This is a genomic window from Microbacterium sp. AISO3 (assembly GCF_002204305.1).
Taxonomy (GTDB): Bacteria; Actinomycetota; Actinomycetes; order Actinomycetales; family Microbacteriaceae; genus Microbacterium; species Microbacterium arborescens.
On sequence record NZ_NHRF01000004.1, the window covers coordinates 226,268 to 283,697 of the forward strand.

Annotated in this window: 55 protein-coding genes (2 of these 55 cut by a window edge); 14 read left to right on the forward strand and 41 right to left on the reverse strand. The window is 69.0% G+C overall.

The genetic code is table 11. The annotated features are described in order from the left end of the window. The 4 genes from CBF90_RS08430 to CBF90_RS08445 all read right to left on the reverse strand — a co-directional run. Positions 1–897, reverse strand: the 5' portion of a protein-coding gene (locus CBF90_RS08430; protein ID WP_088380357.1) for a diguanylate cyclase. It extends 267 nt beyond the left edge of the window; 897 of the gene's 1,164 nt are visible here — the first part of the coding sequence; its start codon is at positions 895–897; its stop codon lies beyond the left edge, outside the window. Continuing rightward, a complete protein-coding gene (locus CBF90_RS08435) occupies positions 894–2,570 on the reverse strand; it encodes a cell wall metabolism sensor histidine kinase WalK (RefSeq protein ID WP_083990694.1) in 1,677 nt (558 codons plus the stop codon). The genes CBF90_RS08430 and CBF90_RS08435 overlap by 4 nt, the downstream gene beginning before the upstream one ends. A 124-nt stretch (positions 2,571–2,694) precedes the next feature. Then, positions 2,695–4,152, reverse strand: coding sequence for a 30S ribosomal protein S1 (gene rpsA, locus CBF90_RS08440; protein ID WP_023951490.1), 1,458 nt, complete (start codon positions 4,150–4,152; stop codon positions 2,695–2,697). A gap of 228 nt (positions 4,153–4,380) precedes the next feature. Continuing rightward, positions 4,381–4,893, reverse strand: a complete 513-nt coding sequence (locus CBF90_RS08445; protein ID WP_306460402.1) for a YchJ family protein — start codon at positions 4,891–4,893, stop codon at positions 4,381–4,383. A 94-nt stretch (positions 4,894–4,987) separates the two neighbouring features. On the opposite strand from CBF90_RS08445, the gene CBF90_RS08450 reads away from it, so the two are divergent. The 3 genes from CBF90_RS08450 (at position 4,988) to CBF90_RS08460 (ending at position 7,072) form a co-directional block, all read left to right on the forward strand. Continuing rightward, positions 4,988–5,413: a hypothetical protein gene (locus tag CBF90_RS08450; protein ID WP_088380358.1), complete on the forward strand. Its 426-nt coding sequence runs from the start codon at positions 4,988–4,990 to the stop codon at positions 5,411–5,413. Between the two features lie 236 nt (positions 5,414–5,649). Continuing rightward, positions 5,650–6,108, forward strand: a complete 459-nt coding sequence (locus tag CBF90_RS08455; RefSeq protein ID WP_088380359.1) for a hypothetical protein — start codon at positions 5,650–5,652, stop codon at positions 6,106–6,108. A 46-nt stretch (positions 6,109–6,154) separates the two neighbouring features. Then, complete coding sequence (locus CBF90_RS08460; RefSeq protein WP_071918288.1) at positions 6,155–7,072, forward strand: 5'-3' exonuclease; 918 nt, start codon at positions 6,155–6,157, stop codon at positions 7,070–7,072. A gap of 15 nt (positions 7,073–7,087) precedes the next feature. Here the strand turns inward: CBF90_RS08460 and CBF90_RS08465 are convergent, their stop codons facing one another. The 3 genes from CBF90_RS08465 to trpD all read right to left on the reverse strand — a co-directional run bounded on the left by CBF90_RS08465 (position 7,088) and on the right by trpD (position 9,770). Next, a complete protein-coding gene (locus tag CBF90_RS08465) occupies positions 7,088–8,086 on the reverse strand; it encodes a PHP domain-containing protein (protein WP_172407811.1) in 999 nt (332 codons plus the stop codon). 49 nt (positions 8,087–8,135) lie between these two features. Beyond that, positions 8,136–8,627 (reverse strand): aromatic ring-opening dioxygenase LigA, encoded by a 492-nt coding sequence (locus tag CBF90_RS08470; RefSeq protein ID WP_071919392.1) that lies wholly within the window; start codon positions 8,625–8,627, stop codon positions 8,136–8,138. A gap of 93 nt (positions 8,628–8,720) precedes the next feature. After that, entirely contained in the window at positions 8,721–9,770 is a 1,050-nt protein-coding gene (trpD, locus tag CBF90_RS08475) for an anthranilate phosphoribosyltransferase (protein ID WP_023951503.1), read from the reverse strand. 121 nt (positions 9,771–9,891) lie between these two features. On the opposite strand from trpD, the gene CBF90_RS08480 reads away from it, so the two are divergent. From CBF90_RS08480 to CBF90_RS08500, 5 genes are all read left to right on the forward strand, one after another. After that, positions 9,892–10,536 carry a heme-copper oxidase subunit III gene (locus CBF90_RS08480; protein ID WP_023951505.1) on the forward strand — a complete coding sequence of 215 codons (645 nt, stop codon included), beginning with the start codon at positions 9,892–9,894 and terminating at the stop codon, positions 10,534–10,536. A gap of 18 nt (positions 10,537–10,554) precedes the next feature. Next, complete coding sequence (locus CBF90_RS08485; protein WP_088380361.1) at positions 10,555–11,355, forward strand: c-type cytochrome; 801 nt, start codon at positions 10,555–10,557, stop codon at positions 11,353–11,355. Positions 11,356–11,391: 36 nt separating this feature from the next. Continuing rightward, positions 11,392–12,468, forward strand: coding sequence for a ubiquinol-cytochrome c reductase iron-sulfur subunit (locus CBF90_RS08490; RefSeq protein WP_023951508.1), 1,077 nt, complete (start codon positions 11,392–11,394; stop codon positions 12,466–12,468). After that, positions 12,465–14,315 carry a ubiquinol-cytochrome c reductase cytochrome b subunit gene (locus CBF90_RS08495; RefSeq protein WP_088380362.1) on the forward strand — a complete coding sequence of 617 codons (1,851 nt, stop codon included), beginning with the start codon at positions 12,465–12,467 and terminating at the stop codon, positions 14,313–14,315. The genes CBF90_RS08490 and CBF90_RS08495 overlap by 4 nt, the downstream gene beginning before the upstream one ends. 81 nt (positions 14,316–14,396) lie before the next feature. Further along, positions 14,397–14,804, forward strand: a complete 408-nt coding sequence (locus tag CBF90_RS08500; RefSeq protein WP_088380393.1) for a rhodanese-like domain-containing protein — start codon at positions 14,397–14,399, stop codon at positions 14,802–14,804. A gap of 615 nt (positions 14,805–15,419) precedes the next feature. Here CBF90_RS08500 and CBF90_RS08505 read toward each other — a convergent pair. The 5 genes from CBF90_RS08505 to CBF90_RS08525 form a co-directional block, all read right to left on the reverse strand. Next, complete coding sequence (locus CBF90_RS08505; RefSeq protein ID WP_023951514.1) at positions 15,420–15,857, reverse strand: cytochrome c oxidase subunit 4; 438 nt, start codon at positions 15,855–15,857, stop codon at positions 15,420–15,422. A gap of 3 nt (positions 15,858–15,860) precedes the next feature. Then, complete coding sequence (ctaD, locus tag CBF90_RS08510; protein ID WP_023951516.1) at positions 15,861–17,627, reverse strand: cytochrome c oxidase subunit I; 1,767 nt, start codon at positions 17,625–17,627, stop codon at positions 15,861–15,863. Next, the gene (gene coxB / locus CBF90_RS08515; RefSeq protein ID WP_023951517.1) at positions 17,627–18,535 is read right to left on the reverse strand and encodes a cytochrome c oxidase subunit II; all 909 of its coding nucleotides are present in this window, start codon (positions 18,533–18,535) and stop codon (positions 17,627–17,629) included. The genes ctaD and coxB overlap by 1 nt, the downstream gene beginning before the upstream one ends. A 109-nt stretch (positions 18,536–18,644) precedes the next feature. Continuing rightward, entirely contained in the window at positions 18,645–19,004 is a 360-nt protein-coding gene (erpA, locus tag CBF90_RS08520; protein ID WP_023951519.1) for an iron-sulfur cluster insertion protein ErpA, read from the reverse strand. 98 nt (positions 19,005–19,102) lie between these two features. After that, entirely contained in the window at positions 19,103–20,497 is a 1,395-nt protein-coding gene (locus tag CBF90_RS08525; RefSeq protein WP_088380363.1) for a dipeptidase, read from the reverse strand. A 47-nt stretch (positions 20,498–20,544) separates the two neighbouring features. On the opposite strand from CBF90_RS08525, the gene CBF90_RS08530 reads away from it, so the two are divergent. After that, entirely contained in the window at positions 20,545–21,114 is a 570-nt protein-coding gene (locus tag CBF90_RS08530) for a DUF3043 domain-containing protein (protein WP_023951522.1), read from the forward strand. On the opposite strand, the gene CBF90_RS08535 is transcribed toward CBF90_RS08530, so the two are convergent. The 5 genes from CBF90_RS08535 to dnaE are packed head-to-tail and all read right to left on the reverse strand — an operon-like array spanning position 21,089 to position 28,838. After that, positions 21,089–22,132, reverse strand: coding sequence for a quinone-dependent dihydroorotate dehydrogenase (locus CBF90_RS08535; RefSeq protein WP_064956839.1), 1,044 nt, complete (start codon positions 22,130–22,132; stop codon positions 21,089–21,091). The genes CBF90_RS08530 and CBF90_RS08535 overlap by 26 nt on opposite strands. 11 nt (positions 22,133–22,143) lie before the next feature. Next, entirely contained in the window at positions 22,144–22,626 is a 483-nt protein-coding gene (gene nrdR / locus CBF90_RS08540; RefSeq protein ID WP_023951526.1) for a transcriptional regulator NrdR, read from the reverse strand. A 12-nt stretch (positions 22,627–22,638) separates the two neighbouring features. Further along, positions 22,639–23,937, reverse strand: coding sequence for a histidinol dehydrogenase (gene hisD, locus CBF90_RS08545; protein ID WP_071918293.1), 1,299 nt, complete (start codon positions 23,935–23,937; stop codon positions 22,639–22,641). Positions 23,938–23,968: 31 nt separating this feature from the next. Beyond that, positions 23,969–25,270, reverse strand: coding sequence for a hypothetical protein (locus tag CBF90_RS08550; RefSeq protein ID WP_088380364.1), 1,302 nt, complete (start codon positions 25,268–25,270; stop codon positions 23,969–23,971). Between the two features lie 49 nt (positions 25,271–25,319). After that, the gene (gene dnaE / locus CBF90_RS08555; RefSeq protein ID WP_023951532.1) at positions 25,320–28,838 is read right to left on the reverse strand and encodes a DNA polymerase III subunit alpha; all 3,519 of its coding nucleotides are present in this window, start codon (positions 28,836–28,838) and stop codon (positions 25,320–25,322) included. Positions 28,839–28,885: 47 nt separating this feature from the next. Between dnaE and CBF90_RS08560 the strand changes: the two genes are divergently transcribed. Together CBF90_RS08560 and CBF90_RS08565 are read left to right on the forward strand one after the other, a co-directional pair. Next, positions 28,886–29,359 carry an NUDIX domain-containing protein gene (locus CBF90_RS08560; protein WP_088380365.1) on the forward strand — a complete coding sequence of 158 codons (474 nt, stop codon included), beginning with the start codon at positions 28,886–28,888 and terminating at the stop codon, positions 29,357–29,359. Continuing rightward, entirely contained in the window at positions 29,356–29,958 is a 603-nt protein-coding gene (locus CBF90_RS08565) for a cyclodeaminase/cyclohydrolase family protein (RefSeq protein WP_088380366.1), read from the forward strand. The genes CBF90_RS08560 and CBF90_RS08565 overlap by 4 nt, the downstream gene beginning before the upstream one ends. Positions 29,959–29,991: 33 nt before the next feature. On the opposite strand, the gene CBF90_RS08570 is transcribed toward CBF90_RS08565, so the two are convergent. From CBF90_RS08570 to CBF90_RS08660, 19 genes are all read right to left on the reverse strand, one after another. Then, the gene (locus CBF90_RS08570; protein WP_088380367.1) at positions 29,992–30,912 is read right to left on the reverse strand and encodes an RluA family pseudouridine synthase; all 921 of its coding nucleotides are present in this window, start codon (positions 30,910–30,912) and stop codon (positions 29,992–29,994) included. A gap of 1 nt (position 30,913) precedes the next feature. Next, positions 30,914–31,441: a signal peptidase II gene (gene lspA / locus CBF90_RS08575; protein ID WP_242435631.1), complete on the reverse strand. Its 528-nt coding sequence runs from the start codon at positions 31,439–31,441 to the stop codon at positions 30,914–30,916. A 54-nt stretch (positions 31,442–31,495) separates the two neighbouring features. Next, positions 31,496–32,074, reverse strand: coding sequence for a DivIVA domain-containing protein (locus tag CBF90_RS08580; protein ID WP_064956844.1), 579 nt, complete (start codon positions 32,072–32,074; stop codon positions 31,496–31,498). Between the two features lie 121 nt (positions 32,075–32,195). Next, positions 32,196–32,498 carry a YggT family protein gene (locus CBF90_RS08585; RefSeq protein ID WP_023951543.1) on the reverse strand — a complete coding sequence of 101 codons (303 nt, stop codon included), beginning with the start codon at positions 32,496–32,498 and terminating at the stop codon, positions 32,196–32,198. A gap of 6 nt (positions 32,499–32,504) precedes the next feature. Next, a complete protein-coding gene (locus CBF90_RS08590) occupies positions 32,505–32,963 on the reverse strand; it encodes a cell division protein SepF (RefSeq protein ID WP_023951545.1) in 459 nt (152 codons plus the stop codon). A 31-nt stretch (positions 32,964–32,994) separates the two neighbouring features. Then, a complete protein-coding gene (locus tag CBF90_RS08595; RefSeq protein ID WP_088380369.1) occupies positions 32,995–33,681 on the reverse strand; it encodes a YggS family pyridoxal phosphate-dependent enzyme in 687 nt (228 codons plus the stop codon). A gap of 12 nt (positions 33,682–33,693) precedes the next feature. Next, positions 33,694–34,845: a cell division protein FtsZ gene (ftsZ, locus tag CBF90_RS08600; RefSeq protein WP_088380394.1), complete on the reverse strand. Its 1,152-nt coding sequence runs from the start codon at positions 34,843–34,845 to the stop codon at positions 33,694–33,696. Between the two features lie 221 nt (positions 34,846–35,066). Beyond that, positions 35,067–36,101 carry an FtsQ-type POTRA domain-containing protein gene (locus CBF90_RS08605; RefSeq protein ID WP_088380370.1) on the reverse strand — a complete coding sequence of 345 codons (1,035 nt, stop codon included), beginning with the start codon at positions 36,099–36,101 and terminating at the stop codon, positions 35,067–35,069. A 3-nt stretch (positions 36,102–36,104) separates the two neighbouring features. Then, entirely contained in the window at positions 36,105–37,505 is a 1,401-nt protein-coding gene (gene murC / locus CBF90_RS08610; RefSeq protein WP_088380371.1) for a UDP-N-acetylmuramate--L-alanine ligase, read from the reverse strand. Positions 37,506–37,554: 49 nt separating this feature from the next. Continuing rightward, the gene (locus CBF90_RS08615) at positions 37,555–38,628 is read right to left on the reverse strand and encodes a glycosyltransferase (protein ID WP_088380372.1); all 1,074 of its coding nucleotides are present in this window, start codon (positions 38,626–38,628) and stop codon (positions 37,555–37,557) included. Between the two features lie 10 nt (positions 38,629–38,638). Next, positions 38,639–39,922: a putative lipid II flippase FtsW gene (ftsW, locus tag CBF90_RS08620; RefSeq protein WP_023951558.1), complete on the reverse strand. Its 1,284-nt coding sequence runs from the start codon at positions 39,920–39,922 to the stop codon at positions 38,639–38,641. Further along, positions 39,873–41,420, reverse strand: coding sequence for a UDP-N-acetylmuramoyl-L-alanine--D-glutamate ligase (gene murD, locus CBF90_RS08625; RefSeq protein WP_088380373.1), 1,548 nt, complete (start codon positions 41,418–41,420; stop codon positions 39,873–39,875). The genes ftsW and murD overlap by 50 nt, the downstream gene beginning before the upstream one ends. After that, entirely contained in the window at positions 41,417–42,526 is a 1,110-nt protein-coding gene (gene mraY, locus CBF90_RS08630) for a phospho-N-acetylmuramoyl-pentapeptide-transferase (protein WP_023951562.1), read from the reverse strand. Before mraY ends, murD begins: the two co-directional genes overlap by 4 nt. Continuing rightward, positions 42,523–43,935, reverse strand: coding sequence for a UDP-N-acetylmuramoyl-tripeptide--D-alanyl-D-alanine ligase (murF, locus tag CBF90_RS08635; protein ID WP_064956847.1), 1,413 nt, complete (start codon positions 43,933–43,935; stop codon positions 42,523–42,525). The genes mraY and murF overlap by 4 nt, the downstream gene beginning before the upstream one ends. Positions 43,936–43,963: 28 nt before the next feature. Continuing rightward, positions 43,964–45,757 (reverse strand): penicillin-binding protein 2, encoded by a 1,794-nt coding sequence (locus CBF90_RS08640; RefSeq protein ID WP_064956848.1) that lies wholly within the window; start codon positions 45,755–45,757, stop codon positions 43,964–43,966. Positions 45,758–45,762: 5 nt separating this feature from the next. After that, entirely contained in the window at positions 45,763–46,383 is a 621-nt protein-coding gene (locus CBF90_RS08645) for a hypothetical protein (protein WP_088380374.1), read from the reverse strand. After that, positions 46,380–47,339, reverse strand: a complete 960-nt coding sequence (gene rsmH / locus CBF90_RS08650) for a 16S rRNA (cytosine(1402)-N(4))-methyltransferase RsmH (protein ID WP_023951569.1) — start codon at positions 47,337–47,339, stop codon at positions 46,380–46,382. Before rsmH ends, CBF90_RS08645 begins: the two co-directional genes overlap by 4 nt. Positions 47,340–47,438: 99 nt before the next feature. After that, positions 47,439–47,870, reverse strand: a complete 432-nt coding sequence (gene mraZ, locus CBF90_RS08655; protein ID WP_023951570.1) for a division/cell wall cluster transcriptional repressor MraZ — start codon at positions 47,868–47,870, stop codon at positions 47,439–47,441. A 152-nt stretch (positions 47,871–48,022) separates the two neighbouring features. After that, on the reverse strand, positions 48,023–48,394 hold the full coding sequence (locus CBF90_RS08660; RefSeq protein ID WP_023951571.1) for a DUF3040 domain-containing protein: 372 nt from the start codon (positions 48,392–48,394) through the stop codon (positions 48,023–48,025). 68 nt (positions 48,395–48,462) lie between these two features. Between CBF90_RS08660 and CBF90_RS08665 the strand changes: the two genes are divergently transcribed. After that, positions 48,463–49,536 (forward strand): polyprenyl synthetase family protein, encoded by a 1,074-nt coding sequence (locus tag CBF90_RS08665; protein ID WP_088380375.1) that lies wholly within the window; start codon positions 48,463–48,465, stop codon positions 49,534–49,536. Positions 49,537–49,568: 32 nt separating this feature from the next. On the opposite strand, the gene CBF90_RS08670 is transcribed toward CBF90_RS08665, so the two are convergent. Continuing rightward, a complete protein-coding gene (locus CBF90_RS08670; RefSeq protein WP_052007748.1) occupies positions 49,569–49,874 on the reverse strand; it encodes an Rv2175c family DNA-binding protein in 306 nt (101 codons plus the stop codon). 183 nt (positions 49,875–50,057) lie between these two features. Between CBF90_RS08670 and CBF90_RS08675 the strand changes: the two genes are divergently transcribed. After that, positions 50,058–51,275 carry a LysM peptidoglycan-binding domain-containing protein gene (locus CBF90_RS08675; RefSeq protein WP_242435628.1) on the forward strand — a complete coding sequence of 406 codons (1,218 nt, stop codon included), beginning with the start codon at positions 50,058–50,060 and terminating at the stop codon, positions 51,273–51,275. A gap of 85 nt (positions 51,276–51,360) precedes the next feature. Further along, positions 51,361–53,316: a Stk1 family PASTA domain-containing Ser/Thr kinase gene (gene pknB / locus CBF90_RS08680; protein ID WP_023951575.1), complete on the forward strand. Its 1,956-nt coding sequence runs from the start codon at positions 51,361–51,363 to the stop codon at positions 53,314–53,316. Positions 53,317–53,418: 102 nt separating this feature from the next. On the opposite strand, the gene CBF90_RS08685 is transcribed toward pknB, so the two are convergent. The 4 genes from CBF90_RS08685 to CBF90_RS08700 all read right to left on the reverse strand — a co-directional run. Beyond that, a complete protein-coding gene (locus tag CBF90_RS08685) occupies positions 53,419–54,339 on the reverse strand; it encodes a hypothetical protein (protein ID WP_064956852.1) in 921 nt (306 codons plus the stop codon). 136 nt (positions 54,340–54,475) lie between these two features. Then, positions 54,476–55,810, reverse strand: coding sequence for a class II 3-deoxy-7-phosphoheptulonate synthase (locus tag CBF90_RS08690; protein ID WP_023951577.1), 1,335 nt, complete (start codon positions 55,808–55,810; stop codon positions 54,476–54,478). A 46-nt stretch (positions 55,811–55,856) separates the two neighbouring features. Next, positions 55,857–56,546, reverse strand: coding sequence for a 1-acyl-sn-glycerol-3-phosphate acyltransferase (locus CBF90_RS08695; protein ID WP_023951578.1), 690 nt, complete (start codon positions 56,544–56,546; stop codon positions 55,857–55,859). Positions 56,547–56,549: 3 nt separating this feature from the next. Beyond that, a protein-coding gene (locus tag CBF90_RS08700) for an ROK family protein (RefSeq protein WP_023951580.1) crosses the window boundary here: on the reverse strand, positions 56,550–57,430 show its 3' portion. It continues 52 nt past the right edge of the window; the window shows 881 of its 933 coding nt (coding positions 53–933); the start codon falls outside the window, past its right edge; it ends in the stop codon at positions 56,550–56,552.

Consider the following 57,430-nt stretch of genomic DNA (forward strand, 5'->3'; position numbering starts at 1 on the left):
GACGACAGCGAGCGTCGGCGCGTTGGTCGTCATGGTGTCGCGCCACGTCTGCACGACCTCGTCGCCGACATCGAGGCCGAAAGCCGTCGCGATGTATTCGAGCCCGTCGAGCTCGATCACCCAGACCGCCATCAGCTCCCGCCGGGCTCGCGCGCGTTGGACGCTCACGGCGACAGCGCGGCGGAAGCCGGCGACCGAGACGATCTCGCCGGGGCCGGTATCCCGCCCCTCCGGCGAATCGGAGCCGCGGACACCGGCCCGGCCGGCACGCAGCACGGACGCACTCACGACTGCCGTGATGGAGAGGACGACGGTGAGGATGCTGGTCGGCACAGAGCCCACCCACAGCTGAAACGTCTCGCCGTAGCCGAACATCGACACGACGAGGATGCGCGCGAGATAGAACGCGGCCTGCACACCGAACACGAGACCCAGCGGGAGCGCCGTGCGGGATGCCCCGAGCGCGCCGCGGAAGCACTCCACCGAGGCAGCGGCCGCGGCGGCGCTCAGGGCGGCGAACATCACGAGGGAGCCGGACCAGTCGTCGCCGCCCAGTGCGAACTCGACGGACGCGGCGATCGCGGCGACGATGCCGGCGACCGCCACCAGCACGCCGGCCCCGCGTACCGTCCGCCGATTGTAGGCACGGCATCCGAGCCACATGAGCCCCGTGCCCACCACCGAAGCCGTGTTGCCGCACACGACGGCCCACGCGGTCTCAGGAGCGCTGGCCCACACGACATAGAACATCGTCGTCAGCACGGCGCAGAGGAACCCGACCGCCCAGAAGCGGCCGCTCTGCTCGGGACGCCGCACCAGCGTGTCGAAGACGAAGAGCACCGCGCACGCCAAGACCACGATCGCGGTGATCACGGATACGGAGAACTGGTCGATCATGACGGCGCCGCCCCCGGTCGACGGGCCGGAAGCGTCACCGAGAACGTCGACCCCACCCCCAGGACGCTGCTCACCGTGATGTCGCCGCCGTGCCTGCGGACGATGTCGCGGCTGATGGCGAGCCCGAGTCCGTTTCCGGTGACGGTGGAGTCTCGCACAGCGGCTCCACGGTAGTAGCGCTGGAACACCGAACCGAGGTCCTCCTCGTTGAGGCCCACACCCGAGTCCTGGACTGCGATGAGCGCCCACTGATCGCCCACCGAGGTCGCCACTGACACGCGTCCGCGTGGGCGGTTGTACTTCACAGCGTTGGAGAGCAGGTTGTCGAGCACCTGACGGATGCGGACCGGGTCGGCGTACGCGCGGGCGGGTTCGACGCGGGACACATCGATCGTGATCCCGCGCTCGCCCGCGCTGACGAGGATGGACTCCACCGCGGCGTTGACGATCTCGACGAGATCGATGTCGGCCGGAGACACCGTCAGCTGGGCAGCGGACTTGTGCTGGCTCGACGCAGCGAGCACGTCGCCGACGAGACGCAGCAGCTGATCCGCATTCCGGTCGGCTACGCGCAGGTTCTCGAGCGCCGCCTCGGGCACCCCGGGAGTGTCGATCGCGAGTTCGAGGTACCCGAGGATCGAGGTGAGGGGCGTGCGCAGCTCGTGCGACACCGACGAGACCAATGCGTCCCGTTCTCGCAGCGCGTCGGTCTCGGCGGTGACGTCACGCGTGACGACGACGGCTCCGGAGTCGCGTCCGTCCGGCTCGATGATGCGCCGTGCCGACACGCTCAGGACGCGGCGGTCATCGTCGCGTCCGACCTGGATGCGCGCGTCGGTGAACGCCTCGCCGCGCCGCACTCGGGCGAGCGGATGATCCTGCGGGTCGAGGGGCGTCGAGCCGTCCGCCGCATACACGTCGGGCTGTCCGCTCGTGCGGGATCCCCGTTGCAGCCGGGCGTGCGCATCGTTGATGATCGAGGCCGAGCCGTCCGTTTCGATGCGAGCAACGCCGAAGTCCACGCGGTCGAGAGCCTCCGTGAGCACCTGCTCGTGCCGGCGAGCTCGCTCGAGGGATTGCGTCAGCACCGTCGCCTGACGGTCGAGGAGGAGACGCTGAGCAGCGGCCCGCCTGCTGCTGAGATACGTGGAGGTGCTCACCGCGATCAGCAGCAGCGGCAGCAGAAGAAACCCGAACGAGGACGGCGACGCATGGATGACGGCCTCCGTCACTCCGTACGCGGTCAGAGCGAGGACGATGCCCCCGATCCAGCCGACGGTGCCGAACCCGGCGGCGAGCCAGATCACGGGGAACACCCACAGCAGCCCGAATCCCCCGGTCGGTTCGGCGACCCGCATGACCCCGATCGCCGCGACGTCGCCGAGTGGGATCATCGCGAGCCACAGCGGACGGAGGTGACCCCAGGGGACGATGATCGCGGCGCCGGTGAGCATGAACACGGCGGTGACCGCGAGGAAGAAGAGAGCGGTGTCACCGCGGAATCCGATGACGAGACCGGCGATCGCGACGACGAGCACCACGGACGTGGTGACGATCTGATTGAGCATCGCCGATCGCGTGCGGTCGCCGTCGCCGAGGACGGCATCGACCCATCGCGGGGGCGCGGGGAGAACATATGTCGCCCGCGTGCGCTGCGGCGTGTCCGTCTCCATGATCTGAAACTATCGCGTCCCGGAGCAGCCCGGGCACGCGGCGGGCTGATGATCCCGACTGCGCATGAAACGGCGGAAGGGCCGGAGCACGAGGCTCCGACCCTTCCGTCGTGTCAGTGTGAACTCAGCGGCCCGACAGCTTCTCGCGCAGAGCGGCGAGAGCCTCGTCGTCGGCAAGGGTGCCACCGCCGGTGCTCGCGGACTGGACGTCCGACGAGAACGACGAGCCGTTGTCGGCGGGAGCCGCAGCCTCGGCCTCGAGAGCCTTGACGACGGCGGCCTTGTGAGCCTCCCAGCGACCCTGAGCTGCCGCGTACTCGGCCTCCCAGGCAAGACGCTGCTCGTCGAAGCCTTCCTTCCACTGGTTGGTCTCCGGGTCGAAGCCCTCGGGGTACTTGTACTCCCCGTTCTCGTCGTACTCGGTGACCATGCCGTAGAGGGCCGGGTCGAACTCGGTGCCGTAGGGGTCGACCGACTCGTTCGCCTGCTTGAGCGACAGCGAGATGCGGCGACGCTCGAGGTCGATGTCGATGATCTTGACGAAGACCTCTTCGCCGACCGACACGACCTGCTCGGCGAGCTCGACGTGCTTGCCCGACAGCTCGGAGATGTGCACGAGGCCCTCGATGCCGTCTGCGACGCGCACGAACGCACCGAACGGAACGAGCTTGGTGACCTTGCCCGGAGCGACCTGGCCGATCGCGTGGGTGCGGGCGAAGACCTGCCACGGGTCCTCCTGCGTCGCCTTCAGCGACAGCGAGACGCGCTCGCGGTCGAGGTCGACCTCGAGGATCTCGACGGTGACCTCCTGGCCCACCTCGACAACCTCGGAGGCGTGCTCGATGTGCTTCCACGAGAGCTCGGAGACGTGCACGAGGCCGTCCACGCCGCCGAGGTCGACGAACGCACCGAAGTTGACGATCGACGAGACGACGCCCTTGCGGACCTGGCCCTTGTGCAGGTTGTTGAGGAACGTGGTGCGCGACTCGGACTGCGTCTGCTCGAGCAGGGCGCGGCGCGAGAGCACGACGTTGTTGCGGTTCTTGTCGAGCTCGAGGATCTTGGCCTCGATCTCCTGGCCGAGGTACGGCGTGAGGTCGCGGACGCGACGCAGCTCGATGAGCGATGCCGGCAGGAAGCCGCGCAGGCCGATGTCGACGATCAGACCGCCCTTGACGACCTCGATCACGGAGCCGGTGACGACACCGTCGTTCTCCTTGATCTTCTCGACGTCGCCCCAAGCGCGCTCGTACTGCGCACGCTTCTTGGAGAGGATGAGGCGGCCTTCCTTGTCCTCCTTCTGGAGAACGAGGGCTTCGACCTCGTCGCCGACCTTGACGACCTCGTTGGGGTCGACGTCGTGCTTGATGGAAAGCTCACGCGAGGGGATGACGCCCTCGGTCTTGTAGCCGACGTCGAGGAGGACCTCGTCGCGGTCGATCTTCACCACGGTGCCTTCGATGAGGTCACCGTCGTTGAAGAACTTCAGAGTCTTCTCGACCGCGGCCAGGAAGTCCTCAGCAGATCCGATGTCGTTGATAGCGACCTGCTTGGTGGCCGGGGCGGTCGTTGCGTTAGTCATGTAGTGGGTTGTCCTTGTTGGGTCAGGGTGTCGGGCCGCGGATCCGGGCGTCATCTCGACGATGACGGGCTCGACCGCGGCGGATGGTTGTGGATGATGCGTCGTGAACGCATGGCGACAAGGCCACACGAGTGACGATCCAGAGTATCAGAGCGCGCCCGCGCGATTCCAGTCCCCCAGCGCATCCCCGGCTCCCGGCGACATCCGGCCCGAGGCTCTGGTCGACGGTCAGCGCGAGGGATCGACGACGCCGCCGACGTAGAGCCACCGACCGCGTATCCGCGTGAACCGGCTGACCTCGTGGAGTTCTCCCGAGTCCGTGCCGGAGCGCCACCGCGCCGTGAACTCGACGGTGCCCTCGGTGTCGTCGGGGCCGCCGGCCGCGCGGACGACCGTGAGCCCGTTCCATTGCTCGGGCCCGTCCGACTCGATGTCGTCCGGGCGCGTCACGGGATGCCAGGTGCGCGCCAGGTGAGCGCCGTCGTGGACGGCGAACGCGGTGTAGCGCGAACGCATCAGCTGTTCCGCGGTCTGCGCCGCCCGACCGTCGAGAACGGGGCCGCAGCACGACCCGAACGACCCGCCGCCGCAAGGGCAGGGGTCTGTGGCAGCCGGCCGCCGTCTCAGCGCCGCTTCACCGAACGACATGTCCACCCCGGTTCCGCATGCCTCCAGGCTACGAGACCGCCCCTGTGGACAGTTCGCACGCCCGCCCGGCGGGCCTCGGTACGTTCGGGACATGTTCGTCCGACGCCGCCATGCTGTTGCCGCTCTCGTCGCCGCTCTCCTTCTGACGAGCGGATGCGGCTCCCCCGCGTCGCCGCCCGCCTCACCGATGACCACGACGACCGCCTCCCCCGCCGACAGCGACGCCGCCGCTTTCGCCGCCGCCGAGGAGACCTACCGCGCCTACGTCGAAGCCCTCAACGGTCGTCGATCAGACCCGTCTGCCTCGGCAGACCCCGTGCTGTTACTGGCGGACGAAGCGCGGCAGGCCGCCGAAGAAACTGCCGCAGAACTACAAAGCGCTGGGGTTGCAGTCGTCGGCCGAACAGACGTCCTATGGGTGCAACCCGTCTCGTTTGACGGAGTGTCCGCGGTACTTGCGACTTGTGTGGATTCGGGGGACGCGCGAGTGAAGGATTCCCAAGGGAACGACGTGACCCCGCTTGACCGGCCGGATCGTCAAAAGCTGTCCATCACAGTCGACGTGGAACGCGCCCTCATCACCAACTCCGTCGTGGAGGACTTGTCTTGCTGATGGAGGCGCTCGTCTTGTCCCTTACTCTCGGTGCGATGGCCCGGAGCGAAGCCTGCGACTTCGATCGGTTGGCTGCGGGGCTCTGTGCATCGATGAGCAGCAACGGACGGGAAGTCCTTGTGGGAGGTTGGTGGACGCAGGATGGCACGGCCGGCGATGGAACTAACCCACAGGAAAAAGCTGCGCCGGCCCCGCCGCGAGACTGCGGAGCACTCAACCGATGCGACGACTTCACGGTGTCGCTCCTGCCGCAGGCGACGATCGCCGACGTCGCATCCTTCGCTCCGCAACCCGCTGCGCTCAGCAGCCAGCCGGCCGGCTTCGCCGTTGCCGGCCTTCCCGTGGACTTCGAGATCGCGGCACCGCAGCACATCGCCGCCGGAACCCTCTTCGAGCTTCCGGTGACCGTTCGCTTCACGGCGGAAGACGTCGTCATCGCGCCCGGCGACGGATCGACTCTCAGCGTCGCGGGCAACGCTCGGACGCCTGCGAGCCACGTCTACCGCTCGCGCGGCAGATTCGTCGCGACCGCCACGGTGCGCTATCGAGCGGAGGTCGATCTCGGCCGCGGATGGCGACCGGTCGCGGGTCTCCTCGACATTCCGACCGCGGGGTATCCGATCGAGGTGCTGGAGGCTCGTGGGACGCTCGTCGACCGCGCCTGCAACGAGCCGCCGTCGGGCCCCGGGTGCTGAAGCGGCAGGATGCTGCGAGGCGGGCATCCCGTGCCAGGATGATGCGATGAGCGACCGCCTCATGCTGCTCGACAGCGCATCCCTCTACTTCCGCGCGTTCTACGGCGTGCCCGACACCGTGAAGGATTCCGAGGGCCGGCCCGTCAACGCGGCCCGCGGCTTCCTCGACATGATCGCGAAGCTCGTGGCGGCCTACGAGCCGACCCACCTGATCGCCTGCTGGGACGACGACTGGCGCCCGCAATGGCGGGTCGCCCTGATCCCGACCTACAAGACGCATCGCGTCGCGGAGGCGGTCGAGTCCGGCCCCGATGTCGAGGTCGTGCCCGACCCGCTCGAGGCGCAGATCCCCACGATCCGCGAGAGCCTCGGCGTGCTCGGCATCCCGGTCGTGGGCGCGCCTCACCACGAGGCCGACGATGTCATCGGCACCCTCGCCACGCGGGCGACCATGCCCGTCGACGTCGTCACCGGCGACCGCGACCTCATCCAGCTGGTCGACGACGACCAGGGCGTCCGGGTCGTCTACACCGGACGCGGGATGAGCAACCTCGACGTGCTGACCGGAGAGAGCGTGCTGGCGAAGTACGCCGTGCGCCCCGAACAGTACGCCGACTTCGCGACGATGCGCGGCGACGCCTCCGACGGGCTTCCCGGCGTCGCGGGGGTGGGCGAGAAGACCGCGGCGACCTTGCTGGCCGCTCACGGCGACCTCGCGGGCATCCTGGCAGCTGCCGGAAGGGGCGAGGGCATGACGGCCGGCGTGCGGGCGAAGCTGGCCGCGGCGGCCGACTATCTCGCGGTGGCGCCTCAGGTCGTCCGGGTCGTGCGCGACCTGGACCTCGGCGCTGTCGACGGCCGCATCCGTGCCGCCGATCCCGATGCCGTCGCAGAGGTCGCCGAGCGCCGCGGGCTGGGCGGCTCGCTCGCACGCGCGGCATCCGCGCTGCGCAGCCGCGCCTGACCCCTCCACGCCCTTTCAGGAGCGGGGACGACCGGCCCACTCCCACAGCCGTTCGAGCGACCAGGTCGTGACGATGCGGTCGGCGGGGACACCCAGCCGCTCCGCGCGCTCGGCCCCGTAGTCGATGAGCGACAGCTGCCCCGGCGCATGCGCATCCGAGTCGATCGAGAAGAGGCAGCCGGCGGCGATCGCCTGCTCGATGAGATCGTCGGGCGGATCCTGCCGCTCCGGCCGGGAGTTGATCTCGACGGCCACGCCATGCTCGGCGCACGCGTCGAAGACGGGTTCGGGATCGAACTCCGATTGCGGCCGCGTGCCGCGCTCCCCTTCGACGAGCCTGCCGGTCACATGACCGAGCACGTCGACGCGAGGATCGGATGCCGCCGCCACCAGCCGCCGGGTCATCGCGCCCCGGGCCATCCGCAGCTTCGAGTGCGCCGAGGCGACGACGATGTCGAGTCGCCTCAGCAGGGCGTCCTCCTGATCGAGGGAGCCGTCGTCGAGGATGTCGACTTCGATGCCGCTGAGCAGCGTGAACCCGTCGCCGCTCATCCCGGCGACGACGTCGAGCTGGTCGCGCAGGCGTTCCGGCGACAGGCCGCGGGCCACGCGCAGGCGAGGCGAGTGATCCGTCAGGGCGAGGTACTCGTGCCCGAGGGTGCGCGCCGCGGCCACCATCTCGGCGATCGGGGTGGAGCCATCGGACCAGTCCGAGTGGCAGTGCAGGTCGCCCCGCAGCCGGCGGCGCAGCTCGCCGGCGACGACGACACCCCGCCGTTCGCGCAGATCCGCGAGGTAGGCCGGCACGCCGCCTGCCCGCGCCTCGACGATGACCGCGAGGGTCCGTTCGCCGATGCCGGGGCGGCGGCGCAGCGCGGTGGTGTCGTCGAGCTGATCATCGGACAGGCTCCGGATCGCGTCGGCCGCAGCTCGGAACGCCTTGGATTTGTACTTCGACGAACGCTCGCGCTCGAGCAGCTCGGCGATCTCGGTCAAGGCGTCGATGGGATCCATGAGCATGTCTGGGGCCCGTGCCGGAGCACGGGCCCTTCGTCCTCCCCATTCAGCCGGAGGTGACCGCCGTACGGCGGACGACCACCGGGGCCGAGGCCAGGCGGTGTACCGCGAAGCCGAAGATGATCGACAGGATACCGACGCCCATCGCGAAGGCGGCGACGCCGAACGAGACCACGGAGGTGAACAGAGATGCGCGAAGGAACGAGGCGTTCATCATCGTCGCGCGGACGGGGTCGTCCTTATCCAACTCGGCGTAGGTCTTGCCGCCGGAGGCGTCGAGCGCGTGATGCTGGATGATGTCCGCCTGCACGTAGGCGGTGAACGGTCCGGCGACGGTCTGCCCCTGGAAAGCAGCGGCGTCGTCGGGGACGGTGATGTTCTCGGCGCGCAGCTGCCCCGACACGATCGACCAGACGACGATTCCGCCGATGATCAGGACGACTCCGCCGAGCATCCCCAGGATGCCTAGGAGCTTCACGAGACCGGTACGGCGGACGGGGGCCTCCACCGTATCGGCGGTGGGGGTGGTGTGGGACATCAGTTCCTCCTCGGGTGCGTTGCGCCTCACGCTATTCACCCGGCATCACGGCGCCGCCCACACGGTGCCGTGAATAAAGGATGTGGTCTGACCTCAGCTCGCGGAGGCCGCGATCCACCGCTCGAGGGTCTTCGACGCATCCCCCGAATCGATGGCCCGCACCGCGGCCTCGGAGGCCTCGGCCAGTCGCTCGAGAATCGGACGCTGCACCTGAGCGGCATCCCGCCACAGCCGGTAGGCCACGATTCCCGCCGCCGCGTTCAGAACGACGATGTCGCGCACCGGGCCACTCTCCCCGTCGAGCACGCGCCGGACGACCGCGGCGTTGTGCTGCGGCTCACCGCCGATCAGATCCTCGATGCGCGCGAGGGGCAGGCCGAGATCGCGCGGGTCCAGATCGTGCTCGTGGATATCGCCGAGACTGACCTCCCAGATCCGGCTGTGCCCCGTCGTGGTCAGCTCGTCGAGGCCGTCGTCGCCACGAAAGACCAGGGCAGTCGCACCGCGCGTTCGGAAGACGCCCGTGATGAGCGGCACCCGGTCGAGGTGCGCGACGCCCACGGCGTTCGCCTCAGCGCGAGCCGGGTTGCAGAGCGGCCCGAGGAAGTTGAAGACGGTGGGGATGCCGAGCTCCGCGCGCGCCGCCCCGGCGTGGCGGAAGCCGGGGTGAAAGGCCGACGCGAAGGCGAAGGTGATCCCCGCCTCCTCCAGCACGCGTGCGACATGGTCGGGGTCGAGCGACAGGTCGATGCCGAGCGCGCCGAGCACGTCCGACGAGCCGGACTTCGAGCTCGCGGCTTTGTTGCCATGCTTGACGACGGGCACGCCGGTGGCCGCCGCGACGATCGACGCCATCGTCGAGACGTTCACCGTGCCGAAGCGGTCGCCTCCGGTGCCGACGATGTCGAGCGCGTCGGTGGGGACCGCCAGCGGCAGGGCGGCCTCGAGGATCGCATCGCGGAACCCCACGATCTCGTCGACCGTCTCGCCCTTCGCGCGGAGCGCCACCAGGAAGCCTCCGAGCTGAGCGTCGGATGCCCGGCCGGCCATCACCTCGCGCATGGCCCACGTCGCCGCCGACACGCTGAGATCCCGCTTCTCGAGAAGATCGGTCAGGATGTCGCGCCACGCGTGCTGAGCCATGACACACGATCCTATCGGCCACTTGCCGGGCGACTTTGAGCTCGTTCTTAGGTACTCCTAACCGCGACGCGATCCGATCAGACCTTCAGCGATGCAGAAACCACCCTGCAGATCGGCCATAATGGATGCCGTGACGACCACTCCAGCGACGTATTCCCAGGCCCTGCGCTCGGTCAAGCGGCCGGACCCGGTCGCTGTGGGCACCATCGTGTGGCTCGGCAGCGAGGTGATGTTCTTCGCGGGCCTCTTCGCGATCTACTTCACTCTGCGCAACACCTCTCCCGAGCTGTGGGCCGACCGCACCGAACTGCTGAACATCCCGTTCGCCGCGGTCAACACCCTCATCCTCGTGTTGTCGTCGGTGACGGCGCAGATCGGTGTCCACAACGCCGAACACTTCCGCCCCTACCGCTCGGGCTCCATCTGGAACCTCCGCAAGTGGGGAATGGTGGAGTGGTTCTTCCTGACCTTCCTCATGGGCGCGATCTTCGTCTCCGGCCAGGTGTGGGAGTACGCCACCCTCGTCGCGGAGGGCATGCCCATCCAGGCCGACTCCTACGCGTCAGCCTTCTACATCACCACCGGCTTCCACGCCCTCCACGTCACCGGTGGTCTCGTGGCCTTCCTCCTCGTCATCGGGCGCGCCTTCGCCGTCAAGAACTTCGGCCGGAAAGAGATGACGTCCGCCATCGTCGTGTCGTACTACTGGCACTTCGTCGACGTGGTGTGGCTCGTCCTGTTCGCCGTCATCTACTTCCTGAAGTAACCCGGAGCTGATTCACCCATGGCATCCAAGAACCCGCGCCGCAACGGCGGACGTCGCAGCAAGTGGGCTGCCGCCGCACTGATCGGCATCGGACTGCTCGTCACCGGCGGAGGCTACGCCGGCGCCACCGCCGCGATGGCCGCGGGAGACACGACGCAGACGACATCCACGCTCACGGTCGAGGACGGCAAGAAGCTGTTCCAGGCCAACTGCGCCACCTGCCACGGCCTCGACCTGCAGGGCACGAACGACGGCCCCTCGCTCTACGGCGTGGGCGAGCTGTCGGTCGAGTTCCAGGTCGCCACCGGCCGCATGCCGCTTCAGATGCAGGGCCCCCAGGCTCCGCAGAAGCCCGTGCAGTTCACGCAGGAGCAGATCGAGGCGATGGCCGCCTGGGTGCAGTCCGAGGCCCCCGGCCCGACCTACCCCGAGTCCGAGGTGCTCGACGGCGAAGGCGACGTCTCGCACGGTGCCGAGCTCTTCCGCATCAACTGCGCGATGTGCCACAACGTCGCCGGCGCCGGCGGTGCGCTCACGGAGGGCAAGTACGCCCCGCCGCTGACGACCACCTTGCCGCTGCACATGTACGCCGCCATGGTCACGGGCCCGCAGAACATGCCCGTCTTCAACGACATGACCCTCACCACCGAGGAGAAGCGCGACATCATCAGCTACCTGATGATGCGCCCGACCGAGAACTCGCCCGGCGGATTCTCGCTCGGTTCGCTCGGCCCCGTCTCGGAGGGTCTGTTCATCTGGATCTTCGGCATCGGCTCGCTCGTCGCTATCTCGGTGTGGATCACCGCGAAGTCGAACTGAGAACCGTGACGATCGAAGCAACGCACAAGGAGCAAAATGGCTGACGAGAAGGCGCCCGAGCAGGTTCCTGCTTCCCCGGTGCCCTCATCGGGGCTCGCCGTAGCGGTGTCCGACCCGGTGCACAACCCCGGGCTCGCACCTCACCGCAAGCGCATGACCGACAAGGACCCCGCGGCCATGACGCGCGCGGTCCGCACCGTGTACACCCTCTTCTACCTGTCTGCCGCGGCGAGCATCTGGGCCATCGCGGCGTACCTGCTCTTCCCGATCGAGAGCGGGCTGATCAGCGACATCCGCCGGAACAACCTGTTCATCGGTCTCGGCATCGCCACGGCTCTCCTCGCCATCGGTATCGGCGCGATCCACTGGTCGAAGGCCGTGATGAACGACACCGAGTTCATCGAGGAGCGTCACTCGACGCGCGGCAGTGAGAAGACCCGTGCCGCAGCAGTGCAGGTGTTCGCCGACGCGAACAACGAGTCCGGCTTCGGCCGCCGCACGATGGTGCGCAACTCGCTCTTCGTCGCACTCGCGGCATCCGTCCTGCCCGGCATCACGCTGTTCCGCGGCCTCGCGCCGCACAGCTCGCCCGAGCACCCGCACGCGGGTGACCCGGTGCACCTGCTCAAGCACACGATGTGGGAAGAGGGCATGCGCCTGGCGCACGACCCGACCGGCAAGCCCATCCGCGCCGCCGACCTCACGCTCGGCTCCGCTGTGCACGTCATCCCCGAGTCCCTCGCGACGCTCGCGCACCACGACGGCTACCTCGAGGAGAAGGCCAAGGCCATCGTCCTCCTCATGCGTCTGCTCCCCGAGCAGCTGAACGAGGCGGATGACCGCAAGGACTGGTCGTACGACGGCATCGTCGCGTACTCCAAGGTGTGCACGCACGTCGGATGCCCCGTCGCCCTCTACGAGCAGCAGACCCACCACCTGCTGTGCCCGTGCCACCAGTCGCAGTTCGACGTCACCAACGCGGCCGCCGTCATCTTCGGCCCCGCAGCACGTCCGCTGCCCCAGCTCCCGATCACCGTCGACGACGAGGGCTACCTGATCGCACGCAGCGACTTCACCGAACCCGTCGGCCCGAGCTTCTGGGAGCGTCATTGAGCACCTCCACCCACCCCACGGAGAACGTCACGACCGCGCCCGCGGTTCACGCTGACGGCCCTGCGCGTCCCTCGGACAAGCCGCTCGGCGGCAAGTTCGTCGGCGGCGTCGCGAACTACCTCGACGAGCGCACGAGCATCTCGGGCCTCGTCAAGGAGCTGGGCCGGAAGATCTTCCCCGACCACTGGTCGTTCATGCTCGGCGAGATCGCGCTGTGGTCGTTCGTCGTCGTCCTGCTCTCGGGAACGTTCCTGACGTTCTTCTTCGAGGCGTCGATGGCTGAGACGCACTACTACGGCGCCTACGCGCCGATGCGCGGCCTCGAGATGTCGGCCGCCATGGCGTCGACCCTCGAGATCTCGTTCGACATCCGCGGCGGCCTGCTCGTGCGCCAGCTCCACCACTGGGCCGCGCTCGTGTTCGTCGCCGGAATCGGCGTGCACATGCTGCGCGTGTTCTTCACCGGCGCGTTCCGCAAGCCGCGCGAGCTCAACTGGGTGATCGGCTTCATCCTCTTCATCCTCGCGATGGCGGAGGGCTTCACCGGCTACTCGCTCCCCGACGACGTTCTGTCGGGCAACGGTCTGCGCATCATCGACGGCATGATCAAGGGCATCCCGCTGATCGGCACCTGGACGTCGTTCCTGCTGTTCGGCGGAGAGTTCCCGGGCACCGAGATCGTCGGGCGCCTGTACGCGCTGCACATCCTGCTGCTGCCGGCGATCCTGGTCGCGCTCCTCGCCCTGCACCTCATGCTCATGATCGTGAACAAGCACACGCAGTTCGCCGGGCCCGCCCGGACGAACAACAACGTCGTGGGCTACCCGATGATGCCGGTCTACATGTCGAAGATGGGTGGCTTCTTCTTCATCACCTTCGGCGTCCTCGTGCTCATCGCCGCGCTGTTCACGATCAACCCGATCTGGAACTACGGCCCGTACGACCCCTCCCCCGTGTCGGCTGGTACGCAGCCCGACTGGTACATCGGCTTCGCCGACGGCGCGCTGCGCCTCGTCCCGCCGCACTGGGAGTTCGTCCTGTTCGACCGCACCTGGTCGTTCAACATCCTGGTTCCGCTGGTCGGACTCGGTCTGTTCATCGTCATCGTCATGCTCTACCCCTTCATCGAGGCGTGGGTCACCGGCGACAAGCGTGAGCACCACATCGCGGAGCGTCCTCGCAACGCGGCCACGCGCACCGCGATCGGTGCCGCCGGTGTGACCTTCTACGCCGTGCTGTGGGCTGCTGCTTCGTCCGACATCATCGCGACCCACTTCCATCTGACGATGGAGGGCGTGATCCACACGCTGCAGGCGCTCCTGATCCTCGGGCCGGTCATCGCGTACTTCGTCACGAAGCGCATCTGCATCGCGCTCCAGAAGAAGGACCGCGAGATCGCGCTGCACGGTTACGAGTCGGGTCGCATCGTGCGCCTGCCCGGTGGCGAGTACATCGAGGTGCACCAGCCTGTCGACGAGTACGAGCTCGTCAAGCTGGTCGACTACACCACGAACGCTCCCCTGGTTGTGCGTCCGAACGACAAGGGCCAGATCCCGTGGCACGAGAACCTGCGTGCCGGGCTCTCGCGCTGGTTCTTCGAGGACCGCCTCGCACCGCTCACGCAGGCCGAGATCGAGGCTGCCCGGGCACACGCCCACCACGACCTCGAGCACATCGCTGAGGAAGAGGACGCCGAGATCCAGGGCGCCCACGAGCGTGCCGGCGTGCCGAACGCTCCGCACCAGCCGATCGACGAACGCAAGGGTGTAGAGACGGCCAACCGTCCCTCGAACATCATCGTCCCCGACGAGGATGCCGACGGCGGAGAGTCGCCCAAGAAGAGCTGACAACGCACATGTCCGAATTACGGCGGGGTGTGACCGATCGGTCGCACCCCGCCGTTGTTCTGTCTGCGTAGCGTGATCACCATGACAGACGCGCTCTCCTACTTCACCGCCAAACTCGAGCATGAGACGGATGCCTCCGACGTGTACGCAGCCCAGCGAGGGGGCGAGAGCTTCGTTCTCGTCGACGTCCGTAGCGATGAGGCGTGGGCTCAAGGCCACGCCGTCGGCGCCATACACCTCCCCCACCAGGAGATCACCGTGCGCGCGGCCGCCGAGCTCGATCGAGACGTCGACGTCGTCGTCTACTGCTGGAGTCCCGGATGCAACGGCGGAACCCGCGCCGCCATCGAGTTCGCCAAGCTCGGCTACCGCGTCCGGGAGATGATCGGCGGGTTCGAGTACTGGGCGCGCGAGGGCTATCCGGTGGAAAACGCTCACGGTCCCCTCACCCGCACCTACGACCCCCTGGTCGCCGTCGTACGCTCCTAGGCGTCCTTGCGGCACCTGCCGACCTCCGCGCCCGGGGCCTGCTGGTCTGCCGCCGCAGCTGCGTGTACCGCGATGCAATGGATCGGAACAGACACCCCGCTCTGACTGTGCCCGACGTGGGGTGTCTGTCGAATTCCATTGCATCCCGGCGCTCCGGCCCGCAGAACCTGCAGCGAGAGGTTCCTACCAGGCGCAGCCCGCCCGCTCGTGATGCGGGGGCCGCAATGCAAGAGATCAGCGCCCACGCGCCGAGCCCCGGAGCTCAGAGGCGGCGTGTTGCTGCAGAGACCTTGCATCCCGGCCCAATGATGAGCACGAGACGTCATCTGCACGGGTCGCCCGGACACGCGGCTCGACGGACCAGGCGCGCGGAACGCCTGCCTGGCGCGCCGGCAATGCTTCAACCGCCTCGCGTGCCCCGAAAGGCGTTGAGGTGCCCAGGCGGCAGGAGCACGCACAGTCCTCGGCCGACGCTACGAAGGCCTCGGGGCGCGGGGGCACATGACAGCGCGACCCACGGGCGGACGCAGCGGGCGCACGAAGGATGCCGCCACGACGGCGTCAACGACGACGGCCACCGCACCGGAGTGCGATGGCCGTCGTAGACGCTCGGGGTCAGCGCGCGAAGTAACCGCGGTAGTACTCGTACACCCATCCGACGATGGCGACGATGAAGATCGCGAATCCGATCGGCAGGAGGAACTGGCCGACCGCGAGTCCGATGATAAACACCGACGCCGCGAACGCGAGCACGAGCGGCCACCAAGACCACGGGCTGAACTCGCCGACCTCGGGGTCGCCGTCGTCGATGTCAGCGGTGAGCGAGTCCTCGGGCAGCACGCCGCCCTGAGCCTTGTGCACGCGCGAGACGTAGAACGCGATCATCGCGCCCATGAAGCCGGTGAACAGGAGGGCGGTCGAGCCGACCCACTCGATACGGTGCCACCAGACACCCTGATCGGTGTGGGCGACGAGGTTCCACACGGTGTACGTGATGAACACCGCGAAGAAGAACCACGTGAGCACCCACCACAGGTTGATGTTGGTCTTCACGGCTTACTTCACCTCTCCATCGGCGACATCCACAACCGGTGCATCGGGCGCGTCCTTCGCGGGACCCACGCCGACCGGGATGGCGGCCTCGGGGTGGTTCAGGTCGAACGCCGGACGCTCGCTGCGGATGCGCGGGATCGACGTGAAGTTGTGCCGCGGCGGCGGGCAGCTCGTCGCCCACTCGAGCGACGCGCCGTAGCCCCACGGGTCGTTGACCGTGACCTTGGGAGCCGTGCGCGAAGTGATCCAGACGTTCAGGAAGAACGGGATCATAGACGCGCCCAGGATGATCGCACCGATCGTCGAGACCTGGTTCTGCCAGGTCCAGCCGTCCGCAGCCGAGTAGTCGGCGTAGCGACGCACCATGCCGTCGACGCCCAGCCAGTGCTGGATGAGGAAGGTCATGTGGAAGCCGATGAACAGCATCCAGAAGTGCACCATGCCGAGGCGCTCGTTGAGCATCCGTCCGGTCCACTTCGGCCACCAGAAGTAGAAGCCCGCGAACATCGCGAACACGACCGTGCCGAACACGACGTAGTGGAAGTGAGCAACCACGAAGTACGAGTCGGACAGGTGGAAGTCGAGCGGCGGCGACGCGAGGATCACACCGGTGAGACCACCGAAGACGAACGACACGAGGAAGCCGAGGGTGAAGACCATGGGCGTCTCGAACGTGACGGAACCCCGCCACATCGTGCCGATCCAGTTGAAGATCTTCACACCCGTCGGAACCGCGATGAGCATCGTCATCAACGCGAAGAAGGGCAGGAGCACTGCGCCCGTGACGTACATGTGGTGCGCCCAGACGGCCACCGAGAGCGCGGCGATCGCGATGGTCGCGTAGATCAGCGTCTTGTATCCGAAGATCGGCTTGCGGCTGAACACCGGAAGGATCTCCGAGACGATGCCGAAGAACGGCAGCGCGATGATGTACACCTCGGGGTGGCCGAAGAACCAGAACAGGTGCTGCCAGAGCAGCACGCCGCCGTTCGCCGGGTCGTAGATGTGCGATCCGAGAACGCGGTCGGATGCCGCCGCGAAGATCGCCGCCGCGAGCACCGGGAACGCCATCAGGATCAGGATGCTCGTGACCAGCGTGTTCCACGAGAAGATCGACATCCGCCACATCGTGAGGCCGGGCGCACGCATCGTGATGATCGTGGTGATGAAGTTCACGGCGCCGAGAATGGTGCCGAAACCGCTCATGCCGAGGCCGAGCATCCAGAGGTTTCCGCCGGCACCCGGCGAGAATGTCGCGTTGGCCAAAGGCTGATACGCGAACCATCCGAACGAGGCGGCACCCTGCGGGGTGAGGAAGCCCGAGATCGCGATGATCGATCCGAACAGGAACAGCCAGAAGGCGAACGCGTTCAAACGCGGGAAGGCGACGTCGGGCGCACCCAGCTGCAGGGGCAGGATCGCGTTGGCGAAGCCGGCGAACAGCGGCGTCGCGAACATCAGCAGCATGATCGTGCCGTGCATCGTGAAGAGCTGGTTGTACTGCTCCTTCGTGGGCACGATCTGCATGCCGGGCTCGAAGAGCTCAGCACGGATGATGAGCGCCATCACGCCGCCGAGGAGGAAGAACATCACCGAGGCGATGAGGTACATGTACCCGATCGTCTTGTGGTCGGTGGAGGTGATCCACTTGACGATGATGTTGCCCTTCTGCTCGACGCGAGATGCGCTGAGCAGTGCCGCCTGGCGCGGCGGCAGGGTCGTGGGGCGGCCTGCGGGCTGTTCGCCCTGGAGCGGAAGTGTCGTGGCCATCAGTGGCTTCCCTCGCCGGAGTCGTCGGTGACCGCGCCCGTTCCCGGAGCGTTCTGGAGGCGGTCGTATGCCTTGTTGATGTCACCGGTCTGGCCGCTGACGCGCAGCGACTCGAGGTAGTCCTCGTACTCCTGCTCGGAGACGACCTTGACGTTGAACAACATCATCGAGTGGTACTCACCGCACAGCTCGGCGCACTTGCCGGCGTACGTTCCCTCGCGGGTGGGGACGAAGGACCACGAGTTGGTGTCGCGGTGCGGGTACATGTCCTTCTTGTAGAGGAAGTCGATGACCCAGAACGAGTGGATGACGTCGCGCGACTGGAGGTTGATCTTGACCTCCTTGTTCACCGGCAGCACGAGCGTCGGCAGCGCTGCCTGGTCGACGTTGCCCTCGGCGTCGGGCTGCGCCTGCACGCCCATCGTCCAGACGGCGTCGGCGTTGTCGGAATCCTCGCCGTTGTACTGGAAGTCCCACGCCCACTGCTTGCCGATCGCGGTGATCGACACGTCGGGGTCGTCGTACTGCGTCTCGAGGATCGACTGGTCGCGCGCCGTGAAGGCGAAGAAGCCGATCACGAGGATCAGCGGCACGATCGTGTAGAAGATCTCGATCGGCATGTTGTAGCGCAGCTGGACGGGCAGGCCCGTCTGGCCGCGACGGCGGCGGTACGCGATGGCGGCGAAGGCCATGAGGCCCCACGTCAGAACACCGACGGCGAGGAGGACGATCCAGGAGTTCACCCAGAGCCCCGACACCATCTCGGTGCGGTTGGTCGCCTGCGTACCGTCATCGGTGAAGCCGGGAAGGTAGCCGTTCAGCTCCGTCGGTGTACAAGCTGCGAGGGAGACTGCCGTGACGATCCCGAGCGGGATCACGGCCCAGCGGAGGCGGCGTTTGAAGCGCACAGTGCACCTTTCCGGGACGAATGGTTCGACCTTCAGTCTAGGGCAAGCTTTCACCCTATTCAGGCCATCCATTCAGGATGTCGGAGACGAGGAGTGTCGCGGGCGGGGCTCAGTGGAAGCTGTCGCCGCACGCGCACGAGCCCGCCGCGTTGGGGTTGTCGATCGTGAAGCCCTGCTCCGAGATCGTGTCCTTGAAGTCGATCGTGGCGCCGTCGAGGTAGGGCACCGACATGTCGTCGACGATGACCTCGACCCCGTCGAAGTCGACGGCCTTGTCGCCGTCGAGGAAGCGCTCGTCGAAGTAGAGCTGGTAGATCAGTCCGCTGCATCCGCCGGGCTGAACCGCGACGCGCAGTCGCAGGTCGTCGCGGTTCTCCTGCGAGAGGAGGCTCTTCACCTTGAGCGCCGCCTCATCGGTCAGCGAGACGCCGTGGGCACGGACGGTGTCGGACGTGGCGATGTCGGTCATGATTCTCCCGAGGTCTCGGGCCGCAGGACATGCGGCCGGTGCCACGATTCTACGCGTGAGCACCGGCCGCGGGTCGGCCCGAGACGACGTCGTGATCGTCAGCGCGAACCGGCATCCAACCGTTCGAGCAGCAGGGCCTCGGAGACGAGGGCGTGCCGGAAGGTGTCGAGGTGGAGCGATTCGTTCGGGCTGTGCGCACGCGCGTGCGGGTCCTCGACCCCGGTGACGAGGATCTGCGCCGCCGGGAACTCGCGAACCAGGTCGGCGATGAAAGGGATCGATCCGCCGACGCCGATGTCCACAGGCTCGACGCCGTACCCCTCCGCGAGAGCTGCTCGCGCGTGCGCGACCGCCTCGCCCGTGGTGTCGACGAGGAAGGGATTGCCGGTCTCGATGTCTCGGAAGGTCAGTTCCGCGCCGAACGGCGCGTGGGCTCGCAGATGCGCCTCGATGGCCTGGTACGCGTCCTCAGCGGACTGTCCCGGCGCCACACGCGCAGAGAGGACGACCGAGACCTCGGGGCTGAGCGTGTTCGACGCGTTGCGAACGCTCGGGGCATCGATGCCCGTCACCGTGATGGAGGGCTTGTTCCAGATGCGCGAGAGGATCGTCCCCGATCCGATCGGCGAGACCCCCGATGGGAGACCGGCCTCGGAACGGAGCGTCTCCTCCGAGTACTCCGGCGTCTCCGCGTCGCGCACGGTCAGACCCTCGACGGCGACGCCGCCCTCATCGTCCCAGAGCGTCGCGAGCAGCTTCACGGTCGCCAGCATGGCGTCGGGGACCGCTCCCCCGAACATGCCCGAGTGCGACGCGTGCTCGAGTGTGCGGACCGTCATGGTGAAGCGGGCGTTTCCACGCAGCGACACGGTGAGCGCGGGCGTCTTCGCATCCCAGTTGCCCGAGTCGGCCACGACGATGACGTCAGCGCGAAGCGCGTCGGCGTTCTGGGACAGGAACGCGGCGAAGGATGCCGAGCCGGCCTCCTCTTCGCCCTCGATGAAGAGGTTCACGCCGAGATCGAAGTCCTGGCCCGCCGCCTCGACGAGCGCGCGCAGGGCACCGATGTGCGCCATGACCCCGGCCTTGTCGTCGGCGGCACCGCGCCCGTAGAGCCGACCGTCTCGGACGGTGGGCTCGAAGGGAGCGGACTCCCACAGGGCCTCGTCGCCGACCGGCTGGACGTCGTGGTGGGCGTAGAGCAGGATCGTCGGCCGTCCGTTCCGAGCGGCTCGGGTCGCCAGCACCGCCGGCATCCCCTCTTCGCCCGTCTCGGGCACCGTCGCGGTCGCGACCTCGACTCGATCGAAGATGCCGAGCCCGCGCGCCAGCTCGGCGACGGCCTCGGCGCTGCGCTCGACCTCGGCCCGGTCGAACCCGGGGAAGGCGACCGACGGGATCCGCACGAGGGCGCCGAGATCGGCGAGGGCGGCGGGGACGGCGGACAGGGCAGCGTCGCGCACAGCGGCGGACCGAGGAGATTCGGAGGTCATGCGGGTAATCTTAAGAGGCACGTTCGTCGCAGAACCCGAGGATCCCCGTGGCCAAAACTCCCGCTGCCCCCGCTCCGGACGACGCCGACCAGGCGTCGACGGGCACCGGCAAGAACCGTCCCACTCCCAGCCGCGCCGCCCAGGAGGCGGCTCGCAAGCGCCCGCTGGTGCCCGACACCAAGGAGGCGAAGGCGCGTGCCCGTGCCGAGCTCGCCGAGCGCCGCGACAAGGCGCGGATCGGCATGGCCAACGGCGACGAGCGGTACCTCCCGGTGCGCGACAAGGGTCCGCAGCGGCGATTCGTCCGCGACTACATCGATGCGGGCTGGCACCTCGGAGAGCTCGTGATGGGCGCGATGGTGCTGGTCATCATCGTGACTTTCCTCGGGTCGAACGCCGTGACCTTCTACGCGTTCATCGCGCTGTGGGCATTCATCCTGCTCGTCATCGGCGACATGGTCATCACCAGCATCCGGGTGAAGAAGGCCGCCCGCGCGAAGTTCGGTGCCGAGCGGATGGAGAAGGGGCTCGGCTGGTACGGCGCGATGCGTTCCATCCAGATGCGCTTCATGCGGCTTCCGAAGCCTCAGGTCAAGCGCGGTCAGCGCCCCGCCTGAGCTCGACGAGCCCGCGATTGATCTGCCGCGCCCACATCGGGCCGCGGTAGATGAACGCGGTGTACCCCTGAACCAGGTCGGCACCCGCCGCCAGCCGTTCCTGCACATCGGCGGCGGTCTCGACTCCCCCGGCTGCGATGACGCAGAACTCCCGCGGCACCGCCGAACGCACCAGACGCAGGACCTCGAGAGCGCGGCGACGCAGCGGCGCACCCGAGAGCCCGCCGGCGCCGATCCGCTCGATCGTCGCCTCGTCGGCGAGGAGTCCGTCGCGCGAGATCGTCGTGTTCGTGGCGATGAGACCGGCCAGGCCGGCATCCACAGCCATCTCGGCGATGGCGGTCACTTCGTCGTCGGCCAGGTCGGGCGCGATCTTCACCAGCAGCGGCGTCGCTCCCGCCGCGTCGCGCACGGCCTCGAGCAGGGGCCGCAGCGTCTCGACCGCCTGCAGCCCGCGCAGGCCGGGAGTGTTGGGTGACGAGACGTTGACCACGAGGTAGTCGGCCTCCGGCGCGACCAGCCGTGTGCTCTCGACGTAGTCGGCGGTCGCGTTCTCGACGTCGACGACGCGGCTCTTGCCGATGTTCGCGCCGACGACGGCGTGAGTGTTTCCGCGCCGGAGACGCCGCAGACGGGATGCCGCCGCGCTCGCGCCCCGGTTGTTGAAGCCCATCCGGTTGATGAGCGCGCGGTCCTGGATCAGACGGAACAGGCGGGGGCGGGGGTTGCCGTCCTGCGGCTTCGCGGTGACCGTGCCGACTTCGACGTGGCCGAAACCGAGCGCTCCGAGGCCGCGCACCATGACTGCGTTCTTGTCGAATCCGGCTGCGACACCGAACGGCGAGTCGAACACGAGACCGAGGGCTTCGGTGCGCAGAGACGGGTCGGGGCGGGTGAGCGCCCGGGCGACGATCGAGAACGGCGGGATGCCCAGCAGGCGGATGACCGGCACCACGAGGTGGTGCGCGGTCTCGGGCTCCATGCGCGAGAAGACGGTGCGGAAGATGAACGGATACATCGCCGTCCAGCCTAGAGCGAGGTCGAGCCCTCCGATGTCCGCGCGGCGACGTGGTCGGCGCGCAGCTGTTCGATCGCGGCCTCGAAGTCCTCGAGGGTGTCGAACGCCTGGTAGACGCTCGCGAACCGCAGGTAGGCGATCTCGTCGAGGTTGCGGAGAGGTCCGAGGATCGCGAGGCCGATCTCGTTCGTGTCGATCTGCGACGAACCGGTCTGACGCACGGCCTCTTCGACCGCCTGTGCGAGCACGGCGAGGTCGGCCTCGGTCACCGGCCTGCCCTGGCAGGCCTTACGTACGCCAGACATCACCTTCTCGCGGCTGAACGGCTCGATGACGCCCGACCGCTTGATGACGTTGAGGCTCGCCGTCTCGATCGTGGAGAAACGGCCGCCGCACTTCGGGCACTGACGCCGGCGGCGGATGCTGAGACCGTCATCGCTCGTGCGGGAGTCGATGACGCGGGAATCGGGATTGCGGCAGAAAGGGCAATGCATGACGAGCCCAGATTACGCGTCGAACCGCGCCGACACGGCTTCGCCGTGCGCGGGAAGCTGCTCGGAGTCGGACAGGGCGAGGATGCCGTCGTGCACGGCACGCAGGGCTTCCCGGTCGTAGGAGATGACCTGCTGCGATCGCAGGAAAGTCGCCGCGCCCAGCCCCGCAGCATAACGCGCCTGTCCCCCGGTCGGCAGGACATGATTGCTGCCGGCCAGGTAGTCGCCGAGGCTCACCGGCGTGTGCGAGCCGACGAACACCGCACCGGCGTTGACGTACTCATCGGGGCGCGGGTCGCGCAGGTGCAGCTCGAGGTGCTCGGGCGCGTAAGCGTTCGAGAACGCCGCTGCGGCCGGGATGTCGTCGACGAGGACGATGGCGGACTGCGGACCTTCCAGAGCGATCGCGACACGCTCGGCGTGGCGGGTCGCGGCTGCGCGGGCTGCGACCCGCTCCGCGACGGCCTCGGCCAGGCCGGGCGAGTCGGTGACCAGGACGGCGGCAGCCTGCTCGTCGTGCTCGGCCTGGCTGACGAGATCAGCGGCTACGAGGTCGGCGTCCGCCTCCCCGTCGGCGACGATGAGGATCTCGGTGGCACCCGCCTCCGAGTCGGTGCCGACCACACCGGCGACGACGCGTTTCGCGAGCGCTACGAAGTTGTTCCCCGGTCCCGAGATGACATCGACGGGGTCGAGCCCGAGCGAGCCGACGCCGTACGCGAAGGCGCCGATCGCCCCCGCGCCTCCCATCGCGTAGACCTCCGAGATGCCGAGAAGGCGCGCGGCCGCGAGGATCACGGGGTGGATGCGTCCGTCGTGGTCGCGCTGCGGCGGAGATGCCAGCGCGACCGTCTGCACGCCCGCGACCTGCGCGGGGACGACATTCATCACGACACTGGAGGGATAGACCGCCTTGCCCCCGGGGACGTAGACCCCGACGCGACGCACGGGACGCCACCGCTGCTCGACCCGCGCCCCCGGACCGAGCTCGGTCACGCGGTCCGGCGGGATCTGGGCAGCGGAGGCCAGCCGCACGCGGCGGATGGACTCCTCGATCGCAGCCCTGACCGCCGGCGAGATGGCCGCCAGCGCCTCATCCAGGTGCTCGGCGGGAACCCGCACGGAGTGACCTTCCACACCGTCGAAGCGTGCCGCCTGCTCACGGAGCGATGCTTCTCCGCGAGCGGCGACGTCATGGACGATCTCGGCTGCGGTGGCCAGGGCGAGCCCACGGGCGGCCTCTGCCCGGGGAACGGCGGCGAGCAACTCGGCGGGCGTCAGACGACGGCCGCGAAGATCGATGGTGCGCATCGTTCCAGGCTAGCGCGCGGTCACGGCGGACTCAGCCGCGCGTGACATCGCTGGTGTCGTGGAGATAGCCGACGCGACCGTCCTCGTGACGGACCACGAAGACCTCGCCGCGGTCCTCGATGACGAGGGCCCACGCCGTCGGACCGATCCGGAAGAGCGGCGAACCCATCTCGTCGAGGACATCGCGCTCGTCCGGGGCGAGCGCCCAGAACGCCTGGGGTGCGGCGACGGGCTCGATGACCGTCGTCGCACCGGTGTCGAACGGCTCCGCGGCGTCGGCCGGTGCCGACTCGGACACACCGGAAGACACCGGAGCCTCTGCCGCAACGGCGTTGCCGGCCGGAGCGGCGTAGCCGGCGTACGCGGGGTTGCCGGCGCCAGCTGCATACGCCGATCCGCCGTGCGACGCACCGGTGTGCGGGGCGGGCCGGGCGGATGCCGGCCGGGCGACGACCGGACGCGTCGCGCGCGCCACCCGGTGCGCAGGCGATTCGGGCCGGTGCGCGAAATCGTCGCCGAGGACGGGAAGGTGGGGCGCGACGACGGTGAGCACGACACCCGCCAGAGCCAGGATCACCTCGACCCACACGACCCAGCTCGCGAGGAACACGCCCGACTGAGCGAGACCCGCGAACGAGCTCCAGATGATCCCGAGCCACACGGTGGCGGAGACCGAGAACGCGACCGACGCGAACTGGTCGATGCCGAGAGAGCCGACACGGCGGATGCCCTGCGGGGAGAAGCGGCGCAGCAGCACCAGGAAGACCGCGACCGTGGGCACGCCGATCGTGAGGATCCAGTCGATCCCCGCACCCCACACCGACACCCCGGCTCCGAACCGGCCGTACACGGGGAAGAACGAGCAGATGAACGCGACGGCCCAGACGCCGGCGAGGGCGACCTCGCGGATCGAGAGCGGACCCACCCCGTACTGCGGCGGCGCCTCCCCCGACGTGCCCGCGGCGGACTGCGCGCCGCGCTCGTCCGATCCGGGAGCAGCCGAGGTGTGTCCGGGCGCGGCGGAGGCGTGCTCGGACGATGCCGGCGTCTCCGCTGCGCCGTCGGCGGCAACGTGCTCGGCAGGAGCGTCCTCCGCGGCGGTGTGCTCCGCGGCGGCGTGCTCGGCGGACTCGTCGATCACGACGGGCTCGACGGCGGACTCGTCGATCACGACCACCGCATCCGGTGCGGGCGCGAACGCGTCCGAAGCGGCGTCGGTCTGCGTGCCGTCGACCTCGTCGGCGGCCGTGGTCTCGTGTACCGACTCGGCAGCGCCGGGCGCTGCGTCCTCGGGACGGCCGTCGTCGGAGTGGATGTTCTTCTCGTCGGTCACGATGTTCCCTTCGTCGCGGCGGTTGCGCTGCGGTGGAATCCTACCCGGCTCAACCCAGACACTGAGGTCCCAGAAGTCCCTTGAGTTCACCGTAGAGATCGGGGGTGACGCGCACCGGATGCGGTACCTCGAAGACCTTCGCGGTACCGGCTCTGTGAAGCTTGAGCGAGACCTCGGTCTCGCCACTGTGGCGCCGCAGGACGGCCGCCAGCTCGCCGATCGTCGATTCCGTCGCCCGCTGCTCCGGAAGCAGCAGCACGAGCGGCCCCGCGGCATCGAACGAACCGAGGTCGGGAGAGAAGGCCGACTGACCGTGGAGGTTCAGCCCATCGTCGCGACGCGACACCCGTCCTCGGACGACGAGGATCGAGTCGGCCACCAGCATGCTCTGGAACTCCGTGTAGGTCTTTCCCATGAACATCACGGTCACCTCACCGTCGAAGTCCTCGACGGTGATCATGCCGTAGGGATTGCCGCTCTGCTTCGCCACGCGATGCTGCACGCTCGTCACGAGCCCGGCGACGGTGACCTGATCGCCGTCCTGGACGTCTTCCGAAGCGAGCAGGTCGTGGATCGACGTCGACGCGTGCTTGGCCAGCGGTATCTCGAGTCCGGCCAACGGGTGGTCGGACACGTAGAGCCCGAGCATCTCGCGCTCGAAGGCGAGTTTGTCCTTCTTCGTCCACTCGGGGCGTTCGGGCACCTTGGCCGGCATCACCTCTTCGGCCTCGTCGTACAGGCTGTCGAAGTCGAATCCGATCGCACCGGTGGCGGCCTTGCGCTTGGCGTCGACCGCCGCTTCGACCGCATCCTCGTGGATCTCCATGAGTGCGCGGCGGGTCGATCCGAGCGAGTCGAAGGCCCCAGCCTTGATGAGGGACTCGACGGTGCGCTTGTTGGCGACGTGGAGCGGGACCTTCGTGAGGAAGTCGTGGAAGCTGACGTAGTTGTCGTCGGCGCGCGAGGCGATGATGCCGTCGACGACGTTCGCACCGACGTTGCGGACCGCGCCCAGGCCGAATCGGATGTCTTCACCGACGGCGGCGAAGTATCGGATCGACTCGCCGACGTCGGGCGGCAGTACCTTGATGCCCATGCGGCGGCACTCGTTCAGGTACACCGCCATCTTGTCTTTCGAGTCGCCGACGCTCGTGAGCAGGGCGGCCATGTACTCGGCGGGATAGTGAGCCTTGAGGTAGGCCGTCCAATACGAGACGAGCCCATAGGCGGCCGAGTGCGCTTTGTTGAAGGCGTAGTCGGAGAACGGGAGCAGGATGTCCCAGAGCGCCTGGATCGCGCCCTCGCCGAAGCCGCGCTCCTTCATACCGCCCGAGAAGCCCTCGTACTGCTTGTCGAGCTCGGACTTCTTCTTCTTACCCATCGCGCGGCGGAGGATGTCTGCTTGTCCGAGCGAGAAGCCGGCGACCTTCTGAGCGATCGCCATGACCTGCTCCTGGTAGATGATCAGGCCGTAGGTCGTGTCGAGGATGTCGCGCAGCGGCTCTTCGAGCTCGGGGTGGATCGGCGTGATCGGCTGCAGGCCGTTCTTCCGCAGCGCGTAGTTCGTGTGCGAGTTCGCGCCCATGGGTCCCGGGCGGTACAGCGCGATGACAGCCGAGATGTCCTCGAAGTTGTCGGGCTTCATCAGGCGGAGCAGCGATCGCATCGGCCCGCCATCGAGCTGGAACACCCCGAGCGTGTCGCCGCGGGTGAGCAGATCGTAGGCCGGGCGGTCGTCGAGGGCGAGATGCTCGAGGTCGAGCTCCTCACCCCGGTTCATGCGGATGTTGTCGAGCGCATCCGAGATGATCGTGAGGTTACGCAGCCCCAGGAAGTCCATCTTGATCAGACCGAGCGTCTCGCACGACGGGTAGTCGAACTGCGTGACGATCTGACCGTCCTGCTCGCGACGCATGATCGGGATGATGTCGAGGAGCGGTTCCGACGACATGATGACGCCGGCCGCATGCACGCCCCACTGCCGCTTCAGGCCTTCGAGCCCGAGAGCGCGGTCGAACACGGTCTTCGCCTCGGGATCGGTGTCGATCAGGGCGCGGAACTCGCTGGCCTCCTTGAACCGTGGGTGGTCCTTGTTGAACATGCCGTCGAGCGGCATGTCCTTGCCCATCACGGCCGGCGGCATCGCCTTGGTGAGCTTCTCGCCCATGCTGAAGGGGAAACCGAGCACGCGCCCGGCATCCTTCAGCGCCTGCTTCGACTTGATCGTGCCGTAGGTGACGATCTGCGCGACACGCTCGGAGCCGTACTTCTCGGTCACGTACTCGATGACCTCGCCGCGACGACGGTCGTCGAAGTCGACGTCGAAGTCGGGCATGCTGACGCGGTCGGGATTGAGGAATCGCTCGAAGATGAGACCGTGCTCGAGCGGATCGAGGTCGGTGATGCGCATGGCGTACGCCACCATCGAGCCGGCGCCCGACCCGCGCCCGGGGCCGACGCGGATGCCGTTGTCCTTCGCCCAGTTGATGAAGTCGGCGACGACGAGGAAGTAGCCCGGGAAGCCCATCTGCAGGATGATGCCCGTCTCGTACTCGGCCTGCTTGCGCACCTTGTCGGGGATGCCGCCGGGGTATCGGTAGTGCAGCCCGGCCTCGACCTCTTTGACGAGCCAGCTGTCTTCGGTCTCGCCGTCGGGCACCGGGAACCGCGGCATGTAGTTGGCCGAGGTGTTGAACTCGACCTCGCAACGCTCGGCGATGAGCAGGGTGTTGTCGCACGCCTCGGGGTGGTCGCGGAAGAGCTGCCGCATCTCCTGCGCGGTCTTGATGTAATAGCCGTCGCCGTCGAACTTGAAGCGATTCGGGTCGTCGAGCGTCGATCCGGACTGCACGCAGAGCAGCGCGGCGTGAGCATCGGCCTCGTGCTGATGCGTGTAGTGGGAGTCGTTGGTCGCGACCAGCGGGATGTCGAGGTCTTTCGCCAGCCGCAGCAGGTCGGTCATCACCCGGCGCTCGATCGACAGGCCGTGGTCCATGATCTCGGCGAAGTAGTTCTCCTTGCCGAAGATGTCCTGGAACTCCGCCGCCGCGGCGCGAGCGGCGTCGTACTGGCCGAGACGGAGCCGGGTCTGTACCTCCCCCGAGGGACATCCCGTCGTCGCGATGAGCCCCTTGCCATAGGTCTGCAGCAGCTCGCGGTCCATGCGCGGCTTGAAGTAGTAGCCCTCCATGCTCGACAGCGAGCTCAGCCGGAAGAGGTTGTGCATGCCCTCGGTGCTCTGGCTCCACATCGTCATGTGGGTGTAGGCGCCGGAACCCGACACATCGTCGCTCTTCTGCTCGGGCGACCCCCAGGCCACGCGCGACTTGTCGCTGCGGTGCGTTCCCGGAGTCACGTACGCCTCGAGACCGATGATCGGTTTGACCCCCGCCGCCTGGGCGGCGCGGTAGAACTCGAAGGCGGCGAACGTGTTGCCATGGTCGGTCACCGCGATCGCCGGCATGCCGTAGTCGGCCGCCGCCTGGGTCATGGCCGCGATCTTGGCTGCACCGTCGAGCATCGAGTACTCGCTGTGCACGTGCAGATGAACGAAGGAGTCGGATGCCACCAGACGAGTCTACGTTCGGGCTCGGACACCGGTCCTAGGCTGGGCCCATGGCCACTCCCGACTTCGTCCTCGATCTGCGCGAGAAGATCGGCACCGCTCCGCTCCCGCTCGTAGGGGTGACCGCCGTGGTGTTCCGCGACGAGAAGGTGCTCTTGGGCAAGCGAGCCGACAACGGCAGCTGGCAACCCGTGTCGGGCATCGTCGATCCCGGCGAGGAGCCCGCCGACGCGGCGGTGCGTGAATGCCTCGAAGAGGCCGGGGTCGTCGTCCGCGCGGAACGGCTCGCGCTCGTGCACCAGGTCCCCCGCATCGTCTATGCCAACGGCGACCAGGTCGACTACCTCGACCTGGTGTTCCGCTGCTCATGGGTCTCAGGCGACCCGCATCCCGCCGACGGAGAGCTGACCGAGGTCGGGTTCTACGACCTCGGTCGAATGACCGACGTGGCGCCCGAGCACGTCCGCAAGATCGCCCTGGCGGTTGCGGAGGACGACCCGGCGACCTTCCGGGGCGGGCGGTGACCTCGCGCGTCGCCCTGGGCGACCTGCTCGACGCCCTCGCGCGCGATCAAGGCGATCCGGGCGGTGGCGCCGCCAGCGGCGTCATCACCGCCGTCGCGGCCGCGCTCGCGCAGATGGTCAGCCGCTACAGCTCCGCAGAACCCGCCGCCGCCGGTATCGACGCGCGGCTCGCCCGCCTTCGCGACGCGGCCGTCGCCGCAGCGGACGACGACGGTCGCGCGTCGAGCGCCCTCGGCGCCGCGCTCCGTCCGGTCTCGGGCGACGACCGCGGCAACCGCGACCGGCGCATCGTCGAGGCGGCGGCCGGCGCCATCGAGACGTCCGCTGCTCTCGGCGAGATCGCTCTGGGCGTCTGGGCGGAGGTGCGCCTCCTCGCCGACGTGGGCAATCGCCACCTCATGTCGGATGTCGCGGTCGCCGCCGACGCCGTTGCGGCCGGACTCGGCGGCGCGGCGACGAACCTGATCGGCGGCCTCGCCCTCGTCGCGGCGCATGGCGACCTGGGACCCGTCGAAGCCGCTCACGGCGATCTGCGCGATCGGCTCCTCGCGGCACGCCGTGAGGCCCGCGGCCTCGCCGACCGCCTCGCCGAGGAGTGACCGCACGAGGGCCGGCGCACGCCAGTCGGCGGGTCAGTCGCCCCTGAGCGTCTCGAGGGCCCGCGCGAGGTCGGCCGGGTAAGGCGACGTGAAGGTCGACCACTCCCCCGACACCGGATGGTCGAAGGCGAGCCGATGCGCGTGCAGCCACTGGCGGGTCAGCCCGAGGCGAGCCGACAGCGTCGGGTCGCCTCCGTAGAGCGGGTCCCCGACGCACGGATGCCGGTGCGCGGCCATATGCACGCGGATCTGATGCGTACGTCCCGTCTCGAGGTGGATCTCGAGCAGCGAGGCACCCGGGAACGCTTCGAGCGTCTCGTAATGGGTGACCGAGTCCTTGCCCTCCGGGGTGACGGCGAACTTCCACGAGTGCGAGGGATGGCGTCCGATCGGAGCGTCGATCGTGCCGGCGAGCGGGTCGGGGTGCCCCTGGACCACGGCGTGGTAGATCTTCTCGACCTCGCGCTCCTTGAATGCGCGCTTGAGGGCGATGTAGGCCCGCTCGCTCTTCGCGACCACCATGAGTCCGCTCGTGCCGACATCGAGCCGGTGCACGACTCCCTGGCGCTCGGCGGCGCCGGTGGTGGCGATGCGGTAGCCGGCGGCGGCAAGCGCCCCGAGCACGGTCGGCCCGTCCCACCCCAGCGAGGGGTGTGCAGCGACACCGGCGGGCTTGTCGACGACGACGATGTCGTCATCGTCGTACACGATGCCGAGGTCCGGTACAGCGACCGGGACGATCTGCGCCTCGGCACGCTCTTCCCAGAACACATCGAGCCATGCGCCCGCGACGAGCTTGTCGGATTTCGCGAGCGTGCGTCCGTCGAGTGTCACCCCGCCCGCGGTCGCCACCTCTGCGGCGAAGGTGCGCGAGAATCCGAGCAGCTTGGCCAGTGCGGCGTCGACACGGACACCGTCGAGTCCATCGGGAACGGGCAATGCGCGCTGGGGCATCTCAGCGATCCGTGACCGTGGCAGTCGGCTCGTCCGCCGCGTCGTCGGTGTTGCGGCGCTCGCGCGAACCGTCGAAGCGGATGCCGACGACGACGAGTACGGCGACGGAGATCATCATCGTCACGATGAACATGTCGGCGACGTTGTAGATCGCCGAGGGGAACCACAGCCACATCCACGGGGTATGGATGAAGTCGATGACGTGCCCGACGAGGAATCCGGGTTCACGCAGCAGGCGGTCGGTGAGGTTCCCGAGCACGCCTCCCAGGAGCAGACCGAGGACGATGGCCCACGACCGCGCACGGACCCGGCGGACCGTGAGCACGATCACGACGACGGCGACGGCCGCGAGCGCGAGCGTGAAGAGCCAGGTCACGCCTGTGCCGAGCGAGAACGCGGCGCCGGGGTTCTTCGTCAGATAGAGCTGGAAGAACTCGCCGAGGACGGGAACCTCCCGTTGATACGGCAGGTTCTCAAGGGCGAGGTACTTCGTGAACTGGTCGGCGGCCAGCACCGCTGCCGCGAGAATCGCGACGAGGGCACCGGCCGCCGGACCGTTCAGACGCTTGCGCGACGCCAAGGATTACGCGCCGGCCGAGACGCCGGTCGTGTCGAGGTCGCGGAGCTTGCTCTCGATGAAGCCGCGGAGCTGACCACGGTAGTCCTTCTCGAACTGCTGCAGCTCGGAGATGCGACCCTCGAGCGACACGCGCTCGGCCTCGAGGCGGGCCACCTCATCGCGGCCACGGGCCTCTGCCTCGGAGATGATCGATGCGGCCTGGGCCTGCGCGTCGGCGATGAGCTTGTCGCGCTGGGCCTTGCCCTCGGCGACGTGCTCGTCGTGCAGGCGCTGCGCCAGCTCGATGATGCCGGCGGATGCGGCGGCCGGAGCCATGTCGCCGGCCGGGGCAGGCTGCTCGACGGCCGGAACCGGCGCGGGCACCTCCTCGACGACGGCGTCGTCGGTGGAAGCGGCGGCGGGGGCCTCACCCGACTCGTAAGCGGCGAGCTTCGCCTTGAGCTCTTCGTTCTCGGCGATCGTCTTGCGCCATTCCACGACGATCTCGTCGAGGAAGTCGTCGACCTCGTCGGGGTCGAATCCTTCCTTGAAACGCACGTGCTGGAACTGCTTGGTGACGACGTCTTCAGGGGTCAAAGCCATGGTGTTGTCCTCTTTCAGGGCTCACGACGCGGGCCGGTCAGCCGGCACCCGCCGCAGCGGGCCGTACCCACCCAGCATAGTCCGACGCCTTCGCGGCCGCGACGATCCCGCCGCGACCGCCTCAGGCGAAGGCGATCACGCGGGTGATCGACAGCAGGATGAAGCACGCCAGCATTGTGAGCGGGAATGCCAGATCGATTGCGATGACGCCGAGCCTGATCGGAGGGATGACGCGGCGCAGTGTCTTGATCGGGGGGTCCGTGATCGTGTAGACGACCTCGGCGAGCACGAGGGTGAATCCCCTCGGGCGCCACTCCCGGTTGAACAGGGGGATGTACTCCAGGATCAGTCGGACGAACAGAACGAGGATGTACAGCAGGAGAGCGAAGTAGACGAGTGCGGCGAGCAGCCGTACGACATCCACGTCAGGTCACTGCGCGAACGGCGCCGCCTCAGGCTCAGCCTGAGCCACAGCGCCGTCGCCGGAGACGGCGATGTTCTCGGGCGAGAGCAGGAACACCTTGCTCGTCACGCGCTCGATGCGGCCGTAGAGGCCGAGGGACAGACCGCTCGCGAAGTCGATGAGCCGGCGCGCGTCGGCGTCGCTCATCTGCGAGAGGTTGATGATCACCGGCACGCCTTCGCGGAAGTTCTCGGCGATGACCTGCGCGTCGCGGTACTGCTTGGGGTGGACGGTCAGGATCTCGCTGACGGTGCCCGTGGTGGGCTGACGCACGACCGCCGGCCGGTGCAGGGGGGTCACCGGCGCGGCCGGCTTCTCGACAGGCTTGTCACGGCGGGCCTGCTGCTCGGCCTGTGGCTCTTCGTACATTTCTTCCTCATCTGCGAGGCCCAGGTAAACCATGGTCTTCTTCAGCGGGTTCGACATCGCATCCTCCGTTTGCTCGTCTATTCCGAGGCTATCCGCGGTCCGGGCGCGGTCCCGTGATTGCCGATCCGATCCGCAGGTGTGTCGCACCGGCGGAGATCGCTTCGACGAAATCGCCGGTCATCCCGGCGGAGATCCAGGTCGCGTCGGGCGCGACGGAGCGCAAGACGTCCGACGCCTGCGCGAGATGGGCGAAGGCCGATGCGGGCTCCTCGCCGAGCGGGGCGACGGCCATGACGCCGCGAACGCGCAGGCTCGGGCAGTGCTCCACGATGTGCGCTGTCAGGGACTCGACACCGGCAGGCGCGACGCCGCCACGACCGGGGTCGTCGGTCAGGTTCACCTGCACCAGCACGTCGAGCGGCTCCCCCTCGGGATCGGCGCTGTGCAGCGCGTCCGCGATGCGGGAGCGATCGACGGAATGGACCGCATCCGCCGCCGCTCGCACCGCGCGCGCCTTGTTGGTCTGCGCCTGACCGATGAAGTGCCAGCGCATCCCATCGAGCGCCGGAAGCGCTGCGCGCTTGGCGCTGAGCTCCTGCTGCCGGTTCTCCCCTACGTCGCGCACGCCGAGGTCATGGAGCTGAGAGATGAGCTCCGGCGGGTGGAACTTGGTCACGACGATGCGGGTCACCTCGTCGGGCGCGCGACCCGACGCCCGCATCGCAGCGGCGATGCGGGCGTCGACGTCGGCGAGCCGTTCGGCCAGGTCCGGCATGGGGCGATCGGCCTACTTCAGGAAGTCGGGGATGTCGAGGTCGTCATCGCCGAAGACCGAGTCGTATGACTCGCTCTTGGCCGACACCGGCACCGTCTCCTTGGCCTCGCGGCGCTCGGCGGGCTCGGATGCCGCGGCCTCCTCGGCCGGGATCTCGGGGAGGACCGGCGGCGCCGACGGACGCGCGGCCGCGATCGGCTCGATGCGAGCCTGCGGCTCGCCGCCGTCGAACCCTGCCGCGATGACCGTCACGCGCACCTCGTCGCCGAGCGTGTCGTCGATGACCGTACCGAAGATGATGTTCGCCTCGGGGTGCGCGGCCTCCTTGACGAGCTGAGCCGCATCGTTGATCTCGAAGATCCCGAGGTTCGAGCCACCCTGGATCGAGAGCAGCACACCGTGGGCTCCCTCGATCGAGGCTTCGAGCAGAGGCGATTCGACGGCGAGCTCGGCGGCCTTGATCGCGCGATCGGCGCCGCGGGCGGAGCCGATGCCCATGAGCGCCGAACCGGCTCCCTGCATGACCGACTTGACGTCGGCGAAGTCGAGGTTGATGAGACCCGGGGTCGTGATGAGGTCGGTGATGCCCTGGACACCGGCGAGGAGCACCTGGTCGGCGGTCGCGAAGGCCTCGACCATCGAGATGCCGCGATCGCTGATCTCGAGCAGGCGGTCGTTCGGGACGACGATGAGGGTGTCGACTTCTTCCTTGAGCTTCGACACGCCGGCCTCGGCCTGGCTCTGGCGCCGACGACCCTCGAAGGAGAAGGGCTTCGTGACGACACCGATCGTCAGCGCGCCGATCGACTTCGCGATGCGCGCCACGACGGGCGCGCCACCGGTGCCGGTTCCACCACCCTCGCCGGCGGTGACGAACACCATGTCGGCACCCGCGAGCGCCTCCTCGATCTCTTCGGCGTGGTCTTCAGCCGCGCGACGTCCGACCTCGGGGTCGGCGCCGGCACCGAGCCCGCGCGTCAGCTCACGGCCGACGTCGAGCTTGACGTCCGCGTCGCTCATGAGGAGCGCCTGCGCGTCGGTGTTCACCGCGATGAACTCGACACCCCGCAGCCCCAGCTCGATCATCCGGTTGACGGCATTGACGCCGCCACCGCCCACACCGACGACCTTGATCACCGCGAGGTAGTTCTGGTTCTGGCTCATGCCGGCCTCCATCTCGTCCCGAACCCTGCTCGTAAACCTTCAACCTCACGTAGAGGTTTAAAGAATTGCCGGGTATGCAATTCCTGAGTTGAAGCTACGCACTCATGGACTCACCCGGCGGACGTGAGCGGCGTGTCGCGACATCCCGCGTTTCTCGGCTTCGAACAAGGGCGCGCAGACCGTCGTGGCGCCTGGCCCGTGCGGAGCCGATCGGCGGCGGCTCAGCGGACGACGGCCGCCTGCGGCGACGAGACGTCGTAGCCGGAGGCATCCGCTCGCGCGTTCATCAGCGCTTCGAGTGCCTGGACCTTCTTGCCGGAATCAGACGGCCCGCCCCAGACGACCGAACGGCCGTCGGCGAGCGTCAGGGTCACGTCGTTGGGCGTTGTCGCCGACAGGACGGTCACCTGGGACCGCAGCGAATCCGGCAGGGATCGGAACACCTGGCCTGCAGCGGCGAAGGTGCTGGAGGACAGACCGCCCTCGACCTCGAGCAGCGGCTGTCCCGCGGGCGGCTCGGGGGTCGTCGAGAGGGCGACCCCGGCCGCGTCGACGAGCGTGTAGCCGGCCTCGCCCTGCACGGCGCCCACCGGCGTCCGCTCGACGATGCGCACCACCAGCTCATGCGGGGGCCTGGCCTCGAGACTGTAGGACTCGACCAACGGGAACGAGACCAGCGCCGCCTTGACGGCGCTCTCGTCGACGAGGGGCATCGGCGTGCCCACCTGACCCGCCAGCGCCGTCTCCACGGCCGCCGCATCGAGCTGCGAGGTGCCGACGATCGTGATGCGCTCGACGGCGAACAACGGGCTGTAGGCGGCACCGATCGACCCGAGGACGAGCGCGACCAGCACGCCCGCGGAGACCAGCCAGATGCGTCTGCGCCGACGTTGGCGTGCCGTGAAGCGCCGCACCTCGCGGCGGAGCGCACGCCGACGCGCACGCGCGGCGCCGCAGAGGTCGCGCGCCGTGAGCGGGCGATCCGCGGCGTCGGCGTCCGCGGCATCCGGAGGCGGCGTCGTGGGCTCCGCTCGCGCCGGAGGGTCGAACGGGATGATCGGGGCGATTCCGTAGTCGCGGCCGCGCTGGTGCCACAGTTCCTCGACGGGCTCGGTCCGCGTCGAGTCCGGTGAGGCGACCGCGGTCACGTCGCCCGCGTCCTGCCCCGCAGGGGCGCGACGCTTCCCGGATGCGCCTGCGCCGTCCTGCCCGCCGGCGGGCCGTGACGAGGGCGGCAGCGGACTCGGGCGGCGCACCGGCTAGTCCTCCGCCCGGGCGAGAGCGTCGAGCACCTGCGGGATGATCAGGTTCACGTTCCCGCAGCCCAGAGTGACGATGAAGTCGCCGTCGCGCGCGACACCGGCCGTGTAGTCCGCTGCTTCCTGCCAGTCGGCGACGAAGTGCACGCGGCCGGCGTCGGCGAACGCGCCGCTGACGAGCTCGCCGGTGACGCCGGGAACCGGGTCTTCGCGGGCCCCGTAGACGTCGAGGACGACGGTGTGGTCGGCGTGCGTCTCGAGGACGTCGGCGAACTCGCGGAACATCTCCTGGGTCCGCGAGTACGTGTGCGGCTGGTGAAGGGCGATGATGCGCCCGTCCCCCACGACCGTCCGTGCTGCGGAGAGCGCCGCCGCCACCTCGGTCGGGTGATGGGCGTAGTCGTCGTACACACTGACACCGCGCGTGACCCCGTGGAGCTCGAAGCGCCGCGCCGTGCCCCCGAAGCCCTCGACAGCGCGCAGCGCGCGCTCGAGCTCGTACCCGAGGTCGGTCAGCACCGCCACGGCTCCCGCGGCGTTGATCGCGTTGTGGGCGCCCGGCACCGAGAGGCGCCCGTGGACCGTCTCGTCGCCTACGGTGAGCGAGAACGACACCGGACCGTCGGTCACGATGTCCGAGACCCGCACGTCCGCGTCGGCGGCCTCGCCGAACGTGATGACCCGCCGGTGCGTGAGTGCCGCCGCGACGCGGCCCGCACCGGGGTCGTCGGCCGAGATGACGACGGCTTCGCGGGCACCGTCGGCGAAGCGGACGAACCCGTCGTAGAACGCGTCGCGCGTCTGCCAGTGGTCCAGGTGATCCGGATCGACGTTGGTGATGAGCGCGATCGAGGTGTCGTAGAGCAGGAAGGTGCCGTCGGACTCGTCCGCTTCGATCACGAAGACATCGTCGTCGCCAGTCGCGCTCGAGACGCCCAGATCAGCGATGACGCCGCCGTTGACGAAGGTCGGACGGGTGCCGAGACCGCGCAGCGCCGTGACGATCATGCCGGTGGAGGTCGTCTTGCCGTGTGCTCCGGCCACCGAGACGAGCCGGCGGCCGCCGATGAGCCAGTGCAGCGCCTGCGAACGGTGGATGACGTGCAGCCCGCGCTCCTTGGCGAGGAGAAACTCCGGGTTCTCGGGCCAGATCGCTCCCGTGTGGACGACCGTGTCGGCGTCGTCGGGCAGGTGTGCCGCGTCGTGTCCGACGTGGACATCGGCTCCGCGGGCCGCGAGCGCGCGCATCGCGGGGCTGTCGGCACGGTCGGAGCCCGAGACGCGGATGCCGCGGTCGAGGAACATCCCGGCGAGGCCGGACATGCCCGATCCACCGATGCCGATGAAGTGCGCGGCGGTGATGTCGGCGGGGATCGGGAGGCTCAAGTCGGGTCTGATCATGACCCGTCAAGTCTAGGTCGCCCGGCTGAGAGGACCGCCCGCCACGCCCTCAGCGTCGCTGCGCCGCGTCGAGGAGTTCCACGACGTTGGCCGCCCCGTCGCGTATGCCGATCGACGCGGCAGCGCGCCGCATCCGGTCGAGCTCGTCACGGTCTCTCAGCAGGGGAACGACCTCCGAGCGCACGCGGTCGGGCGTGAAGTCGGCGTCGTCGATGATGCGCGCAGCACCGGCTCGAACCGCTCCCGCGGCGTTCAGCGCCTGCTCGCCGTTGCCCACGGCATAGGGGACGTAAACCGCCGGTATGCCGAGCGCGCTGACCTCGCTCACGGTCGCCGCCCCCGAACGCGAGACCACGACGTCCGCGAGAGCGAACGCGAGATCCATCCGATCGAGGTACGGGACGACCCGGTAGTCGGGCGACGGCGCCTCGGACACCTCGTTGCGCTCCCCCGCGGCGTGCAGCACCTGCCAGCCGGCGTCGACGATGTCCCGCCACGAACCCGTGAGCGCCTCGTTGAGCCGGCGTGCCCCCAGCGAGCCGCCGAAGACCAGGACGACCGGGCGCGCCGGGTCGAGACCGAAGGCGGCCGCGGCTTCGTCGCGCCGCGCTGAGCGATCGAGGTCGACGATCTCGCGGCGGAGCGGCATCCCGACCACCTGAGCACCGCGAAGCGGCGTCCCTTCGAACACGGTGCCGGTCACGGCGGCCTTCCGCGCTCCGAGGACGTTGGCGAGGCCGGGACGCGCGTTCGCCTCGTGGACGACGTAGGGAACGCCCTCCCGGCGTGCGGCGACGTAGGCCGGGGCGGCCGCGTAGCCGCCGAATCCCGCGACGACGTCGACGCCGCGTTCGCGGATGTAGGTGCGGACCTGCGCGACCGCCCGCAGCCAGCGGGCGGGGAACCGGACCGCGGCACCGTTCGGACGACGCGGGAACGGCACCTTGTCGACGATGAGGAGTTCGTACCCGCGCTCGGGGACCAGACGCGACTCGAGGCCCTCGCGCGTACCCAGCACGAGAACGGTGTCGTCGGGACGTCGGGCGCGGAGTTCGTCGGCGACGGAGAGCAACGGGTTCACGTGTCCCGCTGTTCCGCCGCCCGCCAGAAGGTAGGTGGTCACCGGAACGAGCCTACCGGCGGGCGGACCCTGCCCGAGCGGGCACCGGCCGCGCCGGGCGCGCCCCCGAGGCCACGTCGAGCGCGGGCACGCGCACCGGCAGCGTTCGCGCGAACGACAGCAGCACTCCCGTGGCGAGCAGTCCGGAGACGAGCGAGGTGCCGCCCTGAGACATGAACGGCAGCGGGACGCCGAGGACCGGGAAGACGCGCAGCACGACGCCGATGTTGATGAGAGCCTGGCCCACGATCCAGATCGTGATGCCGCCCGCGACGATGCGCACGAACGGGTCGTTGGTCTTTCGGATGATGTGGAAGGCGCCGACGGCGTAGAGGGCGAACAGACCGAGCACGACGGCGCAGCCGATGAGCCCGAGCTCCTCCCCCACGATCGCGAAGATGTAGTCGTTCGCCGCGGCCGGCAGCCACTGGTACTTCTCACGGGAGTTGCCCAGACCGAGCCCGAAGATCCCACCGCTCGCGAGGGCCCAGACGCCGTGGAGCGGCTGGTAGCACGAGCCCGCGTCGGCGAAGTAGCAGTCGGTCGAATCGACGTTGAGGAAGCTCATGATTCGAGCCATGCGGTTGGGGCTCGTCACCGCGAACACCGCGGCGGCCGCCACGACGAGGATCAGGGGGATCACGAACAGGCGCAGCTTGACGCCGGAGAAGAAGAGGCAGCCGAGAAGTATCGCCATGAGGATCATCGCCGTCCCCAGGTCGTGTCCGCCCATGACGGTGCCGATCACGAGCGTGCCGACGGGCACCACCGGGATGAACACGTGCTGCCACTTCGACAGGAGCGTCTGCTTGCGGTACAGCACGAACCCCAGCCAGATCGCGAGCGCGAGCTTGAGGAACTCCGACGGCTGCGCCTGGAACCCGAACAGGGAGATCCAGTTCGTGTTCCCGTCGTTGTGGACGCCCAGGCCCGGGACGAAGACGAGCAGCTGCAGCGCGATGCCGAGGCCGAGCGCCGGCCACGCGATGCGCTTCCAGAACCGCAGCGGCATCCGGCCCGCGATGAACATGAGCGGGATGCCGAGGAGCGCGAAAACCGCCTGCTTGAGAACCGTCTCGAACGGACTCGCGTTCGCCGTCGCCATCGTGGCCGAGAGGACCATCACGAGACCGAAGCCGGTCAGGATGAGAGCGGTCGACGCGAGCAGCAGGAACTCGCTGGGGACCGGGGCGAAGACGCGCCCCAGTGACACGCGTGCGGCGAACCCGCTGCGCGCCGGGCCGTCGTCAGCGAGGTTCGTCGGTGGCGGCGTCGGGCGGCTCGGCGTCGTGGTCACCGTCTCCCCTTCCGATCCGTTCGCGCACGGCGTCCGCGAAGCGGCGACCGCGGTCTGCGTAGGAGGCGAACTGATCGAACGAGGCGGCTGCGGGAGCGAGGAGGACGACGTCTCCGGCACCCGCGACCTCGGCCGCCAGTTCGACGACCCGTGCCATGACATCCTCAGTCTGAGTCGCCTCGACCTCGATCACCGGAACCGCCGGGGCGTGTCGCGCGAACGCGGCGAGCACGGCCGTGCGGTCCTCACCGATGACGATGGCGGCCTTCGTCGCCGCGCCGCGCCCGGCGACGAGCGCGGAGATGTCGACACCCTTGAGAAGGCCGCCCACGACCCAGATCGCGCCCGGGAAGGCGGCAAGCGACGACGCCGCGGCGTGCGGGTTGGTCGCCTTGGAGTCGTCGACCCAGGTCACGCCCGCCACCCGGGCGACGACTTCGATCCGGTGGGGATCGAGGCGGAACGCCAGGACGGCGGCGCGGATGGCGGCCGGCTCGACGTCCAGGGATCGTGCGAGCGCGGCAGCGGCCAGGATGTTCGCGACGATGTGCGGAGCCGCGAGGTCTCGCGCCGCGAGCTCGGCGACCGTCGTCAGTTCGAGAGCCGAAGCGCGCCGATCCTCGTGGAAGGCGCGGTCGACGAGGATGCCGTCGACGACGCCGAGATCGCTCGGGCCGGGCACGCCCAGGTCGAAGCCGATGGCGCGGCAGCCCTCGACGACCTCGGCCTCCTCGACCATCTCACGCGTGGCGACATCCGCCTTGTTGTAGACGCAGGCGACGCGGGTGTTCTCGTACACCACGGCCTTGGCGTCGCGATAGGCGACGAACGAGCCGTGCCACTCGAGGTGGTCGTCCGCCAGGTTCAGGCAGACGCTCGCGTGCGGCGAGAGCCGATCGGGGCCTTCGGCCAGTCCCAGGTACCAGAGCTGGTGACTCGACACCTCGACGACCAGGACGTCGAAACCTCCCGGATCGCGGACCGCGTCGAGCACCGGCACGCCGATGTTGCCGCAGGGCGCGGCACGCAGTCCCCCGGCGGCGAGCATCGCGGCCGTGAGCTGCGTCGTGGTGGTCTTGCCGTTCGTGCCCGTGATGAGCACCCAGTCGGCTGGGCGTCCGTCGGGGCGGACGACCTTGTCGCGCACGCGCCATGCCAGTTCGATGTCGCCCCACACGGCGATGCCGCTCTCGCGCGCCCATCGGATGACGGGATGATGCGGCGGAAACCCGGGCGAGGCGACGATGACGTCGGGAGCGTGAGCCGCCACCGCGTCGGGGACGCTCTGCAGCGAGCCGTCATGCAGCGCGACGCCGATGACCGGCAGGAGCCGCACGTATTCGGCATCCGCTCCCTCTGTGGCCACGAGGACGTCAGCGCCGAGTTCGGCGAGGGTGTCGGCCACCGAGAAACCCGTGACCGAGAGTCCGAGGACCACGACGCGGAGGCCGCGCCAGTCGGCGTTCCAGCTCGTCAGGTCGTGCAGGCGCGCGGTCATACCGCCGCCAGCCAGGCCACGTAGAAGAGACCGACGCCGCCGACGGCGAGCATCCCGGCGATGATCCACATCCGCACGACGATCGTCACCTCGGGCCACCCGCGCATCTCGAGATGGTGGTGGAACGGGCTCATGAGGAAGAGGCGCTTACCGCCGGTCGCCTTGAAGTAGTACCGCTGGAGGATCACCGAGCCGGGGGCGATGATGAAGACGCCGGCGATGATGACCGCGAGCAGCTCGGTGCGCGAGAGCACGGCCATGGCGACGATGACGCCGCCGATCGCCATCGATCCGACGTCGCCCATGAAGATCTTGGCCTTCGGCGCGTTCCACCAGAGGAACCCGACGAGCGCGCCCACGAAGGACGCAGAGATGATCGTGAGGTCCATCGGATCGTTCGTCGTGTAGCACGCGGCCTCGTATGCCGGCACGAGCGCGCCGCTGGCGCACCGCTGCTGGAACTGCCAGAACGTCACGAGGCTGTACGCGGACACCGTGAAGATGCCCGCGCCGGTCGCGAGCCCATCGAGACCATCGGTCAGGTTGGTGGCGTTGGACCACGCGACGGCTTGGAAGGAGATCCACGCGAGGTACAGGAGCCAGCCGGCGACACCGCCCAGCGCCATGAACGACAGCCAGTCGATGTCGCGGAACAGCGAGATGAAGGGGCGCCCGACCGGCTCACCGCCGTCGTTGGGCACGAGCAGGGCGAGGACTCCGAACGAGACGGCCACGATGACCTGTCCGGCGACCTTCCGCCATCCGGAGAGCCCGAGGCTTCGCTGCGAGCGGACCTTCATGTAGTCGTCGATGAATCCGACGATTCCCAGCCCGACCATCATCCAGATGACGAGCAGACCCGACATCGACGGCGGCGCGCCACCGGTCAGCGTGCCGACGAGGTAGCCGACGATCGTGCCGATGATGAAGATGATGCCGCCCATCGTGGGCGTCCCGCGCTTGGCGTGGTGGCTCGGGTTGGTCGCGTCGTCGGGCGTGCGGATGACCTGACCCCAGCCCAGCTTCTCGAAGAGCCGGATGAACAGGGGGGTCAGGAAGAGTGTGAACGCGAGGGAGATCGTCGCGGCCGTCAGCAGGGATCTCACGAGAAGAATTCTCCCAGACGATCACCGAGGTGCCGCAGTCCGGCGGAGTTCGACGACTTCACGAGCACGCGGTCACCGGCGCGCAGCTCCTCGATCAGGTAGTCGTAGGCGGCGTCGGCGTCCGCGAAGAACACCGCCTCGCCGTCCCAAGACCCCTCGCCGACGGCGGCGAGGTAGAGCCGACGCGCTTCGGCGCCGACGACGACGATCCGCTCGATCCGCAGACGGACCGCCTGCAGGCCGACCCGGTCGTGCTCATCGCCCGCGAACTCGCCGAGCTCGCTCATCGCGCCCAGCACCGCGACCTTGCGCTCGCCCGGCTGCGTGATCTGCGCGAGGGTGCGCAGCGCTGCGGCCATCGAGTCGGGGCTCGCGTTGTAGGCGTCGTTGATGATCCGCACCGAGTCCGACCCGAGCGGCTGCATCCGCCAGCGTTCGGCGATCTCGACGGTCTCGAGTCGCTCGACGGCATCCTCGAGCGCGACACCCAGCTCGAGAGCGGCGGTGATGGCAGCCAGCGCGTTCATGACGTGGTGCTCGCCGAGCACCCGGAGCCGCAACGGCATCCGCTGATCTCCGACGACGACGACGCAGGTCGTCCCCGATGCGTCCACCTCGACGTCGTCCGCTCGCACCTCGGCTGCGGCGCCCCGTCCGAACCAGCGGACGCGCACGCCGCGCGCTTCGGCGACTGCCGCCATCGTCGCGACGCGCGCGTCGTCGGCGTTGAGGACGGCCACGCCGCCGGGGCGGACCGCCTCGACCAGCTCGGTCTTGGCCTTCAGCGTCGCCTCGACGCCGCCGAAGCCGCCGGCGTGGGCCATGCCGACCATGAGCACCACTCCGACGTCCGGGGTCACGAGGCCCGCAAGACGCCTGATCTGACCCGAACCGTCGGCACCGAACTCGCTGACGAGGTAGCGGGTGTCGTCGGCGACGCGGAGCATGGTCAAGGGAGCACCCACGGAGTTGTTGAACGATGCCCGCGGCGCGACCGTCGGTCCCTCGCCCTCGAGGATGCGCGCGAGGAGGTTTTTCGTCGTGGTCTTGCCGTTGGAGCCGGTGATCCCCACGACACGGAGATCACCCGTCGCGCGCACGCGTCCGACCACCTCGCGAGCGAGGTCGGCCAGTGCCGTCACCGCGTCGGCGACGACGATCTGCGTGATGTCGGCATCGACGAGGTGCTCGACGATCGCGAGCGCGGCTCCGGCTTCGGCGGCCGCCGGCACGAAGAGATGGCCGTCGGTGGCCTCGCCCGGCTTGGCCACGAAGACGTCGCCCGGGCCGATGTTCCGCGAGTCCGTGTCGACCGTCCCCCCGACTCGGGTGTCGGGAGAGTCGCCGCCGGCGACGTGGAGGGTGCCGGAGAGCACCCGGGCGATATCGGACAACGGAAGGGAGATCATGTTCAATCCTCGGACGCGCTCACGCGCATCACTGGGTCACGGGGAGCAGTGGCGTCTGCGAGTCGGACGGCATGATCCGGTAGTGCTTGAGCACCTGGGTCATGGCCTTCTGGAACGCCGGCCGGTTGGCTGCCGACAGACGCAGGGTCTTCGGCTCGTCGAATGCCGTCAGGACAACATACTTCGGATCGTCGGCGGGTGCGTAGCCGACCAGCGACGTGTAGTACAGGTTGTCCTTATATGCACCGGTGTTCGGGTCGACCTTCTGAGCGGTACCGGTCTTGCCCGCCATCCGGTATCCGGGGATCGCGATGTCATCGGCGAGCGTGCCCTGAGCGAAGACGTTCTCGAGCATCTCGCTGACCTGGGTCGCGGTGCTCTCTTTGATGACGCGCACCGGCTCCGGCAGATCGGGCTTGGTGACCGTGCCGTCGGACGCCGTGCAGGACTCGACGAGGCTCAGCGGCTCACGCACACCGCCGTTGGCGATCGTCTGGTAGACCGATGCCACCTGCGGAGCCGTGACGGTGAACGCCTGACCGAACGTCGTCGTGTAGTAGGTCTGATTGTCCCACTGGTCGGTCGGAATGTAGGTGCCCTTCGGCTCCCCCGACCAGTTGAGCGCCGTTCCCTCACCGACACCGAACTTCTTCAAGTACTCGAGCCGGGTCTCCGGGTCGACCTGCGAGCCGAACTGCGACAGAGCGACGTTCGACGAGGTGACGAGTCCTCCGGTGAGGGTCAGGTTCTGGGCTTCGTGGTGCTCCGAGTCGTTGACGACGGCGCCGTTGGGGAACTCCATCCGGTCGGGTGACCATGCGGTGGAGAGCGGCGTCAGGCCGGCCGCCTCGATCGCGGTCGCCGCCGTGACGGGCTTGAACGTCGAGCCCGGCTCGTACGAGTCGCGGAAGAGGCGGCTGCCCCGGTCCGCGGGATCGGATGCCGCGATGTCGTTGAGGTCGACGCTGGGATACTCGGCGGCGGCGCGGATCTTGCCGGTTGCGACCTCCACGACGAGGATCGACCCGCTCTCCGCCCCGAGGTTCTGGGTCTGCTCGGCGATCAGCTGCTGCATGTACCACTGCAGGTCGCGATCGATCGTGAGCTGCAGCGTCCCGCCGTTGACCGGGGCCGGGTCCTCGACCTCGGTGCCGGGGATGACGACGCCGTCGAGACCCCGCATGTAGCGGATCTTCCCGTCGCTGCTCTGCAGACACGAGTTCTGCAGGGCTTCCATCCCCTCGAGAGGCGTCTCGTCCGAGCCGACGAAGCCGATGACGTTGCCCGCGACGGCACCGTCGGGGTACGTGCGATGCGGGTGCTGGTCGAAGCCGACGAAGGGCAGCTTGAGGTCGGCGAGGGCACGGTACTGCTCGGTCGAGATCCCGCGTTCGAGGTAGGCGAAGCTCGACTCGGGGTCGGCGGCGACGGCGGTCGTGACGATGCTCTCGACCTCGGCGGCATCCTGGCCGGTCACTGCGGCGATCTCGGCCGCCAGTTCGGGCCACGTGACGGTGACGGTCTGACCGTCGTCGTTCTTCCGCTTGATTCCGTTGGCTGCGAGCTTGGGGTCGATCTTCGCGTCGTAGATGGAGGTCGTCGTCGCGAGAGGAGCGCCGTTGGTATCGGTTATGTCACCGCGAGTCCCGAACAGCGTCGTCCCGGCCTCCATGGCGAGGTTGCGTGCGTCCGCCTCGTGCTCGTCGGCATTCACGACCTGGATGTCGACGAGCCGGACGATGAACGAGACGACGACGATCAGGACGACGAGGAGTGCGACGACCGTACGGCGGCGCGGACTGCGGGTGGCTCGTGTCGTCATGGTTCTCAGTGTGTGCTCGGGGCGGGCAATCCGTCTGCGATGGGCGGGGGTGTCGCATGATCGGCGCCCACCAGCTCGTCCGTGCTCGTGCCGCTCTCGAGGCTCGCGGCGGGGTCGGTCACCAGCGGAACCCCGGCGACGAGCGAGTTCGCCACGGCGGCGCGACCGAGGGCGTCGACGTTCGAGTGCGATCCGGCCGCACTCGCCGAGCCCAGCATGGCGCCGTCGCTGAGCCGCAAGTAGCTCGGCGATTCGGCGATGACCATACCCAGTGCCGTCGCATTCGCCGCGAGGTACTGGGGCGAGGCGAGCCCGGCGAGGTCATCCTGGATGATCTGCTTCTGCCAGGTGAGCTGACGCTGCTGCTGCGAGAGCGCCGAGATCTCGTATGAGGTCTGCGTGGTGAGGATCGACAGCCCCATCTGGACTGCACCGATGAGAACGGCACCCGACACGGCGATGATGCCGTAGAGCATGCGGGGGCGGCGGCGGCGCGCGGCGCCGGTGACCAGCCGCAGATCGCGCTGGCGTTCGCGCTCACCCTCGCGCGGGAGCCGGCCGGGGACGCTCGCGAAGAAGTCGTCGCCGAGCGGTGAGGGGATGCGGGCGGTGTTGTCGGCGGTCACGAGGCCTCCCTCATCCGTTCCGCCGCGCGCAGCCGAACCGGCGTCGCGCGGGGATTGCGTTCACGTTCTTCCTCGGATGCCAGCTCCGCGCCTCGGACCAGCAGTCGGAACCGCGGCGCGTGCTCGGGCAGCTCGACCGGCAGACCGCTGGGCGCGGTCGAGGACGATGCCTCGGCCAGCACGCGCTTGACCGCGCGGTCCTCGAGCGACTGGTAGGACATCACGACGATGCGTCCGCCCACGGCGAGGGCCTCGAGCGCGGCGGGAAGCGCGCGCTCGAGCACCGCCAGCTCGGCGTTCACCTCGATGCGCAGCGCCTGGAACACGCGCTTGGCGGGGTGTCCCGCACGATCGCGCTGCACGGCGACCGGCGTCGCGGCGATGAGCACGTCGACGAGCTCGCCGGAACGGGTGAGCGGAGCACGGCCGCGGGCTTCGATGATCGCTCGCGCGTACCGCCCGGCCAGCTTCTCCTCGCCGTAGCGCTCGAAGATGCGACGCAGGTTGCCCTCGCTGTATGTCGCGAGGATGTCGGCTGCGGTCGTTCCCGCGGTCTGATCCATCCGCATGTCGAGGGGCGCGTCCTGCGCGTACGCGAATCCGCGGTCCGCTTCGTCGAGCTGCAGCGATGACACGCCCAGGTCGAACAGGATGCCGTCGACGCGGCGGATGCCGAGGGAGTCGAGCGCCTCGCGGATGCCGTCGTACACGGTGTGCACGAGGGCGACGCGGTCGCCGAACCGGGCGAGGCGCTCCCCCGCGATGCGGAGTGCGTCGGTGTCGCGGTCGAGCCCGACCAGCCGCACGCCCGGGAACCTCTCGAGAAGCGCCTCGGAGTGACCGCCCATGCCCTCGGTGGCATCGACGACGACGGCGCCCTCGCGCTGCAGGGCGGGGGCGAGCAGCTCGACGCAGCGGTCGAGCAGGACGGGGGTGTGGATGTCGTCGTTCGTCATGATCGTGGCGGGACGGCCCCGGAGCCCTGATCCCCCTCCGCTGCGACCTGACACCGGGGAAGTGCGTCAGGGCCAGCGGCTGAGGATCACGGCCACGGGTCAGAAGAGTCCGGGGATCACCTCCTGCTCCATGTCGGAGTAGGCGTCTTCGTTGCCGGCGGCGTAGGCGTTCCAGGCGTCGGCATCCCAGATCTCGGCGTGCGCGCCGACACCGGTCATCACCAGTTCGCGCCCCAGCCCGGCGTAGGTGCGCAGGTGCGGTGGGACGGTGATGCGGTTCTGGCTGTCGGGCTTCTCCGCGCTCGCGCCGGACAGGAACATGCGCTGGAAGTCACGGGCCTGCTTGTTCGTCAGGGGCGCTTCGCGGATGCGCTCGTACACGCGCTCGAACTCCACGGTGCTGAACACGTAGAGGCACCGCTCCTGGCCGCGCGTCACGACGACACCGGGGCCGAGGTCGTCGCGGAATTTGGCGGGGAGGATGACGCGGCCCTTCTCGTCGAGCTTGGGGGTGTGCGTGCCGAGAAGCATGGTGCTCCACCACCCCCTCCCGGCCCGTCGGTGCGCACCACTTTACTCCACTTTCCTCCACTTCACTATGGCAATGACGTCTGTTCCTCCCCCGGAGCACAAAAAAGAGCACCGACCCGAAGGTCGGTGCTCTAAAGGTGAAGCGGGATACGTCAGCGTTCGCCGTTGCGACGATCCCATCGGTCGTTCATGCGATCCATGAAACTCGACGACCGGGCAGCAGGCTTTCGCGTGCCGGTCGTGGCAGTGGGACGGCTTGCGGTCCCGTTGCGAGAGGGCGTCAGCGCCAGGACGACGCCGCCGACCATCACGAGGAAGGCGACGACGCCGATTGCGATGATGCTGCTCGAGACACCGGCGATCAGCCCGCCGAGGCCGAGGAGGACGAGGACCGCTCCGTAGACGATGTTGCGGTAGCTGAGGGACTGACCTTCGCGCGGAGCACTGACGACGTCTGCTTCATTGCGCATGAGATGGCGTTCCATCTCGTCGAGCAGCCGCTGCTCCTGTTCTGACAGTGGCATGCATCCCCCTCTGTTCGGGTACCGGTGCGCCCGATTCTACGCGCGCTGATGAGAACTAGGCTAGGCCCGTGACGAGCTCCACCGACCCGATCTCGACCGTTTCCCAGCGACTGGAAAGCTTCGCATCGGATCGGCGGGCCGAGGTCGCCGATCTCGGGGCCGAAGCGGCCGATTTCGTCGACCGCGCCCTTGCCACCGTCGCCGGCGGCAAGCGATTGCGCGCCCGGTTCCTGACGGCGGGTCACGCGGCAGCCGGCGCCTCCGCCGTACGCACCGACATCGCGGGTGTCGCCGCTTCGCTCGAGATCTTCCACGCGGCAGCCCTGGTGCACGACGATCTCGTCGACAACTCCGACACGCGGCGCGGCCGCCCCGCCGCTCACCGGGCTCTCGAGGAGGGACACCGAGGTTCCGAATGGCAGGGCGACGCCGACGCCTTCGGGCGCGCCGCGGCGATCCTGCTCGGCGATCTGCTGATCGCCTGGAGCGATGACCTCCTCGAAGACGCCATCGACGGGCATCCCTACGCCTCGGACGTGCGCCGCCAATACGCGACGATGCGCCGTGACGTCACCGTCGGACAGTACCTGGACGTCGCCGAAGAGGCGGCCTGGGCCACGGCGCCCGACGCAGAGCACGCCGCGCGCGCTCTGCGCGTCGCCTCGTACAAGTCGGCCCGGTACAGCGTGCAGCAGCCGCTTCTGATCGGCGCGGCGCTCGGCGGCGCCACCCCGCCGCAACGCGAGGCCCTCGCCGATTTCGGTCATGCCGTCGGGCTCGCCTTCCAACTGCGCGACGACGTCCTCGGAGTCTTCGGCGACGCGGCGGTAACGGGAAAGCCCTCCGGCGATGATCTCCGCGAGGGCAAGCGGACCGTTCTCATCGCGTACGCCCGCGAAGCGATGGATGACGCCGGTCGGGCGGAACTCGACGAGGCACTCGGCGACCGGACGCTCGATGAGGCGACGATCGCGCGACTGCAGAAGGTCATCGAGGACAGCGGCGCGGTCCGGCGCCTCGAGAGCGAGATCGATCGCCTTTCCGCCGCAGCCGATGCCGCGCTCGAGAACGCACCCATCGGGGAGCCGGAGGTCGCCACGCTCCGCGAGATCGCCGACGCGGCGATCCGGCGGTCTGCCTGACCCGCGCCTGAGCGGCGAACGCCGCGACGGCCTCAGGCCAGGGTCTGAGCGACCCTGCGCACCTCGCTCTTGCGTCCGGCGCGCAGCGCGGCGATGGGCGCTGCGCCGATCGAGTCCTCCGTGGCGAAGAGCCAGTCGATCGCCTCGTCGTCCGAGAACCCGGCGTCGTGAAGCACGGTGATGGTGCCGCGAAGCGACGAGAGCGGCGCGCCGTCGAGGAAGAACGCCTCCGGAATGCGGAGCGTGCCGTCGCGACGCGACCCGATGAGGTGATTCTCATCCAGGAGACGACGGACGCGGCTGAGCGTCTCGCCCGTCAGGTCGACCACCTCGGGCATCGTCAGCCAGGACAGGGGAACGACGGGGTATTCGGGAGTGCTCACCCCTTCACTATCTCACCTCCCACCGGAGCCGCGGGGCGTCTGTTCCGGCACTTTCACACCAGTCACAGTCGTCACTTCGGTTGACACCTCTCACAGCGACATGTCAGCGTTTCGGAGACCTCCGAGAAGGGACCCTCCGTGCGCCGCGACTCGATCTCTCCCCCGCACCTTCCGCGCCCCCGCCTGCGCGGCGCCGTCGCGCCCGCCGTCGTCGGGTCCATCGCCCTGAGCCTGACGGCGCAGCCTGCCGCCGCGGCGCCGATGACCGGAACCGCGCATCGGGATGCTGCGCCCGGCGCCTCGTTCCGGGCCGTGCCCGCGACCGCCGGCGCGCCGCGTCCGCTTTCCGCTCGGCCGGCCGAGCACACGGTGGCCCTCGGCGACACCATCAGCCGGATCGCGTCCGCCTACGGGCTCCGCACGGTCGATCTCCTCGCCTGGAACGGCCTCGACTGGTCGTCCGTCATCCGCCCCGGTGACCGCATTCGACTCAGTGCGGACTCCCCCGGCTCCGCGGCACCCGCGGTGACGCCCGGCACGCAGAACGCATCCGAGGGAAGCACCCACACCGTCTCCGCCGGCGACACCCCGTGGTCGATCGCTCGGACGCACGGCATCGGCGTCGGTGCGCTGCTCGCCGCGAACGGGCTCGACGACGGCGCCGTGATCTTCCCCGGGCAGACGCTCGCGATCCCCTCGTCGGCCGGCGCGGCCCCGGCTGCCACCCCCGCAGCGGCGACTCCCGCGACCACGATCGCGGCCGCGGCCCACACCGTCGCCGCCGGCGACACCCTCTCGGCGATCGCGAGCGCTCACGGCCTGGGCCTCGATGCGCTGCTCGCCGCGAACGGGCTCGACCGCTCGTCGATCATCTACCCGGGACAGCAACTCGTGATCCCCGGGGCCGTGGCCACGCCGGCCGTCGCGACCGTCGCGCTCCCGGACCTCGGTCTCGACGCAGAGCAGATCGCGAATGCACGGCTCATCATCCAGGTCGGCCGAGAACGCGGCGTGCCCGATCGCGGGATCGCGATCGCCCTCGCGACGGCGATGGTCGAGTCGTGGATCCGCAACCTCGACTGGGGCGACCGGGATTCTCTCGGCCTCTTCCAGCAGCGTCCGAGCACCGGCTGGGGAACCCCCGATCAGGTCCGCGACCCGGCGCGATCGATCGCGGCCTTCTACGGCGGTGCCGCCGACCCCAACGGCACCGCGACCCGGGGGCTGCTTGATGTTCCGGGCTGGGAGGGCCTCTCCTTCACCGACGCCGCACAGGCGGTGCAGATCTCCGCGTACCCCGACCGCTACGGCGAATGGGAACAGCAGGCATACCGCTGGCTCGACGCGCTCGGCTGACTCCGAAGCGTCGGGAAGCATGTCGCAGACGTCCGGGGGTGAGCCGTTGCCCGGGCTCGCAGCATCCGCTCCGTAGAATCGCTCCGTGAGCATGAGCCAGCAGACCGACCCGCTGATCGGCCGACTGGTCGACCAGCGGTACCGCGTCCGTGCTCGCATCGCCCGAGGGGGGATGGCGACGGTGTACGTCGCGACCGACCTCAGACTCGAGCGCCGCGTGGCCCTGAAGGTCATGCACGGGCACCTGTCGGATGACTCGGTCTTCCAGAGCCGGTTCATCCAGGAGGCGCGCTCCGCCGCCCGGCTCGCCGACCCGCATGTCGTGAACGTCTTCGACCAGGGTCAGGACGGCGAGATGGCCTACCTGGTCATGGAGTACCTGCCGGGCATCACGCTGCGCGAGCTGCTGCGCGAGCAGAGGCGGCTGACCATTCCCCAGACGATCACGATCATGGACGCGATCCTCTCGGGTCTCGCCGCCGCGCACCGCGCCGGGATCGTGCACCGCGACGTCAAGCCCGAGAACGTGCTGCTTGCCGAGGACGGGCGCATCAAGATCGGCGACTTCGGACTCGCGAGAGCGACGACGGCGAACACGGCGACCGGGCAGATGCTCCTGGGCACGATCGCCTACCTCGCGCCGGAGCTCGTGACACGGGGCACCGCCGATGCCCGCAGCGACATCTACGCCCTCGGCATCATGCTCTACGAGATGCTCGCCGGCGAGCAGCCCTACAAGGGCGAGCAGCCGATGCAGATCGCCTACCAGCACGCGACCGACTCGGTGCCCCGCCCGAGCGCGAAGAACCCCGGCGTCCCGGAACAGCTCGACGAGCTGGTGCTGTGGGCGACCGAGCGCGAACCCGACGAGCGTCCGCTCGACGCGAAGGTCATGCTCGAGCGTCTGCGCGAGATCGAGCGCGAGCTCGGCGTGTTCCCTCAGGTGGTGCGCACCGCCCCCTCCGGCGCGCCGGCGGTCGTCATCGACGACGACGGCGAAGGATCGGGCGAGCTCACGAAGGTCATGCCCGGCACCTTCACGGCACCTCCGGTGACCACCGACGTCGACAACGCGACGCGACTGCGCCGCCTCACCCGCCGAAACCGGGCGAAGGGCGCCTGGCTCGTCACCATCGTCCTGCTGCTCGCGGCTCTCGCCGGCGGCACCGGATGGTGGTTCGGCTCCGGGCCGGGATCGCTCGTCGCCGTACCCGACGTACGCGGCACGACCTTCGCCGAAGCGCAGAGCGCCATCGCGGCACAGGGCCTGCAGGCCCAGGAGGCCGGCGAGAACAGCCTCGACGTCGCAGAGGGTCTTGCGATCCGCACCGACCCCGACCCCGGCGCACGGCTCGACCGCGACGCGATCGTGACCGTGGTCATCTCGCGCGGACCGGCGGAGGTGTCGATCCCGGCCCTCGCCGGCCAGACCGAGCAGGCGGCTCGAGAGATCTTGCGGCAGAACATCGTCGCCGTGTCGAACGATGCCGATGCGGAATTCGATCCGGATGTCGCCGACGGCACCGTCATCCGCGTCTCGGCGACCCCGGCCGGAGGCGGCGATCCCGTGGACTGCTCAGACGGCTGCACGCTCCGCCAGGGAGACTCGGCCAGCCTGCTCGTGTCGCGCGGGGCCGTGCCGGACGTCTCGGGCCAGAGCGTCGACCGGGCGACCGCCACCCTCACCGACGTCGGCCTCGAGGTGTCGGGCGACACCCGCGCGCAGTCGAGCGATCGCATCGCCAAGGGCGATGTCATCGGCATCGACGACCGCGGCGAAGAAGGCAATTGGCGGCCGGGTGACACCGTGACCCTCATCGTCTCGAGCGGGCCCCCGCTTTTCGACGTGCCAAGCGTCGTCGGCCAGACGCGCGATGCAGCCGCCAAGACGCTGCGCGACGCGGGTTTCGAGGTCAGCTTCTCGGCCCTGTGGAACATCTGGCCTGACGGGCTGACCAAAGTCACCGCCCAGGACCCCGCCGGCGGTAGCAAGCACGTGCGCGGCACGACCATCACCCTGCAGATCACCGCGACCGGCTGAGCCTGTCGTCCTTTCCCGGCCCCGCGACCGCGAGGACGCGCATCCGCACGGTGTCGACGGCTCCGAACCGTGCAGTTGCGCATCTTCGCCGTCAACGCCCCCTCAGGCGAGAGCTCTGCGGATGCGGGCGGCCAGCGCGCCGGCGCCGTCGTCGAGATCGGCGGACCCGACGAGGATGACGCGGTAGCCGGCATCCTCGAGAAGCTGCACGCGCGTGAGGTCCTCGAGCCAGCGTCGCCGCGACGAGCGATGCTCGTCCCCCTGATACTCGAGCAGCACACGCTGCTCGGGCCAGCCGAGGTCGGCATGCCGCACGCCCGCAGCTGTGCGAACGGCGACCTGCACCTGCGGTTCGGGAATCCCCGCGTCGACCAGCGCGACACGCAGGAGCGTTTCCTGGGGCGAGTCCACCGGCGAGCGGGCGCGGTCGAGCGCCGATCGCAGCGACCGGGCTCCGCGCGCGCTTCCTCGGGCGACGACGGCCGCCTCCAGTTCGGCGCGCGTCGTGAGAGGACGCGTGCGACCTCGCTCACCCCGCCGACCGCTGAGGAGGAAGTCGGCCGTCGCGACGAGCCATCGCCCGGCCAGGGGCTGCCGACCGGCCGCGAGCCGGCACCACGTCTCGGTCGGCGACAGGACGGGCACGCCGTCGACGTCTCGGCGTTCGAGGATGAGTCCCGTTCGAGATCCGATCACGCCGGGTCGCCGCATCGCTGCTCCCCCGCCCGCCGAGATCACCTCGAGCATCGGCGGCGTCGAGGCCCGGGGCAACGGCATCCCCCACAAAGCCGCGGCCGTGCGCCCGGAGAACAGCTGCTCCGGACCGAGCGCGGGGAGGAGCAGGCGGCAGCGCCCGACCGTGTCGTCATCGTCCCCGGCATCGAGCGCCGCGTAGATCCCGTGATGCGGATGCCGCAGGTCGGCCGCCCGTAACCTGCCGCGGCTCACGCCGAACGCCCGCGCCTCGTTCGTGGCGAACGCTTGTCGGGCGATGTCTTGTGGCAGCGAAGCTCGACGGTTCACCCGCCCACGATCCCCCGTCGATCCCGCTGATCCCGCGCTCTCCACAGCCCGAAACGGCGAGAGCGCACATCCGCACGGTGGGGAGGTTCCCCAACCGTGCAGATGTGCGCTCTCGCGGGCTCCGGTGAGCCGGAGCTCAGCGCTTCTCGAGCTCCTCGGCGACCAGGAAGGCCAGTTCGAGGCTCTGCATGTGGTTCAAGCGCGGGTCGCACAGGCTCTCGTAGCGCGTGGCGAGCGTCGCCTCGTCGATCATCTCCGAGCCGCCGAGGCACTCGGTGACGTCGTCACCCGTGAGCTCGACGTGGATGCCGCCGGGGAACGTCCCCACGGCACGGTGCGCCTCGAAGAAGCCGCGGACCTCGTCGACGACGTCGTCGAAGCGACGCGTCTTGTAGCCGGTGGGCGTCGTGATGCCGTTGCCGTGCATCGGGTCGGTGACCCACAGCGGCGTCGCGCCCGAGTCCTTCACGGCCTCGAGCAGCGGCGGCAGGGCGTCGCGGATCTTGCCGGCGCCCATGCGCGTGATGAAGGTCAGACGCCCCGGCTCGCGCTCGGGATCGAGCTTGTCGATCAGCGCGAGCGCGGTATCGGTCGACGTCGTGGGGCCGAGCTTCACGCCGATCGGGTTGCGGATCTTCGAGAAGTAGTCGACGTGGGCACCGTCGAGCTCGCGGGTACGCTCACCGATCCAGAGGAAGTGCGACGACGTGTTGTACGGCGTGTTCGTCCGCGAGTCGATGCGCGTCATCGGACGTTCGTAGTCCATCAGCAGGCCTTCGTGACCCGTGTAGAACTCCACGCCGCGCAGCTCGTCGAAGTTGGCCCCGGCCGCCTCCATGAACTTGATGGCGCGGTCGATCTCACCCGCGAGGCCTTCGTAGCGGGCGTTCGCCGGGTTGGATGCGAAGCCCTTGTTCCACGAGTGCACCTCGCGGAGGTCGGCGAACCCGCCCTGCGTGAACGCCCGGATGAGATTCAGCGTCGATGCAGCCGTGTGGTAGCCCTTGAGCAGGCGAGCGGGGTCGGGCTGGCGCGAGGCGGCGGTGAAGTCGTAGCCGTTGACGATGTCGCCGCGGTACGCGGGCAGCGTGACGTCGCCGCGCGTCTCGGTGTCGCTCGAGCGGGGCTTGGCGAACTGACCGGCCATGCGGCCCATCTTCACGACGGGCATCGAGGCGCCATAGGTCAGCACGACCGCCATCTGCAGCACCGTCTTGATGCGGTTGCGGATCTTCTCCGCGGTCGCGCCGGCGAAGGTCTCGGCGCAGTCACCGCCCTGGAGGAGGAAGGCTTCTCCGGATGCCGCGCGCGCGAGGCGCTCGCGGAGGATGTCTACCTCACCGGCGAAGACGAGGGGCGGGAGCGTCGCGATCTCGGCCGACACCGCAGCCACGGCGTCGGGGTCGTTCCACGCCGGCTGCTGCTTGATGGGAAGATCGCGCCACGTGTCGAGTGAATCCAGCGTAGGCACGCGCCAAGTCTAGTGCTCGGCCGCGACCTCCCCGGCCGTATGACGCTCAGGCCTGCTGCTGCGCCGCGCGTTCCTTGACCGACGACGCGTAGACGTCCTCGTACTGCTGCTCACCCAGGCGCTGCAACGCCACCATGATCTCGTCCGTCACCGAGCGCAGCACGTAGCGGTCGCCTTCCATCCCCTGGAAGCGCGAGAAGTCGAGCGGTTCGCCGATGACCATTCCCACTCGTCCGACACGCGGGATGCTGCGTCCGATCGGCATGACCGCATCGGTGTCGACCATCACGACGGGGATGACGGGGACGCGGGCCTCGAGCGCCATACGCGCCAGGCCGGTGCGCCCGCGGTAGAGCTTGCCGTCCGGGCTCCGTGTGCCCTCCGGGTAGATCCCGAGCAGATCACCGCGGCCGAGCACCTGGAGTCCGGTGTTGAGCGAGGCCTCGGATGCCTTGCCTCCCGTGCGGTCGATGGCGATCTGACCGGTCGCCTTCATGAACATCCGGGTGGCCCAGCCCTTGAGGCCCGTGCCGGTGAAGTAGTCGCTCTTTGCGAGGAACGACATCGGCCGGTCGATCATGAGCGGCAGGAAGATCGAGTCGCTGACCGACAGGTGGTTGCTGGCGAAGATCGCGGCACCGGATGCCGGGACGTTGCGGCGCCCCACGATCCACGGCCGGAAGATCGCCTTGACGACGGGTCCGATGAAGATGTACTTCATCAGCCAGTAGAACACCGGTCACCGCCCCCCGGCCAGGTCGGCCACGCCGATCAGACCCGCGTCGTTGCCGAGGGTGGCGATGGCGAAGTCGGCCGGAGCCGCGTTCTCACCGCCGGGAAGGGCTCCCCGGTAGGCGGTCCGGACCGGCGCCAGGAGCGTTTCGCCCAGCTGCGCGACACCCCCGCCGATGACGAAGATCTCGGGGTCGAGCGTCGCCTGGAATCCGCCCGCCGTCTCGCCGAGCGCCGTCGCGACCCGGTGGAGGGCCGCGAGCGCGCCGGGATCGTCGGCGAGGATCAGGCGGGAGATCGCGTCGCCCGGGATCGAGCCGTGCTCGTCTCGCACCTGCGCGAGACCGGCCCCGAGCTCGGGGTCGTCGGCGATCGCGATCGCCTCGCGCTGCAGTGCTCTTCCCGAGGCGTACTGCTCGAGGCATCCCTGCAGGCCGCAGCCGCACAGCCGGCCGCCGCGCTCGAATCGCACGTGACCCAGCTCTCCCGCCGCGCCGCGCCCGCCGATGAGGAGCTGCCCGTCGATGATGACCGCTCCCCCGACACCCGTGCCGAGCGTGAGCATGACCATGTTCGAGCTGCCGCGGCCGGCGCCGAAACGGTACTCGGCCCAGCCGGCTGCGTTCGCGTCGTTCTCGAGCACGACGGCGACACCGACGCGCGCCTCGAGCTCGGCACGCAACGGGTGCTCCACCCAGTCGATGTTGGGTGCGTGACGCATGATCGAACGCGTGCGATCGAGGAAGCCGGCCGCGGCGACCCCGACTGCGGTCACCTCGTGGGACGCGCGGAAATGCCGCACCATGTCGGCGACGGCGTCCGCCAGCGCGTCGGTGTCGGCGGGCGTGTCGACGCGGATGCGGTCGACGATCGTCCCGTCGGCGGAGA

Coding starts and splice junctions, on each gene's coding strand:
- CBF90_RS08435 (WP_083990694.1), bottom strand. CDS start 2,570: ATGGAGACGGACACGCCGCAGCGCACGCGGGCGACATATGTTCTCCCC.
- rpsA (WP_023951490.1), bottom strand. CDS start 4,152: ATGACTAACGCAACGACCGCCCCGGCCACCAAGCAGGTCGCTATCAAC.
- CBF90_RS08445 (WP_306460402.1), bottom strand. CDS start 4,893: ATGTCCCGAACGTACCGAGGCCCGCCGGGCGGGCGTGCGAACTGTCCA.
- CBF90_RS08450 (WP_088380358.1), top strand. CDS start 4,988: ATGACCACGACGACCGCCTCCCCCGCCGACAGCGACGCCGCCGCTTTC.
- CBF90_RS08460 (WP_071918288.1), top strand. CDS start 6,155: ATGAGCGACCGCCTCATGCTGCTCGACAGCGCATCCCTCTACTTCCGC.
- CBF90_RS08465 (WP_172407811.1), bottom strand. CDS start 8,086: ATGGATCCCATCGACGCCTTGACCGAGATCGCCGAGCTGCTCGAGCGC.
- CBF90_RS08470 (WP_071919392.1), bottom strand. CDS start 8,627: ATGTCCCACACCACCCCCACCGCCGATACGGTGGAGGCCCCCGTCCGC.
- trpD (WP_023951503.1), bottom strand. CDS start 9,770: ATGGCTCAGCACGCGTGGCGCGACATCCTGACCGATCTTCTCGAGAAG.
- CBF90_RS08480 (WP_023951505.1), top strand. CDS start 9,892: ATGGATGCCGTGACGACCACTCCAGCGACGTATTCCCAGGCCCTGCGC.
- CBF90_RS08485 (WP_088380361.1), top strand. CDS start 10,555: ATGGCATCCAAGAACCCGCGCCGCAACGGCGGACGTCGCAGCAAGTGG.
- CBF90_RS08490 (WP_023951508.1), top strand. CDS start 11,392: ATGGCTGACGAGAAGGCGCCCGAGCAGGTTCCTGCTTCCCCGGTGCCC.
- CBF90_RS08500 (WP_088380393.1), top strand. CDS start 14,397: ATGACAGACGCGCTCTCCTACTTCACCGCCAAACTCGAGCATGAGACG.
- ctaD (WP_023951516.1), bottom strand. CDS start 17,627: ATGGCCACGACACTTCCGCTCCAGGGCGAACAGCCCGCAGGCCGCCCC.
- erpA (WP_023951519.1), bottom strand. CDS start 19,004: ATGACCGACATCGCCACGTCCGACACCGTCCGTGCCCACGGCGTCTCG.
- CBF90_RS08525 (WP_088380363.1), bottom strand. CDS start 20,497: ATGACCTCCGAATCTCCTCGGTCCGCCGCTGTGCGCGACGCTGCCCTG.
- CBF90_RS08535 (WP_064956839.1), bottom strand. CDS start 22,132: ATGTATCCGTTCATCTTCCGCACCGTCTTCTCGCGCATGGAGCCCGAG.
- nrdR (WP_023951526.1), bottom strand. CDS start 22,626: ATGCATTGCCCTTTCTGCCGCAATCCCGATTCCCGCGTCATCGACTCC.
- hisD (WP_071918293.1), bottom strand. CDS start 23,937: ATGCGCACCATCGATCTTCGCGGCCGTCGTCTGACGCCCGCCGAGTTG.
- CBF90_RS08560 (WP_088380365.1), top strand. CDS start 28,886: ATGGCCACTCCCGACTTCGTCCTCGATCTGCGCGAGAAGATCGGCACC.
- CBF90_RS08570 (WP_088380367.1), bottom strand. CDS start 30,912: ATGCCCCAGCGCGCATTGCCCGTTCCCGATGGACTCGACGGTGTCCGT.
- CBF90_RS08580 (WP_064956844.1), bottom strand. CDS start 32,074: ATGGCTTTGACCCCTGAAGACGTCGTCACCAAGCAGTTCCAGCACGTG.
- CBF90_RS08590 (WP_023951545.1), bottom strand. CDS start 32,963: ATGTCGAACCCGCTGAAGAAGACCATGGTTTACCTGGGCCTCGCAGAT.
- CBF90_RS08595 (WP_088380369.1), bottom strand. CDS start 33,681: ATGCCGGACCTGGCCGAACGGCTCGCCGACGTCGACGCCCGCATCGCC.
- ftsZ (WP_088380394.1), bottom strand. CDS start 34,845: ATGAGCCAGAACCAGAACTACCTCGCGGTGATCAAGGTCGTCGGTGTG.
- murC (WP_088380371.1), bottom strand. CDS start 37,505: ATGATCAGACCCGACTTGAGCCTCCCGATCCCCGCCGACATCACCGCC.
- murD (WP_088380373.1), bottom strand. CDS start 41,420: ATGACCGCGCGCCTGCACGACCTGACGAGCTGGAACGCCGACTGGCGC.
- murF (WP_064956847.1), bottom strand. CDS start 43,935: ATGATCTCCCTTCCGTTGTCCGATATCGCCCGGGTGCTCTCCGGCACC.
- CBF90_RS08640 (WP_064956848.1), bottom strand. CDS start 45,757: ATGACGACACGAGCCACCCGCAGTCCGCGCCGCCGTACGGTCGTCGCA.
- rsmH (WP_023951569.1), bottom strand. CDS start 47,339: ATGACGAACGACGACATCCACACCCCCGTCCTGCTCGACCGCTGCGTC.
- mraZ (WP_023951570.1), bottom strand. CDS start 47,870: ATGCTTCTCGGCACGCACACCCCCAAGCTCGACGAGAAGGGCCGCGTC.
- CBF90_RS08660 (WP_023951571.1), bottom strand. CDS start 48,394: ATGCCACTGTCAGAACAGGAGCAGCGGCTGCTCGACGAGATGGAACGC.
- CBF90_RS08670 (WP_052007748.1), bottom strand. CDS start 49,874: ATGCCCGAGGTGGTCGACCTGACGGGCGAGACGCTCAGCCGCGTCCGT.